Below are 55,945 nucleotides of genomic sequence, written 5' to 3'. Positions count from 1 at the left end.
TTCCTGTTCTCGACGTTCCCCGGCGTGCTTTACAACGTGACCGCGGCCACCTGCGGCGCGTCGCTGATCTTTCTGGCGGCACGCTGGGGGTGGGGCGAGAAGCTGGCCGCGCGGATGGATGCGAGCGAGGGCATGGTGAAGCGGATCAAGGCCGGCATAGACGACACGCAGTGGGAGATGCTGTTCCTCATCCGACTCGTCCCCGCGGTGCCGTTCTTCGTCGCCAATCTCGTGCCCGCCTTCGTCGGCGTGCCGCTGTGGCGCTACGTCGTGACCACGTTTCTCGGGATCATTCCGGGAGCGCTGGTCTTCACCAGTGTAGGGGCCGGGCTGGGCGAGGTCTTCGCCCGCGGCGAGACGCCCGATCTGGGCATCATCTTCGAGCCGCACGTTCTGCTTCCCATTTTCGGGCTTTGCGCGCTTGCGGCGCTGCCCATCGTGTTGAAGGCCGTGCGCGGCAGAAAGGGTCTGTGATGGAGAACAGCAGGATCGACCGCGACGATGCACAGCCCGTCACCGAAAGGATCAAGGTCGACGTCTGCGTGATCGGCGCAGGCTCAGGGGGTTTGTCAGTTGCGTCGGGCGCGGCGCAGATGGGCGCGCGCACCGTCCTGATCGAGGGCGGGAAGATGGGCGGCGACTGCCTCAACTACGGGTGCGTTCCGTCGAAGGCGCTGATCGCGGCGGCCAACCACGCACACTCCATGCGCAGCGGCGCGCCCTACGGTATCACGCCGGTCGAGCCGCAGGTCGACTATGCCGCCGCCAAGGATCATGTCCGTCGCGTCATCGACGCCATCGCCCCGCACGACAGCCAGGAGCGGTTCGAGGGGCTGGGGGTCCGCGTGATTCGCGACTGGGCGCGCTTCATCTCGCCCACCGAGGTGCAGGCCGGCGGCACCGTGGTCGAAGCCCGCCGTTTCGTCATTGCCACCGGGTCCTCGCCGCTCGTCCCGCCGATCGAGGGGATCGGCGACGTGTCGTACTACACCAACGAAACGATCTTCGACCTGCGCGAACGGCCCGAGCACCTGCTGATCGTCGGGGGTGGTCCCATCGGAATGGAGATGGCGCAGGCGCATGTCCGCCTTGGTTGCAAGGTCACCCTGGTCGAAAGCGGCCGGGTACTGCCGAAGGACGACCCCGAACTGGCGGCGTTGGTCGCCGAGCGGCTGAAGGCCGAGGGGGTCGAGATCGTCGAGCGGCAGCAGGTGGAGCGCGTGTCCTTGGAGGGCGACAGGATCACGCTGCAGACAGGTGACGGACGCTTCACCGGTACGCACCTCCTCCTCGCAGTGGGCCGGAGGGTCAATCTCGACCGGCTGGACCTGGGCCGGGCGAACGTGGCGTACGACAAGGGCGTGACGGTGGGTGCGGACCTGCGCTCGACCACCAACAAGCGCGTCTATGCCGTGGGCGACGCGGCCGGCGGGCTGATGTTCACGCACGTCGCGGGCTACCATGGCGGCGTGGTGGTGCGCTCGATCCTGTTCGGGCTGCCGGCGAAGGCGAAGACCGACCACATTCCGTGGGTCAGCTACACCGACCCGGAACTGGCGCAGGTGGGCCTGACCGAGGCGCAGGCGCGGGAGCGTTTCGGCGAGAGGCTGACCGTCGCGCGGGCGGACTTCGGCGGCAACGACCGCGCCGTGGCCGAGGGCGCGACGACGGGGCTGGTCAAGGTGGTGATCGTCGGGGGCCGCCCCGTAGGTGCTTCCATCGTCGGCAAAGGGGCCGGGGACCTGATCGCGATGTGGGCGCAGGCCATTGCCAACCGGCAGAAGATGCGCGCCATCTCGGACACCGTTCTGCCGTACCCGACGATGTCCGAGATCAACAAGCGTGCCGCGGGGGCCTATTTCTCGCCCAAACTGTTTGATAATCCTTGGGTGAAGCGGGTCGTGGGGGTCGTCCAGCGCGTGCTTCCCTGACCCGCGCGAAGGGGCGCGCATGTTTCTGAATACACTCTCCGGACGCTTTCTGATCCTGACGACGGTGTTCGTCATGCTGGCCGAGGTGTTGATCTTCGTCCCCTCGGTCGCGCGCTTCCGCGAAGATTACCTGCTGTCCCGGCTGGAGCGTGCCCAGATCGCGTCGCTGTCGCTTCTGGCAAGCGACATGATCGACGAGAATTTGGAAAGCGAGCTGCTGGAGAACGCCGAGGTTTTCAACGTCGTGCTTCTGCGCGACCAGGTGCGCCAGCTCGTTTTGTCCTCGCCCATCCCGTCGCCCATCGACGCGACCTACGACCTGCGCGCCATCGGGCCGCTGCAACTGATCCGCGATGCGATGCTCGACCTGTTCAAGACCGAGAACCGCGTGATCCGGGTGATCGGCGACCCGGTGCGCGAGGGCGGGCTGCTGATCGAGATCACCATGCCCACCGCCCCGCTGCGCGCGGCGATGATCGACTACGGCATCCGCATCCTGATCCTGTCGGCGGTCATCTCGGTGCTGACGGCGCTTCTGCTGTTCCTCGCCGTGCGGCGCTTCCTCGTGAAGCCGATCAAGGGGGTGATCGACGCGATGTCGAGCTACGCCGCCGCCCCCGAGGACGCGCGCCGCATCATCCAGCCTTCGGCCGGAGTGCTGGAGTTGCGCGAGGCCGAGGTGACGCTGCAATCGCTGCAGACCCAGCTGACGGCGGCGCTGCGACAGAAGGACCGGCTGGCCCAACTCGGCGGGGCGGTGGCGAAGGTCAGCCATGACCTGCGCAATATCCTGACCTCGGCCCAGCTGTTCGCCGACCGTCTGGAGGGCAGCGAGGACCCGGCGGTGAAGCGGATGACGCCGAAGCTGCTGAACTCGATCAGCCGCGCCGTCAGCCTGTGCGAATCCACGCTGACGTTCGGCAAAGCCGAGGAACCGCCGCCGACCCTGTCGCGCGTCCAGATTGCCGGAATCGTGCACGACGTGATCGACGGCGAACGGCTGGCTGCGGGCGAGTACGACATCAGCTTCTCCGAGGACGTGCCGGGCGGCATGGTCGTGCGGGCGGATCCCGAACAGCTTTACCGCGTAATCGCGAACCTCGTGCGCAACGCCCGGCAGGCGATCGCGGCCAGCGGCGAGCCGGGCGAGATCTCGGTGCGCGCCACCGAGGACGAGGCGGCGTGGAGCATCACCGTCGCCGATACCGGCCCGGGCCTGCCGCCAAAGGCGCGCGAGCACCTGTTCCAGCCATTCCAGGGCCGGGCGAGCAAGGGCGGCTCGGGGCTTGGGCTGGTCATCGCCTCTGACCTCGTGCGCGGGCATGGTGGGCGGCTCGAGCTCGAGAGCACGGGGCCCGACGGCACCCGCTTCCTGATCACGCTGCCCAAGCAGATCGTCAGCCTTGACGCCGCCGCCGAATGAGGCTTACGCCACGGAGGGCGGGTTTTTCACCGATCACGTGGAAATCGGCCCTTGCAAAGCCCGGCCACGCTGGGTACATCGCCCTCACTCCACGCGCTGGTAGCTCAGTTGGATAGAGTACCTGACTACGAATCAGGGGGTCGGGGGTTCGAATCCTCCCCAGCGCGCCATTTCCTCCCCTAAGTCCGACTGAGCGTTGCGTTGCCCGATATTCGGGCATCCACAAGCGCATGTCTTTCGCCCCGACGGCACGGGCACTTTCCGGGGAACAACGGTAGCCTTCCGCGCGTCCTGTGCAGGCAAGGAGGCGCTGTCATGGAAATCACTCTCGACATCAACGGCGACAGGCAGGTGCTGGACCTCGATCCACGCACGAGCCTGCTGGACGCGCTGCGTCATCACCTCGGCCTGACGGGCTCGAAGAAGGGCTGCGACCACGGCCAGTGCGGCGCCTGCACGATCCTGGTGAACGGGCGGCGCATCAATTCCTGCCTGACGCTCGCCGCCATGCACGAGGATGACGAGATCACCACCATAGAAGGCATCGGCCGGCCCGGCCACCTGGCGCCGCTGCAAGAAGGGTTCGTCCGGCACGACGGTTTCCAGTGCGGCTATTGCACGCCGGGCCAGATCATGTCCGCCACCGCGATGATCGAGGAGGCGCGCGAGGGCTGGCCCAGCTATGTCTCGCCGTCGCTCGAGGGTGACATCGAGCTGAGCGACGAGGAGATCGCCGAGCGCATGAGTGGCAACCTCTGCCGCTGTGCCGCCTATACCGGCATCGTGCAGGCGATCCGCGAGGCGGCCGAGACGCGGGAGGCCGCGGAATGAGGCCCTTCGACTACATCCGCGCCGACGCGCCCGCGACCGCGACGAAAGAGGCGGGCGCCGGGGCGCGCTATATCGCGGGCGGAACAAACCTGCTGGACCTGATGAAGCTCGAGGTTATGACGCCCGAGCGACTGGTCGACATCACCCGGCTCGACCTGCGTGACGTCGAGCGAACGCCTGAAGGCGGGCTCAAGATCGGTGCGCTGGTCACCAACAGCGACCTCGCCGCGCACCCGGACGTGCGGCGCGACTACCCGGTGCTGTCGCGCGCGCTTCTGTCCGGGGCGACCGGGCAGCTGCGCAACAAGGCGACGGCGGGCGGCAACCTGCTTCAGCGGACGCGCTGCTATTATTTCTACGACCCCGCGCAGCCCTGCAACAAGCGCGACCCGGGCAGCGGGTGCGGGGCCATCGGCGGCTTCAACCGCATCCACGCGATCCTGGGGGCGAGCGAGCACTGCATCGCCACGCATCCCTCGGACATGGCGGTGGCCATGCGCGCGCTCGACGCCGAGATCGAGGTCGAAGGCGCGGACGGCGCGGGGCGACGGATCCCGATCGCCGATCTCCATCGCCTTCCGAGCGACACGCCGCAGGATGAGACGACGCTCGCGCCCGGCGACCTGATCACCGCCGTGATCCTGCCGCCCCCGGCGAAGAACACGTTCCAGGCCTATCGCAAGGTGCGCGACCGGGCTTCCTATGCCTTCGCGCTGGTTTCCGTGGCGTGCGTGCTGCGCATGGACGGCGACCGGATCGGCGGGGTGGCGCTGGCTTTTGGCGGGCTCGCCCACAAGCCGTGGCGCGACCCGGAGGTCGAGGCCACGCTGACGGGCGAGTCGCCGTCCGACGACCTGTTCGACAAGGCGGCCGATACGCTTCTGCGCGAGGCGCAGGGGCAGGGCGGCAACGACTTCAAGATTCCGCTCGCACGACGCACCCTGAAGGCGGTGCTGCGCGAGGCGACGCAGACGGAGGCAGCGGCATGACGACCTATCTTAAGATGGACGCGCCGCAGCCGCGGCACCTGGACGAAACGGCGCAGGGCGTCTTGGGGGCGCCGCAGGACCGGCCCGAGGGGCCGCTGAAGGTATCCGGCCGCGCCGTCTATGCCGCGGAGCACGAACTTGACAACATGGCTGACGGCTTCCTCGTCCGCGCCACGATATCAAAGGGTCGCGTCGTCCGGATCGACGAGGCGTCGGTGAAGGCCATGCCCGGCGTGCTCGCCGTGATCAGCGATGAGCGCTTCCTGCGCAACCCGGCGCAAGGCGGGGCAGGGGCGGCGCCTGTGCAGGGCGCGGCCGAGGTCGCCTATTTCGGGCAGCCCATCGCCGTCGTCGTCGCCGAAACATTCGAACAGGCGCGTCACGCCGCGCGGTCGCTGAAGGTCGAGTATGCCGTCGAGGAAGCGGACGTGGACCCCGAGACGGCGTCGAAGGTGGACACGCCGGATAGGCGGCAACTTGACCAGGGCGACATCGCAGCGGCCATGGGTGACGCCCCCCACGCAGTCGACGTTACCTATACCACCCCGGTGCAAAGCAGCGCACCGATGGAGCCGCATGCCTCGATCGCCGAGTGGGACGGGGATCGGCTGATCCTGCGCGGCTCGTACCAGATGCTGAAGTTCAACCGGGCCGAACTGGCCGATTCACTAGGTATCTCCGCACAGAACGTGCGTATCCTGTCGCCCTACGTCGGCGGCGGCTTCGGCTCGAAGCTGGGGATCGCGCCCGAGGCTGTCGCGGCCTCGATCGCGGCGCAGGAACTGGGCCGCCCGGTGCGCGTCGTCATGGCGCGCCAGCAGGTGTTCGAAGGCACCATGCGCCGCAGCGAAACGCGCCAGCGCATCCGGCTTGCCGCCGATACAGAGGGGCGGCTGACGGCGCTGGGGCAAGAGGACCGCGTGTCGAACCTGGTGGGCGAAAGCTTCAGTGAACCTACGGCGCAGGCGACGCACTTCCTGTACGGCGGCGAGAACCGCCGTTTCAAGCAAGAGGTTGCGCGCGTCAACCGCACCTGCGCCGGCTCGGTCCGCGCGCCGGGTGAGGCGGTGGGCATGCTGGCGCTGGAATGTGCCATGGACGAGCTGGCCGAGGCAGCCGGGCTCGATCCAATCGAACTGCGCAAGCGCAACATCCCCGACCTGCATCCCGAAAGTGGCATTCAGTACTCGGCCCGCTCCCTCGCCGCCTGCCTGGACGAGGGCGCCCGCCGCTTCGGGTGGAGCGAGCGAAGCCCTGAGCCGGGACAGCGGCGCGAGGGCGAGTGGCTGATCGGGCTGGGCATGGCCACCGCCGCGCGAGCGAACGTCCTGTCCGAGGCGCAGGCGCGGGTCACCCTGCACCCCGACGGCACGGCGCTGGTCGAGACCGACATGACCGACATCGGCACGGGCACCTACGCTGTCCTGCGGCAACTGGTGGCCGAGATGCTGGGCCTGCCGTCCGAGAAAGTCGAGGCGCGGCTGGGCGACACCGACCTGCCGCCGGGGCCGGGCTCGGGCGGGTCATGGGGCGCCTCGTCGTCGGGGTCGGCCGCGTTCCTCGCCTGTCGCGGCATTCGCCAGATGCTCGCCACAAAGCTGGGCTGCACCGCCGACGAGCTGCGGCTTCAGGACGGCACGGCCACCGGGGGCAACCTGCGGGCACCGCTGGCCGACCTGCTGACCGACGGGCCGATGGTCGAGGAGGGGCACCTGGTGCCCGGCACCACGGCAAAGGAATTCAGCCAAGCGAGCTATGGCGCGCACTTTGCCGAGGTCGCCGTCAACGCGACGACCGGCGAGACCAGGGTGCGGCGGATGCTGGGCGTCTTTGCCGCCGGGCGCATCTTGAACGAGAAGACCGCGCGCTCGCAGTGCCAGGGCGGCATGGTCTGGGGCATCGGCGCGGCGCTGACCGAAGAAATCGCTCACGACCCGCGCGACGGCCACATCGTCAACCGGGACCTGGCCGAGTACCATGTTCCGGTGAACCTCGACGTGCCCCAGATCGAAGTCGCCTTCCTGGACGAGCGCGACGACGCGGCGTGCCCGATCCAGTCCAAGGGTATCGGCGAGCTCGGCATCTCGGGCGCCGGCGCGGCGGTGGTCAACGCGATCTACAACGCCTGTGGCGTGCGCGTGCGGGAGTATCCGGCCACGCTGGACAAGGTTCTGGCCGGCCTTCCCGCGCTCTGACCGGGGGCGAGACCTTCACACTAGCGTGACGCTGGGACGGCCTTTTGGGCGAACCGGTTGATCCGATTGCGCCTTCGCCTCAGGGGAGCATGCACCCTCGCCGAACCCGACTCAGTCCGATTGTGGTATGCTTGACAGACGGGCAGCAACCGGAGCCTCCACCAAAAGAACAGGGCTGGCTCCCTAAACCCGAAAGTTCCTGCCATGAACCGCATGTCAGACCTCCGGCCGAGGGGCTGCGGCGTCTTCCTGCGCGCCGGCGTTTCCGCCGTCGCACTGGTGCTTGCCGCCGTGGCCGTTCCCGGCCCTTCATCCGCGGACACTTTGCAGCTTTCCCGGTCTGTCGGTGTCGGCCCCACCGATTATTCCGCCGCGGACCTGATCCTGTTAAGGCGTGCGGCTGCCGAAGATGACGGCAGCTTCACCCGCTATCTGCGCCACCTGCGTGCCCGTGCCGAGGCAGACGGGGCACCGATCCCCGGCGGCAATTCGCTAGCGTCGTTAGCCGGCGTCGCTCCGGGCACCTATAGTGCCGTCGAAATGGTGCTTATCATCCGCGCACGCGAAGACGACGACGGTACGGCTCTCCGGAACACCCTTCGGGGTGGGCATTACGAGTTGTCCCGCGACACGCGCGGACGCCTCACCCCTTCGAAGCAGCAACTGGCGGGCCTGCTGGGCGTGAGCCCTCGGGGTTACACGCTCACGGAACTGGTGATGATGCGCAGAGCGATCGAAGACTGAGGAGCGCGTCGCGCCGGGTCTTGGCCCGGCGCGGCCGTCAGCTGTGCGGGCGGCCCGACAGGTCGCCGATGTCGAGGACGGGCGAGGCGTCGATACCCTCGGCGTCCAGCATCGCCGCGACCCGTTCGAGCGAGGCGACGATCATCGCCTGCTCCCAGTCCTCGAGCGACTCGAATTGTTTCACGTACTTCTGCTGAAGTGCGTCGGGCGCTTCGAGCACGGCCTGCCGCCCGATCTGCGTGATCACGACGTTGGTCTGCCGGCGGTCGCGCTGCGACTGATGGCGTTCGACCATCTTCTTGGCCGACAGCCGGTCGATCAGCGAACTCATCGTCGCCTGCGACACGCCCATGCGCTTGGCGATGTCCTTGGGTGTGGCTTGCCCGGTCTCGGCCACGATCTGCAGCACGCGGATCTGCACGGCCGTGAGGCCTGCCGCCTTGGCGAGTTTCCGGCCGTAGAGTTCGGTCGATCTGAGGATGCGCCGGATGGCGATGAGGCTTTGGTCTGTGCGGTCCATGGCGTGCCGTGTGCGTAACGATTCGGGTGTGCCGCCAGCCTTGAGTGGCAGCGTCTGCAATTCTGACATCAGATGTATCTCGTTCTCCACACTCGGGATGCTTCGCATCATGTAGTATTATTAGTTAGCCTTGCAAAACAGCGGGACGGCGCCCATCTGCATGCATCAGCGGCAACTATCCCCCGACTTGGGGGTTGATTGGCCGAAGCGATGTATATACTTAGCAATGCTAAGAGACAACACGAGGCTAATCGAAGTGACGAAAACCGCCACAAACATGCCCCGCAAGCCCATCGCGTTGCGCAAGCCGACCGGTGAAGACGGTTCCGCCGTCTGGTCGCTCGTCAAAGAGTGCAAGCCGCTCGACGAGAACTCGATGTACTGCAACCTGATCCAGTGCGATCATTTCGCGGATACCTGCGTGATCGCCGAGCTCGACGGCGACACCGTCGGCTGGATCTCGGCCTATATCGTGCCCGAGGACCCGGAGACGCTGTTCGTCTGGCAGGTCGCCGTGTCCGAGAAAGCGCGGGGGCAGGGTCTGGCGCGTCGCATGCTGAAGGACATCCTTTCGCGCGAGATCTGCGCGGATGTCAGCAAGCTGCAGACCACGATCACCAAGGACAACGACGCATCCTGGGCGCTGTTCACCCGCTTCGCCGAGCGCGAGGGCGCGGAGATCGACAGCGAGGCGCACTTCAAGCGCGACGAACACTTCGACGGCCAGCACGCCACCGAACACATGGTGACGATCGCCTTCAGCGAACCGATGAGCGCGGCGGCCTGATCACCGCCGCCCGAAGGCGTCCCACCTCTATCACGAACAAATATCCGAGGACTTGTTATGTCGACTGTCACCACAGCCGAACCGACCATTTTTGAACGACGTGAATCCGAAGCACGCTCCTATTGCCGCTCGTTCGACACCGTCTTCACCAAGGCCAGCGGCAGCACGCTGACCGACAAGGAAGGTCGCGACTACATCGACTTCCTGTCGGGCTGCTCGTCGCTGAACTACGGCCACAACGACCCCGACATGAAGGCCGCGCTGATCGAGCACATCTCGAACGACGGCATCGCACACGGCCTCGACATGTACACCGAGACCAAGCAGGCGTTCCTCGAGACGTTCGAGCGCCTCGTGCTCAAGCCGCGTGGCATGGAGCACAAGGTCATGATGACCGGCCCGACCGGCACCAACGCGGTCGAGGCGGCGCTGAAGCTGGCGCGCAAGGTCACCGGCCGCAAGAACGTCATCTCGTTCACCAACGGCTTCCACGGCATGTCGCTGGGCGCGCTGGCCGCGACCGGCAACGCCGGCAAGCGCGCGGGTGCGGGCGGCGTTTCGCTGAACGACATGACCCGCATGCCCTACGAGGGGTCGCTGGGCGACGACGTGGACACGCTCGCCGTGATCGAAGCGATGCTCGACAACCCTTCGAGCGGCATCGACGCGCCCGCCGCGTTCCTCGTCGAGCTCATCCAGGGCGAGGGCGGCCTGAACGCCGCTTCGACCGAGTGGGTGCAGGGCATCGCCCGCATCGCGAAGAAGCACGGCGCGCTGCTGATCGTGGACGACATCCAGGCCGGCATCGGCCGCTCGGGCACCTTCTTCTCGTTCGACGAGATGGGCATCGAGCCGGACCTGATCCCGCTGGCGAAGTCGCTCTCGGGCTTCGGCCTGCCGTTCGCCGCGCTGCTGGTGCGCCCGGACCTCGACATCTGGAAGCCGGCCGAGCACAACGGCACGTTCCGGGGCAACACCCACGCTTTCGTCACGGCGCGCGTCGCGCTCGAGAAGTTCTGGGCCGACGATGCCTTCAAGACCGAGATCGCCGAGAAGGCGAAGGTTCTCAACGCCGCGCTCCAGCGCATCGCCGACAAGATTCCGGGCGCCAAGCTCAAGGGCCGCGGCATGATGCAAGGCGTCGACGTGGGCTCGGGCGACCTGGCCGAGCAGATCTGCGCCGAGTGCTTCGACAACGGCCTCGTGATCGAAACTTCGGGCGCCCACGACGAAGTCGTCAAGGTGCTCGCCCCGCTCACCACGCCGATGGAGCAGTTCCAGAAGGGCCTGACCATCCTCGAGAACGCCGCGCAGAAGTGCGCGCCCATGCAGATCGCCGCGGAGTAACAAACATGATCGTACGCGACTTCAACGAGCTGAAGAACACCGACCGCGCCGTTTCGGATGCCCGCTGGACTTCGGTCCGCATGCTGCTGGCCGACGACAACATGGGCTTCTCGTTCCACATCACGACGCTGGAAGCGGGTTCGGAGCACACGTTCCACTACAAGCACCATTTCGAGAGCGTGTACTGCATGTCCGGCCGTGGCTCGATCACCGATCTGGCCACCGGCAAGACCTACGAGATCAAGCCGGGCGTCATGTACGGCCTCGACCAGCACGACAAGCACACGCTTCGCGCCGAGGAAGAGCTCGTCATGGCCTGCTGCTTCAATCCGCCGGTCACCGGCAACGAAGTGCACCAGGCCGACGGAAGCTACGCGCCCGCGAATGGCTGAACCTGTAATCCAACGACTGCCGGAAAGTCCCATGACCCAACACGGCAACCATACCGTTGAAAAGATCGGCGGGACGTCCATGTCCCGCCTCCCCGAGCTGGTGGACACGCTGTTCGTCGGGGACCGCGAGGGTGCGGCGCTCTATAACCGCGTCTTCGTCGTCTCGGCCTTCGGCGGCATCACCGACAAGCTGCTCGAGCACAAGAAGACGGGCGAGCCGGGCGTCTATGCGCTGTTCTCCAGCGCCGAGAACGACCACGGCTGGTCCGACGCGCTCAGCCGCGTTTCCGCGGCGATGACGGAAGCGCATAACGCGGTCCTCGACCACCCCGCCGACCAGAGCATGGCCGACGACTTCGTGCGCGAACGCATCGAAGGCGCGCGCAACTGCCTGATCGACCTGCAGCGCATCTGCTCGTACGGCCACTTCAAGCTGTCGCAGCACATGCTCATCATCCGCGAGCTGCTGTCGGGGCTGGGCGAGGCGCACTCTGCCTTCGTCACCTCGCTTCTGCTGCGCCGTCACGACGTCGCCGCGCGGTTCGTGGATCTGAGCGGTTGGCGTGACGAGGGCGAGTACTCGTTGCAGGAGCGCATCCTGTCGGGCCTCGAACATGTCGACCTGAGCGAAGAGCTGCCCATCGTTACCGGCTACGCCCAGTGCTCCGAGGGGCTGATGCAGGAGTTCGACCGCGGATATTCCGAGGTCACCTTCTCGCAGATCGCATCGCTCACCCATGCGCGCGAGGCGGTGATACACAAGGAGTTCCACCTGTCCTCGGCCGATCCCAAGCTGGTGGGCGCGGACAACGTGCGCAAGCTGGGTCACACCAACTACGACGTGGCCGATCAGCTGTCGAACATGGGAATGGAGGCGATCCACCCCAAGGCGGCGAAGACGCTACGCCAGGCAGGTGTGCCGCTGCGTGTGACCAACGCGTTCGAGCCGATGGACCCGGGCACACTGATCGACGACCAGGCGGCCGAGACGTCGTCGGCCGAGATCGTCTGCGGCCTGAACGTCTATGCCATCGAACTGTTCGAGCAGGACATGGTCGGCGTGAAGGGCTACGACTCGACGATCCTCGAGGCGCTGACGCGCCACAAGATCCGCATCGTTTCGAAGACCTCGAACGCGAATACGATCACCCACTACGTCGACGCGCCGCTCAAGGCGATCAAGCGGGTCGAGCGCGATCTGCGCGAGCGTTATCCGCAGGCCGACCTGGCCGTGCGCTCGCTGTCGATCGCTTCGGTGATCGGGCGCGACCTCGGCGGGCTGCGGCTGCTGTCCAAGGGTCTCGACGCCCTGGACGAGGCGCAGGTCGAGGTCATTGCCGCGCACCAGAACACGCGCAGCGTGGACGTGCAGTTTCTTGTGAAACGCGAGGCGCTGGATACGGCGGTCAAGGCTCTGCACGACATGGCCTTCGGCACCGCCGAAGATCAGCAGCCCGCGCCGGTGGACAAGCAGGCGGCGTAAAGACCGTTTATGCGTACGACTGAAGGGCGGCCCGCGGGCCGCCCTTTTTTCTTTGCGTGATCCGGCCAAAAGGGCGACGCCCCGCTTCTTCCGGACCCGGCCGGCAGCATCGGGCGAGCGCCTGCCCGGGCCTCAACGGCGCTTTCCCCGCGCCTGTCCCTGAGGACCGGCGCAGTGGGAAGAACCGCCGCTCTACACGTGGTCCCGGGGTATCGTCTCGTCCCAACTCAGGCTCTTCACCCGCACGTCGCCCTCGTAGGCGTCGAGTTCGGCCCGGAGGTAGAAGTTCTCCCGATCCGAGGTCAGGCGCGTCTTGGTGCGGGTGTGGATCGACCAATCCCCGCGCTCGAGTGTCCGGGTCCACTCCGTTTCCCCCACGACCGAGGTGAAGTCGCCGGGCGTCACGCCGTAGCGCTCGACCGCGTGGCTGCCCACGGTCAGGTCGATGTCGTCCAGCCGGAAGCGCCCCCGGTCATCCACGACCTCGAGCTCGGCCCACTGTCCGCCCAGGTCGTGGCGCACCAGCCAGCGATGTTCGGGCACCTCGAACGTGGTCAGGGCGGGGCCGGGGGCCTGTACCGGTGCACCGAAGTCGCGAATCTCCTCGTTCTCCTTCACCGGGCGCGCCGGAACCGACAGCGTGCTTTCGCCGGTCCAGACCGTCAGCTTCACGTCCGTCGGCGGCGTCCAGGCAAGCGGCCAGTAGACCGTCGAGACCGAAAGCCGGATGCGGTGGCCCTTCGGCACGCGCTGGGCGATGTAGTTCATCGGCACCTTCACGCGGTATCGCTTGCCCGGCTCCATCGGCTCGGGGTGCTGTCGGCTGTCGCGGTGGGTCAGGTTCATCAGGCCATAGGTGATGCGGGTCACCTGGTGGTCGGGCCGCATGTCCGACAGCCGCACCGCCACCATCGCCACCGGCTGGTCCGAAGCGAGCTCGAGCTCGACCTCCGGGGCGCCCAGGATCTCGACATCCTCTTCCAGCGGCTCGGTCTGGAACACCAGCGCGCCGCCGTCGTCGATCCGCTGATCACCCGCCAGGTCGGGCCCGTTGGCGTAGGAACACCATTTCCCAGCCGCGAGACCCAGCGTCACCGGCGACTGCACGTCCATCGGCTTCACCTCGTCGCTGCCGCCGTTGGGAACCAGCGCCCGGTCCGGGCTGATCGTGTAGCGCAGGTCGCGGATGCGGGGGGAGGGCCAGACGTCCTCGCCCACCCAGTGTCCGGGGCGATAATCGTATTCGGGATTCGGAGGCATGCTGTCCTGCATCCAGGCGCAGACCATCGGATCGTCCTCGACCCCGGTGTCCTTGCCCTTGAGCCACTTGTCCCACCAGCGCAGCAGCTCGCCGAGGAAGTCGATGGCAGGGCCGGGGCGGCCGAAATGTGGATAGATGTGGCCCCAGGGGCCCACGAGGCCCTTTCTCGGCACATCCAGGTTCTCCATCAGCCGAAAGACGCTGTTGGTGTAGCCGTCGGCCCAGCCGCTCACGGCGAAGACCGGGATCTTGATGTCGGAGTAATCCTCGCACACCGACCCGTGCCGCCAGTAGGCGTCGCGCCGCTGGTGCTGGAGCCACGTTTTCAGCCAAAGGCCGGACCCCTCCAGCCGCTCCATCCACATGTCGCGCCAGCGCTCGCCCACGAGCGCGGGGTCGGGCGGCATGGTGTTGTACGAGAACATGACCGACGACCACGACAGGTTGTCGCCCAGAAGCGTGCCGCCCATGTGGTGGATGTCGTCGGAATAGCGGTCGTCGGTGGAGGCGATGGTCACGATCGCCTTCAGCGGCTCGGGCTGCATGGCCGCGATCTGAAGGCCGTTGAAGCCGCCCCACGAGATGCCCATCATGCCGATATTGCCGTCGCACCATTCCTGATCGGCAATCCAGTGCAGAGCGGCGACGCCGTCGTGCAGCTCGCTCGGCAGGTACTCGTCAATCAGCACGCCTTCGCTCTCGCCGCTGCCGCGGATGTCGAGCCGCACGCAGGCATAGCCGTGCCCGGCGAGGTACTTGTGCGTATGCTCGTCCCGCACCGTCGTGCCGAAGCGCTTGCGGTAAGGGATGTATTCCAGGATCGCGGGCACCGGCCCCGCGTCCTTCGGCCGCCAGATGCGCGCGGCCAGGTGCAGCCCGTCGGTGACGGGGATGAAGACGTTTTCTTCCTCGATGATCTCGTGCGGGAACTCGGTGATCGTTTTCATATGCATCGCTCCTCTCGCTGCCTCGGGTGTGGTGCGGACATGGCGGGGCAGGGCGGCTGAAGCCGCCGGAGGAGCGGGGCGTGGGGGCGCATGAGCCGCATGATGGACGAGACTCCTGAACAGTCAGTTGCTGCTGCAACGTCATGCGGCGGGCGTGCGTTCCTGCGGCTCAGGCGGGGTGGCCGGTGATCCGGTTGACGTGCCCCATCTTGCGACCCGGCCGCGCCTCGGCCTTGCCGTAGAGGTGCAGCGCCGCCGTGGGATCGGCGGACAGCTCGGGCAGGCGCGCCGCCTCGTCGCCGATCAGGTTCTCCATCACCACGTCGGCGTGCCGCCGGCCGTCGCCCAGCGGCCAGCCCGCGACCGCACGGATGTGCTGTTCGAACTGGTCGATCACCGCGCCGTTCTGCGTCCAGTGGCCCGAGTTGTGCACACGCGGCGCGATCTCGTTCACGATCAGGCCGCGCGGCGTCACGAACAGCTCCACACCCATCACGCCGACATAGTCGAGCGCGTTGAGGATGCGGCCGGCCAGCAGCACCGCGTCAGTCGTCTGTCCGCCGCTCAGGCGGGCCGGGACGGTGGTGGTCCGCAAAATCCCCTCGCGGTGCTCGTTCTCGCCCGGGTCGTAGCAGGCCACCGCACCGTCGATCCCGCGCGCGCCGATGACCGAGACTTCGTGGCTGAACTCCACGAACCCTTCCAGGATCGCGGGGGCGCCCTCAAGCGATGCCAGCGCCGCCTCGGCATCCTCCGGTCCCGTGATCCGGGCCTGCCCCTTGCCGTCGTAGCCGAAGCGCCGGGTCTTGAGGATGGCGGGCGTGCCGATGATCCTGAGCGCTTCGTTCAGGTCGTTGGCGGTGTCGACGGGAGCGAACGGGGCGGTGGCCAGGCCGAGGCCCGACAGGAATTCTTTCTCTGTCAGCCGGTCCTGGCTGATGCGCAGCGCCTCGCGTCCCGGCCGGATCGGGCGGATCGCCTCGATCCGGTCGAGCGAGGCGGTGGGCACGTTCTCGAACTCGTAGGTCACGACATCGACGGCTTCGGCGAAGGCCGCCAGCGCCTCCGCGTCGTCCCACGCGGCGGTGGTAACCGCGTCGGCCACGTGGCCCGCGGGCGGCTCGGGCGAGGGGTCGTAGATGTGGCACTTCAGACCAAGCCGCGAGGCCGCGACCGAGAGCATGCGGCCCAGTTGTCCGCCGCCGAGGATGCCGATCGTCGCGCCGGGAAACAGGGCATCACTCATCGACCGGCTCCTCCGGAATCGAGGCTGACAGCGCCGTGCGCCAGGCGTCCAACCGCTCTGCCAGTGCGCGGTCCGAAATGGCGAGGATCGCCGCCGCCATGAGCCCCGCATTCGCCGCGCCGGCGGCGCCGATGGCCATGGTGGCAACGGGGTAGCCCTTGGGCATCTGCACGATGGAATAAAGCGAGTCGACGCCCGACAGCGCCCGTGTCTGCACCGGCACGCCAATCACCGGGATACGGGTCTTCGACGCCATCATGCCCGGTAGGTGCGCCGCGCCCCCCGCGCCGGCGATGATCGCCTTGAGCCCACGGTCAGCGGCCGTCTTGCCGTAGTCCCACAGGCGGTCGGGGGTGCGATGCGCCGAGACGATGCGCGTCTCGTAGCTTACGCCCAGCTCGTCAAGGACCAGCGCAGCCTCTTTCAGCGTGGGCCAGTCCGATTGGCTGCCCATGATGATGCCGACGTCAGCGCCCATGACCTACCCCTTCGTCACCACGTGACGACCCGGTACACCGCCGCCGCCGCGGGCGCAACACGGGCGCCAGCTCAGGCGATGATGTCGGGCAGCAGGCGATCCTCGATGTCGCGGATCTGATCCTTGAGCGACAATTTGCGCTTCTTCAGCCTCCGCAGCATGAGCTGGTCGGCCGCCGTGCCCTCGTGCAGCGCGGCGATGGCCTCGTCCAGATCGCGGTGCTCGCGGCGGAGCACTTCGAGCTTCACGCGGAGGACCTCCTGGGTCTCCATCCTGCTGGAGACATTCATGGCCGGCTCCCTTTCTACGGTGCCCCAGACTACCCGTTTTCGCGGCCCGGTCAAAGCCCCGTGCCCTTGCGCGGTGCAAAAGCGGGGCCCATATCTGGCACAGGCGGTCGCCGAACGGGGCCGCTCAGCACGATCGCTTGATGAAGGACGTGTCGATGACGAAGATGACGCTGGGGTCGCACCCCTTCCTGCTCGGGTTCGAGCAGCTTGAGCGGCTGGTCGAACGGACCGCCAAGTCCGACGCGGGCGGATATCCCCCGTACAACATCGAACAGACGAGCGACGCGTCGTACCGCATAACGCTGGCGGTCGCCGGTTTCGCCGAGGACGATCTTTCGATAACGGTCGAGGATCGCCAACTGGTTATCCGCGGACGCCAGTCCGAGCCGGACGAGGAGCGCGTCTTCCTGCACCGCGGAATCGCCGCGCGCCAGTTCCAGCGGACCTTCGTGCTGGCCGACGGCGTTGAGGTCGCGGGAGCCAGGATGGAAAACGGTCTGCTGCACGTCGATCTCGAGCGCACCGTTCCCGAAACAGTGGTCCGGACGATCCGGATCTCGAAGGGTCAAGAAGAGGGGTAAGGGTATGAACACGCCGTACGAGGGTATTCCCGAGGACACGCAGAACATCGTCTACGTCCGGCCCGTTGCGGTCAACGAGCTGCCCGAGGACGTGCGCGAGCAGGCCGAGGGGCTTGAGACGATCTATGCCGTGCACAACGCCGACGGCGACCGGCTGGCGCTGGTCAAGGACCGGCAACTGGCCTTCATCGTGGCCCGGCAGAACGATCTCGCACCGGTCAGCGTCCACTGAGAAAATGAGGCGCCTACGGCGCCACACCAATACGTCACGCCGCGCTGGCGCGCGGCGCGATGCCTCCGGCGGGAGTATTTTCGTCAAGAGGATGCCCATGCGAAGAGGCCCCGGCGTAACACCGGGGCCTTCCGCGTTTCGGGCTCAGCGCTCGGTGCCGATCAGCCCCATCTGCTCGAGCTTGAGCAGCACTTGGTGCGCGCAATGGTCCACGTCGGTGCCCTCGGTCTCGACCCGCAGTTCGGGGTTCTGCGGCTCGTCGTAGGGGTCGGAGATGCCGGTGAACTCCTTGATCTTGCCCTCGCGCGCCAGCTTGTAGAGGCCCTTGCGGTCGCGCCGCTCGCATTCCTCGAGGCTGGTCGCCACGTGCACCTCGACGAAGGCGCCGAAGTCCTCGATCTCCTCGCGCACCGCCCGGCGGGTAGTGGCGTAGGGAGCGATGGGCGCGCAGATGGCGATGCCGCCGTTCTTGGTGATCTCGGAGGCGACGAAGCCGATGCGGCGGATGTTGAGGTCGCGGTGCTCCTTCGAGAAGCCGAGCTCGGAGCTGAGATTCTTGCGCACGATGTCGCCGTCGAGCAGCGTCACCGGGCGGCCGCCCATCTCCATCAGCTTGACGCGCAGCGCGTTGGCGATCGTCGACTTGCCCGAGCCGGACAGGCCTGTGAAGAACACGGTGAAGCCCTGCTGTGCCCGCGGCGGGCGCGTGCGGCGCAGCTCCTTCACCACCTCGGGGAACGAGAACCATTCCGGGATCTCCAGCCCCTCGGCCAGGCGGCGGCGCAGCTCGGTGCCGGAGATGTTGAGGACGGTGACGCCCTCCTCGATCTCGTCGGCGGGCTCGTACTGCGCACGCTCCTGCACGAAGACCATGTGTTTGAAGGGCACCATCTCGATGCCCATCTCTTCCTGGTGCTGCTTGAAGAGCTCCTGCGCGTCGTAGGGGCCGTAGAAATCCTCGCCGGCCGAGTTCTTGCCGGGGCCGGCATGGTCGCGGCCGACGATGAAGTGCGTCACGCCGTGGTTCTTGCGGATGAGCCCGTGCCAGATCGCCTCGCGCGGGCCGGCCATGCGCATGGCGAGGTTGAGGAGCGACAGGGTCGTGGTCGCGCCGGGGTACTTGTCGATCACCGCCTCGTAGCAGCGCACGCGGGTGAAGTGGTCGACGTCGCCCGGCTTGGTCATGCCGACGACCGGGTGGATCAGCAGGTTCGCCTGCGCTTCCTTCGCGGCGCGGAAGGTCAGCTCCTGGTGGGCGCGGTGCAGCGGATTGCGCGTCTGGAAGGCCACGACCCGGCGCCAGCCCAGCTTGCGGAACAGCGCGCGCAGTTCGTTCGGCGTATCGCGGCGGGCCTTGAAGTCGTAGTGCACCGGTTGCTGGATGCCGGTGACGGGACCGCCGAGATACACCTTGCCGGCCTGGTTGTGCAGGTAATTTACCGCCGGGTGCGCCTCGTCGTCGGCGCCGAACACCTTCTCGGCCTCGCGCGACTTGTTCGGCGTCCACTTGTCGGTGATCGTCATGGTGGCGAGGATCACGCCCTCCTGGTCGCGCAGGGCGATGTCCTGGCCCGACTCGACGCTGTCGGCGAACTTCTCGGGCACGTCGAGCGTGATCGGCATCGGCCACAATGTGCCGTCGGCAAGCCGCATCTCATCAACGACGCTATCGTAGTCCGCCTGGCCGAGGAAGCCCTTGAGCGGCGAGAAGCCGCCGTTCATCAGAAGCTCCAGATCGCAGATCTGGCGCGGGGTCAGATCCCAAGATGGAAGGTCGGCGGCCTCCACCTTCAGTTTCTGGGCGGATTCGTACGAGACGTAGAGTTCCGGTATCGGCGCGAGATTCGGCTGCTGCATGTTATGTACCCGAGTTAGACAAGCCGGGCGGGTCCCGGCGTAACACATTCGCGAGGTAGACCGCCGCCGGCGCGAAGATCAAGCTGTCGGGCCGGGGAAACGACGAAAAGGGATGACCGTCGGCGCCGGGTCACACGCCGTGGCACAAAATTCGCTCAGATGCGGAGCATCCGGAACGGGCGCGGGCGCGTCCGGCGCCCGCCCCGGAACGGTCAGGCGTCCTGCGGCACCTCGGCACCGTAGCCGAGCGGCTCGGTCGTGACCTTGCCCTCGTCCTCGCCCACCTCGGCGAGGAAGCGCTCGGCCTCGAGCGCGGCCATGCAGCCCATCCCTGCGCTGGTGACGGCCTGGCGATAGACGTGGTCGGTCAGGTCGCCCGCGGCGAAGACGCCGGGCACGCTGGTCGCGGTCGAGTCGGGCTTGGTGACGACGTAGCCGCCATGGTGCGTCTCAAGCTGGTCCTTCACCAGTTCCGAGGCCGGGGCGTGGCCGATGGCGACGAAGAAGCCCTTGCACGGGATCTCGGTGATCTCGCCGGTCTCGACGTGCTTGACGCGGACGCCCTCGACGCCCAGCGGGTTCTCGCCGCCCACGACCTCTTCGACGCCGTGGTTCCACAGCACCTCGATTTTCGGATTCTTGAGCAGGCGGTTCTGCAGGATCTTCTCGGCCCGCAGCGTGTCGCGGCGGTGGACCAGCGTGACCTTGCTGGCGAAGTTGGTCAGGAACAGCGCCTCTTCCACGGCGGTGTTGCCGCCGCCCACGACGACGACCTCCTGCCCGCGATAGAAGAAGCCGTCGCAGGTCGCGCAGGCCGAGACGCCGAAGCCCTTGAACTTCTCTTCGCTCGGCAGGCCCAGCCACTTCGCCTGCGCGCCGGTCGCCAGGATCAGCGCGTCGGCCGTCCAGACCTGCCCGCTGTCGGTGGTGGCGGTGAACGGGCGCTGCGACAGATCGACGGAGGTGACGATGTCAGACACGATCTCGGTGCCCACGGCCTTGGCGTGCGCTTCCATGCGCTGCATGAGGTCGGGGCCCTGCACCTCGATGTCGCCGGGCCAGTTCTCGACCTCGGTGGTGATGGTCAGCTGCCCGCCGGGCTGAAGGCCCTGGATCAGCACAGGCTCGAGCATCGCGCGCGAGGCGTAGACGGCCGCGGTATAGCCCGCCGGGCCGGAGCCGATGATCAAAACCTTGACGTGACGTGTGTCGCCCATTGTGTCGCCCCTTGCCGTTCGCGGTTCAGAGGGCGATATAGCCACTGCCCGGCGCGGCAGAAACCCCTGAAGGGGCAGAACCGGCCTCGGGCCTCTGGCCTTCCGCCAATTTTATGGATATTGCGCAACCGCGACACATTGTTGCGTGTTATGGCGGTGCGCCGTAAGCTTCGACATCCCAAGGAGGACAAAGGATGCCCGGACACAAGCTCGACCCGATCGATCGGAAAATCCTGTCCGAGCTTCAGGCCGACGGGCGCATGACCAACGTCGAACTGGCGCGCCGGGTTGGCATCTCGGCGCCGCCGTGCCTGCGGCGTGTCCGCACGCTCGAGGAGGCGGGACTGATCCGCGGCTACCACGCGCAGGTCAATTCGCGCGCGCTGGGGTTCGAGGTGCAGGTCTTCGCAATGGTCGGATTGCAGAGCCAGGCCGAGGTCGACCTGTCCCGGTTCGAGCAGCGCTGCCGCGACTGGCCGCTCGTGCGCGAGTGCCACATGCTCAACGGCGAGGTCGACTTCATCCTCAAGTGCGTCGCGCCGGACCTGTCGACCTTCCAGACCTTCCTGACCGAGCAGCTGACGGCGGCCGAGAACGTGGCCAGCGTGAAGACGTCGCTGGTGATCCGCAACGCCAAGGAACAGCCCGGCGTGCCGTTCGATGTGCTGGAAGAGCGGCTGAGCCGCAGCGCCTGACGGATCAGGCGGCGAAGGTCGCCGCCAGATCGTGTTCGCTCAGGCGCGGCATGGCGACCGGGCCGAACCCCTCGAACGAGTGCAGGTGCGGGAACAGCGACAGGTACACGCGCCGCATCTCCGGCCCCAGTGCGTCGGCACCGGTCGCGGCGGGGTGGAAGCTGTCGGTCTCGACCCCGTTCACCTGGATCACGGCGTGGCGCTCCAACACCAGGTGGAACACGCGCACGGGCGAGGGCGGGGAGATGCGGATCACGGTCATCCCGTCGGACATCACCGACACCGGCGCGAGCGCCGCATCGGCCTTCGCGGCGGCGCGGACGGCGGGGGTGTGGCTGACCAGCCGTGCGCCCTCGGCCAGCATGAGGTCGGGCATGGGACGGCCCAGTCCGAACCCGTCCGCGGCGATGCGGTAGAGGCGGCCGGCCGGGAGCTTGTCGCTCAGCCCCTCGGGCAAAAGCGTCATCGAGCCGACCCAAGCCAGCGGCTGCGGGCCATGCGCCGTATCGATCTCGGTGCCCGGAATCAGGTCCTCGACCGCAACGGGGCCCTGCGGAGTCTGCACCAGCGCTCCGCGCTGGAAGGCGGAAAAGGCGGCTTCGAAGGCGGGCTGGGCGGGACCGGGGCGCGCGACGGTTTCCGCGTCCCCGGCGCCGTTCAGGAACGAGATGTCGAAGCGGCGCACCGGGGCGCTGGGCGGAGCAGGCTGCGGCGCGACGGTGCCGCTGCGCGGAACGGTCCATTTCCGTCCGGCCTGTCCGCTTTGCAACGGTGTCTGGCGAGTGTAGCCCATCCGATCAATCCCCTCGCTGCCCGGCCCGTCGAGTACGCACGATCCGGCGTGCGGCCACAGCCTGCGCAAGCGGCGGGACATGGCCTGTCATCGTTCTGCCGGTCTCAAGCGGTGCTGCGCGGCACCCGGTGCGCGGCGTGAACCTGTCTCCACGACGGGATCTCCGCCGTCCTCGCGCTTTCCTCGATCACGCGCTCCAGCCATCTGCGGCGCTTGCCCTGCATCTCTCCGGTCCTTCTGTGTTGGAAACGGCGTTCTGCCCATCCTTCGCTTTGGAAGGTGGAAAGGCATTGAGGCAACGGTGGGGCGGAGCGGCGGAATTTGGGTGAAGACGCGGAAACGCCCCGCGGCTCAGAGCCGGATGACCGAGATCATGCGGCCGTAATCGGCCTGCTGCCGATGTACGCTGCGCCGGTACGAGAAGAAGCGCGCCGGGTCGTCGTAGGTGCAGTGTCGCGTCCACTCGGCCTTCTCGATCCCCGCCGCGCGCAGCCGGTGCAGGCCGAACGACGGCAGGTCGAAGTGCATCCGGTCGCCCTCGCCCCCGGCAAAGAAGCGGGAGTATTCGGGGTCCTCGGCCAGGAACATGTCGAAGAACTCGGGCCCGACCTCGTAGTTGCGCTGGCTGATCGTCGGGCCGATCACGGCGACGATCCCGTCGCGCCGCGCGCCTAGGTCGATCATCGCGTCGACCGTCGCCTCGAGCACGCCGTCGAGCGCACCTTTCCAGCCCGCATGTGCCGCGCCGATCACGCCGGTCTGGATGTCCGCGAACAGAACAGGCTGACAGTCCGCTGTCAAAATCCCCAGCGCGACGCCCTTGGTCTTGGTCACCATCGCGTCGGCCTCGGGCGGGGGCAACTCGTGCGGGCCGTCGATGACGGCCACGTCTGCCGAATGGGTCTGGTGCACCGTCACCAGCGATGGCGGCGCAACCTCGAGAGCGCGCGCCACGCGGGCCCGGTTGATCGCCACGGCCTCGGTCTGGTCCGAGGACCCGCGCCCACAGTTCAGCCCCTCGAACACGCCGGAAGATGCTCCGCCCTTTCGGGTGAAGAACCCGTGCGTGAGCGGGGAAAGCGCGTCGGACGTGATAATCTCAAGCGTCATGCAAAAGCCCCGGCGGCGGCGGCGCGGTATCGGGATGAAAACCCATTACCTTGAATAGGTGTCCCATTTCGTCGGGGTGGGTCAACCGCCGATGCGCGGCGATGTGGTTCTCGAGCGCTGCGCCGGTCAGCCTCCGCGCCAGCGCCTGCGCCCGCGCGGTGATGCCCAGCCGCTCGAGGAAGACGCCCTGCGGCACGAGCGCCGTGTGCGCGCAAGGAGTGGCCGCGGCCATCGGGCCGAACGCCACGTGCCCCGTCAGGTCGGCCTCGCCCGGCGCCTCCAGCGGATCGCGTTTCCTGTGCCCGGCCACGGCCTGCAGCGTGTCGCCCTTCGACGCCCACGACCCGTAATCCACGATCAGCGCCGCACCGCCGTTTCGTGCGATGCGCTCGCCGATCTGCGCGGCGAGCGACACCGCCGGCGCGGAGGTCTCGACCAAATCGCCGTCCTCAGTGTCGACCAGTCGGTCGGCCAAGGCGTCCAGCGGCGCAGATTCGCTCAGTCCGAGGGCCAGCCGGTCCTCCGTCACCGTCACCATCCGCTCGCGCCAGCCGTCGCCGTCGCGCAGGAACTGTCGCATGGGCAGGGCGTCGAAGAACTCGTTGGCGAGCAGGAACAGCGGGCGCTCGGGCAGGGTGCCGACCCCGTCGTGCCAGGTGGGAGCGTAGCCTTCCAGCGTCTCGGCCTGAACCTGCCGCAGCGGCGCCGACGCCTCGACCAGGTGCACCTCCATCGCCTCGTGAAAGCCCGGCACGTGCCGCGTCGCGCGCAGCACATCCGCCATGAGCGTTCCGCGCCCCGGCCCCAGCTCGGCCAGCGCGAACGGATTCGGCGCGCCCTGGTCCATCCAGGCCTGCGCAAGACTCAGACCCAGAAGCTCGCCGAACATCTGGCTGATCTCGGGCGCGGTCACGAAGTCGCCACTGCGCCCCAGCGGATCGCGGGTGGTGTAGTAGCCGTGCTCGGGATGCATCAGGCAGGCGGCCATGTAGTCGGCCACGTTCATCGCGCCGATGGTCCGGATCTGCCGGATCAGGATCTCGGACAGCGCGGTCATGCCCGCCCGTGCGCCAGCCGCGTGCGCGACAGCCAGATCAGCACAAGGCCCACCAGCAGCATCGGGAGCGACAGCACCTGTCCCATCGACAGGCCCGCGTCCCCAAGCCACACGACATAACCCATCGGGTTGCCGGGCGTGATGAATTGCGGGTCCGCCTGCCGAAAGATCTCGACGAACATCCGCGCGGCGGCATAGCCCGTCAGGAAAAGCCCCGTGATCAGGCCGGGCCGCTTCAGCGCGCCGGTGCCGAAGGCCATCACCAGCAGCACGCCGCCCAGCAGCAGCCCTTCGAGCCCGGCCTCGTAAAGCTGCGAGGGATGGCGCGCGCACAGCCCTGCGACGTCCGGGCAATCCTGCGCTGCCGCGCCGGGGAAGACCACAGCCCAAGGCACGTCCGACGGACGGCCCCAAAGCTCGGCGTTGATGAAATTGGCGATCCGCCCCAGCAGGATGCCCGGCGGCGTCGCCAGGGCCAGCATGTCGCCCAGGCTCAGCGGGTTCGGCCGGTACTTGCGCCAGACCAGAAGCCCCGCCACCACCACGCCGATCATCCCGCCGTGGAACGACATGCCCCCCTGCCAGATCATCGGGATTTCGAGCGGGTGCGCCAGGTAGTAGCCGGGCTGATAGAACAGCACGAAGCCCAGCCGCCCGCCGATCACGATGCCCAGGATCACGGCTGTCACCAGCTCCTCGACCTGCGCGGGCGTCAGCGGTGGCTCGCTCCCCGGCCACAGCGCCGCGCGCTTGGCCGCCGCGACCGCCACGCGCCAGCCCAGCAGGATGCCCACGACATAGGCCAGCGCGTACCAGCGCAGCGCGAAGGAAAAGCTGCCGACGTCGATCGAGAAGATCTCGGGCCGGATCTCGGGAAAGGGGATGGCTGCCAGCATGGCGCCGGTTAGGGCGCACAGGCCGGGCGAAGTCAAGGTTGAGAACCCGGCGGACGGGGGCCATATACGGGAAAACAGGATGGAGCCCCGTGATGCAAAGCCGCAGCAAAGTGTTCGACGATTTCTCGCAGCTCATGACAAACGCCATGGGCGTCGCACAGGGCGCTCGGGAAGAGGCCGAGACCGCGTTCAAGTCGATGATCGACCGCTGGCTGGCCGATCGAGACCTCGTCACGCGTGAAGAGTTCGACGCCGTCCGCGCGATGGCGCAGAAGGCGCGCGAGGAAAACGAGTCGCTCAAGGCGCGGCTCGACGCGCTCGAGGCCGCCTCGAAGGGCTGACCGGCCCCGCGACCACCAGATATTGACGCCGCCCGCGCCGCCGGGCGGCGTTTTTCGTTGTGGACGGCTCCAGCGCCCTGATCCTGTTGTCTGAATCCGGCCCCTCGCTTTTCTGTCCCCGACTTGCCCACAGCCTATTGACGCGAGACCTTGTCCCTCCCACAGCCTTTTCCACAAGAACCTGCGTTTTCCCCCGACATTTTGCTTTACAGGATGGAACCTTTGAGCACACCATATTTGGTAAGGGGAGGCCGAAACCACGCCGAACCTTGAGCAGGTACCAAGCGGTAGTGGGCTCTTCCGGCCTGCCCGCCTCAACCAGAGAGGCCGCAGAATGTCGTACTCCGAGCAGTATCTGGACACGCCCGAGGTCCACCCCATCGACATCGTCGAGCACTTGGCCGAGTGCCACGAGTGGGACTTCGACCGCGTCGGCGACGACCAGATCGCGATGGCGGTCGAGGGGCAGTGGCGCACCTACTCGATCACTCTGGCGTGGTCGGCCTACGACGAAACGCTGCGACTGATCTGCACCTTCGACATGGAGCCGCCCGAAGACCGGATGGCCGGGCTTCACGAGGTGCTGAACACGATCAACGACCAGTGCTGGTCGGGCGCCTTCACCTACTGGGCCGAGCAGCGGCTGATGGTGTGGCGCTACGGTCTCGTGCTCTCGGGCGGGCAGACGGCCTGCCCCGAGCAGATCGACCGGATGATTTCCTCCGCGGTGATCGCGGCCGAGAAGTTCTATCCCGCGTTCCAGCTGGTCGCCTGGGGCGGGAAGACGGCGAAGGAGGCCATGCAGGTGGCCATCGCAGAGGCATACGGCCGGGCATAAGATCCGGCAAAGGCGAGGGCAGGGTCGGCAGCGGCCCGGTTTCATGCAGTGCAAAGCCCGCCGTCGGGGTGACCCGGCGGCGGGTTCGCGTTTCGCCCGGACGGTTGTGCCCGCCGCGCCGGCGGCTAGTCTGGCGCCGAACGCAAGATATGGGGCCGACGATGGACATGGATGAACTGCGCCGGCGCGGGCTGGTGCTTCTGGGCTGCGGCAAGATGGGATCGGCGATGCTGGCGGGCTGGCTGAAGGGCGGGCTGCCCGCGGCGTCGGTCTGGGTAGTGGACCCGAAGCCCTCGGACTGGTTGCAGGGGATCGAGGGGCTGAACCTCAACGCCGACCTGCCCGAACGCCCGGCGATGGTGCTGGTGGCCGTGAAGCCGCAGATGATCGGCGACGCGGTGCCGGGGCTTGCGGCGCTCGGCGGTGGCGGCACCGTTTTCGTCTCCATCGCCGCGGGCAAGACGGTCGCCTACTTCGAGGATAAGCTGGGCGCCGGCACCCCCGTCGTCCGCGCCATGCCCAACACGCCCGCCGCCGTGGGCCGGGGCATCACTGCGCTCGTGGCCAACGACGCGGGCGCGGCGAGCCTCGATCTGGCCGAAGAGCTGCTCTCGGCCATCGGCCAGACCGTGCGGCTCGAAAACGAGGATCAGATGGACGCCGTGACCGCCGTCTCCGGCTCCGGCCCCGCCTACGTCTTCCACATGATCGAGTGCCTGGCCGCCGCGGCCGAGGATCAGGGCCTGTCGCCCGATCTCGCCATGAAGCTCGCGAAGGCCACGGTCGGCGGCGCGGGCCAACTGGCTGAGGAGGCGCAGGAAGACCCGGCGCAACTGCGTGTCAACGTCACCTCGCCCAACGGCACGACTCAGGCAGGGCTCGAGGTGCTGATGGACGAACAGACGGGCCTGCCGCCCCTCATGCGCAAGACGGTTAAGGCCGCCGCCGACCGCTCGCGGGAGCTGCGGGGATGAGCGAGATCACGTTCGACGACTTCCTCAAGGTCGACATCCGCGTGGGCTGCATCACGCGCGCCGAACCGTACCCCGAGGCCCGCAAGCCCGCGATCAAGCTCTGGGTCGATTTCGGCCCCGAGTTCGGCGAGAAGAAGAGCTCGGCCCAGATCACCAAGCACTACGCCCCGGAAACGCTGCCGGGAAAGCGCGTCATGGCGGTCGTCAACTTCCCGCCCCGCCAGATCGGAAAGGTGATGTCCGAGGTGCTGGTCCTGGGCGTGCCGGACGAAGATGGCGAGGTCGTCCTGCTGACCCCGGACAAGGACGTCCCCCTCGGCGGCCGTCTTTTCTGACCCGCTTCATCTTCGGTCTCGAAATATCCTCGGGGGGCGCGGGGGCAGACAGCCCCCCGTCCGCCGCCGGACAGACCGCCTCAGCGTTCGAGCAGCGTCAGCCCGGCCACGCACAGCGCCAGCGCCGCCGTCGCCGCCCACAGCGCGCCCCAGCCGGCCACGTCCGCCACCAGCCCCAGCACAGGCGGGCTGAGCAGGTAGCCCACATAGGCGATGCCGGTGACGGTCGCCAGCGCCCGACCGCCCGCGCCCGAGGTCGCGACCGAGCGGAAGACGGCCGGCTCGACCGGCCCCACGCCCGTGCCCGCGACGAAGGATGCCGCGAGCACCAGCCACACGGGCGGCGCGGCCGCGAGGATCAGGAAAGCCGGCGCGGCGAGGCAGGCGGCGATGCGCACGGTGTCCATGGCGCCCAGCCGGTGCTCCACCGCGTGCGCCGCCAGCCGCCCGGCGCTTAGCCCCAGGACGAAGGCGGAGGGGGCGAGCCCGGCCATCGCGGGCGCGGCGCCCAGCACGCGTTCGACGAAGATGGCGGCCCAGCTTTGCGCCGACATCTCCTGAAACGCCGCCAGCGCCGCGATGGCAGCCAAGATTAGCACGGGGCGCGACAGGCGCAGGCCGCTGCCGTCCTCGGGCGCCGGGCCGGGTCGCTGGTGTCCGCCCGCCCGCCATTCCAGCGCGGCGGCGGCCAGGAAGAACAGCCCGATCACCGGGAAGATCGCCGCGGGCGTGGCCCCGGCCGAACGGGCAAGGCCCGTCAGCCCGGCCGACACCAGCATCGCGAAGGGAAACAGCGCGTGCACGCGGTTGAACAGCCGCGATTGCGTTTCGGCCTCGAGCCGCGCCGTCCGCATGTTGAGCGAGATGTCGAGCGCGCCGGACGTGCCGCCCAGAATCAGCAGCGCCCCGATGAAGGCCGTGAAGTTGTCCGAGAAGGCCAGCAGCAGGTTGCCGGCGGCAAAGATCAGCAGGCACAGCGGGATGGCGTGGCGCGGGATGCGGTGGATGACATGGCCCAGCCCCTGCATCACCGGCAGCGCCGCCACCGACATCGCGCCAAGCGCGAGGCCAAAGCCGCCTTCGCCAAGCCCGCTGAGGTCCTGCAACGCCGGCGTGGCGGCGGCGAAAGCGCCCCAGAACAGCCCGGCCGCGCCGTAGCCGGCGGCGAGAGAGCCGGTCTGGACGGCGGCGCTGGCGGTCATGCGGGGGGCGTGTCGCCCACCGCCTCGCGCCAGTGGCGGCGGCAGAGCGAGACGTAAGTCTCGTTCCCGCCGACCTGGATCTGTTCACCGGCGACGAGCACCTGTCCGGTCTCGTCCTGGCGCACGACCATCGTCGCCTTGCGGCCGCAGAAGCAGATGGTGCGCACCTCGCGCAGATCGTCGGCGAGAGCGAGCAGCTCGGCCGAGCCGGGGAAGAGCTGCCCGCGGAAGTCCACGCGAAGCCCGTAGCACATGACCGGCAGGTTCAGGTCGTCGGCGGCGCGGGCAAGCTGCCAGACCTGCGCGGGTTCGAGGAACTGTGCCTCGTCCACGAAGACGCAGGCGAAGGACCGTTGCACCTGCAACTGTTGCAGGCGAGAAAACAGGTCCTCGCCCGGCGCGAACGTGTCCGCGTGCTGCCCGATGCCGATACGCGAACCGATGCGGCCCTCGCCCGCGCGGCGGTCCAGCCGGGCGGTCAGCAGGTACGTGTCCATCCCACGCTCGCGGTAATTGTGCGACGCCTGCAACAGCAGCGTCGATTTGCCCGCGTTCATCGTGGAGTAGTGGAAATAGAGCTTCGCCATGCGCGCCGAGTTACCCCGCAGCGGCAGGGCGGACAAGACGGCACCCGCCGCTGACGAAAAGCCCCGCACGCGGCGGTGGGCCGGGTGCGGGGCGGATGGTCACGTAAGCCGAAGCGCGTCAGGCAGCGTCGTGCATCGCCTCGACCTCGGCCGGGAGCATGCCGCGAACGTGGGTCCACTCGCCCGGATCGATGTGCCTTTTGAGCAGGCCGAAGACGGCGCGGGCGGCGTTCTCGGGCTCGGTCACCTGATCATCGCCGATGCGCTCGGCCAGCAGGACGAGGTACTCCTCCTGGTCGCGTACCTTGCAGGGCGCGTCGGCGGGGCGCCAATTCTCGTAGTAGATGCCACGCACAAGGTGCGGAAGCTGGCCGCCCAGGTGCGACGCCTCCTGGACCGTCAGCCGGTCGCGGAGCGTGTGCAGGCCGCCGCGCAGCACGTGGTAAGCTTGCTTCTTCTCGCAGCCGAGTTGGGACGACAGTTCGTTGAGCCAATGGTTGGTGTCGTTGACGGTCCGGTCGATGATCTCGAGTCCATGATCGCTCATGTGGTCCTCCGTTTCCATCGCTTCGGAGGACCAATGAGGCCCGCGCCCGGGGGTTCCGGACGCGGGCCGATCGTGAACGCATTGGCGCGGAACCGCGTCCGCGCAGAGGGCGAGGTCACCTGGACAAGTGATCGCAGGTGACGTTCGCGTTGAACGGCTCGAACTCGCCGGCCGGGTTTTCCCGGAACAGCCACACGTGCTGGTCGTAGTGCGGCATGAAGCCGTGCGCCTCGTCGTGCGGAGTGTCGGCGTCATCGGCCATGTGGTCCCACATCCGCCCGTTCATCATCGGCGCCGTGGCGTTGCCGGCGGCGCGCCAGGCCTTCTCGAACACGAGGTTCTCGATCCCCACCAGCTCCAGCGTCCCGTCGGCCTGCGGTTCGTAGAGCAGGATGGCCGGGACCATGAAATCGGTGTGGGTGCTTTCGCCGTCGACGCGGGGCGCGTCGCCTGTGAGCTTCAGCCGCGCCGGGTGCAGGTAGTGGATGCCCATGCCGCCCAGTTCGGCGGGCAGTCCTTCGGCCGCGGCACTGACGCAGGCGCCGGACGGGTCGGGGACATAGCCGTCCGCGAGCGCCACGTTGACGTCCTTGTACTTCTCGACCGCCGCACGCAGGTCATCGAGGTTGAAATCATCGGCAACTGCCGCGCCCGCCACCAGGACGCCGCAGATCGCCGCCAGGCTTCGTAATGTCATGAGAATGTCCTCCCAAGGGAGACGCGCGGGAAATGTCCGCGCGCGGAGGATACCATGAGTCGCCCGCCCCTCAGCGGAGAATCGTGCGTGTGCGCAGGTTCCGCCATCGCTGGTCCGTGACGGGCAGCGCCCGAGCGCCCCTCGGGCGGGCGCTTCAGGCCCACCCGCGCTCGGGAGATGCTCGTCGGTGGTGCTATCGCGGCCCGGCTATGCCCGAACTCACCCCTGCAGCGCCCGGACCCCGATGTCGCCGTCCTCCCGCGCGCGCATGGCCTGCGCGGCGGCGTGGCTGGCGGCGAGCGTGGTGAAATAGGGGATCTTGTCGTAGAGCGCGACCGACCTCATCGAGCGGCTGTCCTCGACCGCCTGCGCGCCCTCGGTGGTGTTCATCACCAGCTGGATGCCGCCGTCCTTCATGATGTCCACGATGTGCGGACGGCCCTCGTAGACCTTGTTGACGGTGTCGGCCTCGATCCCGTTCTCGGCCAGATAGGCCTGCGTGCCTCTGGTGGCGACGATCTTCAGGCCGAGGTCCGTCAGGATGCGGGCGGTGTCGATCAGCTCGGCCGTCTTGTCGGCGTCACGCACCGACAGGAACGCGGTGCCTTGGTTCGGCAGATGCGTGCCCGCGCCCATCTGCGCCTTGAGGAAGGCGCGGGGGAAGTCGCGGTCCCAGCCCATGACCTCGCCGGTCGAGCGCATCTCGGGGCCCAGCAGCGTGTCCACGCCCGGGAAGCGGGCGAAGGGCAGCACGGCCTCCTTCACCGAGAACCACGGCATGTTCGGGTCCGCCAGCGTCATCGGGTCGGCCATCGGCAGCGTGGTGTCGGCCGAGGCGTCGGCCGGGTAGGGTGGGCGCGCCGGGAAGGCCGAAAGCTTCTCGCCCGCCATCAGCCGCGCGGCGATGGAGGCGATGGCGCTGTCGGTGGCCTTGGCCACGAAAGGCACGGTGCGCGAGGCGCGGGGGTTCACCTCGAGCACGTAGATCTCGCCGTCCTTGATGGCGAACTGCACGTTCATCAGGCCGACGACGCCCAGCTTCAGCGCCATCGCCTTCGTCTGGCGCTCCATCTCCTGAACCAGCTCGGGGGCGAGGGTGTGGGGCGGCAGGCAGCAGGCGCTGTCGCCCGAGTGGACGCCCGCCTCCTCGATGTGCTGCATGATGCCGGCGACGTGCACGTTCTCGCCGTCCGACAGGCAGTCCACGTCCACTTCGACCGCGCCCGACAGGTAGCTGTCGAGCAGCACGGGGTTCTTGCCCGAAACCACGACGGCGTCGCGGATGTAGCGCTCCAGGTGCGCGTCGTCGCGCACGATCTCCATCGCGCGGCCGCCCAGGACGTAGGAGGGGCGGATGACCAGCGGATAGCCGACATCTTTCGCGATCTCCATCGCCTGCGTGTCCGAGGTGGCGATGCCGTTCTTGGGCTGCTTCAGGCCCAGCTCGTTCAGCATGCCCTGGAACCGCTCGCGGTCCTCGGCCAGGTCGATGGCGTCGGGCGTGGTGCCCAGGATCGGGATGCCCGCGTCGTGCAGATCGTTGGCCAGCTTCAGCGGCGTCTGGCCGCCGAACTGGACGATGACGCCGTGCAGCGTGCCCTTCTCCTGCTCGACGCGGAGGATCTCCATCACGTGCTCGAAGGTCAGCGGCTCGAAATAGAGCCGGTCGCTCGTGTCATAGTCGGTCGAGACCGTCTCGGGGTTGCAGTTGACCATGATGGTCTCAAAGCCCGCGTCGGTCAGCGCGAAGCAGGCGTGACAGCAGCAATAGTCGAACTCGATCCCCTGGCCGATCCGGTTCGGGCCGCCGCCTAGGATCACGACCTTCTTCGCGCCCGACGGCCGCGCTTCGTCCTCGGCCTCGCCCATTACGGGGGCTTCGTAGGTCGAGTACATATAGGGCGTCTGCGCCTCGAACTCGGCGGCGCAGGTGTCGATGCGCTTGAATACGGCGGTGACGCCGAGGTTGTGGCGCGCGCGGCGCACCTGAGCCTCGTCCCGCCCGGTGAGCGCGGCGAGGCGGGCGTCGGTGAAGCCCATCATCTTGAGCTTGCGCAAGCCCTCCTCGGTCACCGGAAGCCCGTTCTTGCGGATGTCGGCCTCGGCATCGACGATCTCGCGGATGCGCGAGATGAACCACGGGTCGTACTGCGTGGCCGCCTGGATGTCGTCGTCGGTCAGCCCCAGCCGCATGGCCTGCGCGATCAGCCGCAGCCGGTCCGGCGTGCGGGCGGTCAGCGCCTTGACCACGGCGGCGTGGTCGGGCGCGCCGGGGATGTCGATCTCGTCGAAGCCGGTCAGACCGGTCTCGAGCGAGGCGAGCGCCTTTTGCAGCGACTCGTGGATGGTGCGGCCGATGGCCATCGCTTCGCCCACCGACTTCATGGCGGTGGTCAGCTCGGCCTTCGAGCCGGGGAACTTCTCGAAGGCGAAGCGCGGGATCTTGGTCACGACGTAGTCGATTGTCGGCTCGAAGCTGGCGGGCGTGACCTTGGTGATGTCGTTGTCGAGCTCGTCGAGCGTGTAGCCCACGGCGAGCTTCGCGGCGATCTTGGCGATCGGGAAGCCGGTGGCCTTGGACGCCAGCGCAGAGGAGCGCGAGACGCGCGGGTTCATCTCGATCACGACCATGCGGCCGTCCTCGGGGTTCACCGCCCACTGAACGTTCGAGCCGCCGGTCTCGACCCCGATCTCGCGCAGGACCGCGATCGAGGCCGAGCGCATCATCTGGTATTCCTTGTCGGTCAGCGTCAGCGCGGGCGCGACGGTGACCGAGTCGCCGGTGTGGACGCCCATCGGATCCACGTTCTCGATCGAGCAGACGATGATCGCGTTGTCCGCCTTGTCGCGGACGACCTCCATCTCGTATTCCTTCCAGCCCAGCAGGCTTTCATCGACGAGGATCTGGCCCACGGGCGAGGCGTCCATGCCCGACCGGCAGTAGTATTCGTAGTCGTCGCGGTTATAGGCCACGCCGCCCCCGGTGCCGCCGAGGGTATAGGCCGGGCGGATGATCGCGGGCAGGCCGATATCCTCCAGCGCCTCCATCGCCTCGGCCAGGCCGGCGTTGATGTCGTAGCTGCCGTCGGCGCGCTTGGGGGCGGAGACGATGGTGGCCTTCGGGTTTTCGAGCCCGATCCGGTCCATCGCCTCGCGGAAGAGCTTGCGGTCCTCGGCCATCTCGATGGCCTCGCGCCGGGCGCCGATCATCTCGACCCCGAACTTCTCGAGCACGCCCATCTCCTCGAGCTTGAGCGCGGTGTTCAGGCCGGTCTGCCCGCCCATGGTGGGCAGCAACGCGTCGGGGCGCTCCTTCTCGATGATGCGGGCCACGATGTCGGGGGTGATCGGCTCGATATAGGTCGCGTCGGCCAGGCCCGGATCGGTCATGATCGTGGCGGGGTTCGAGTTCACCAGGATGACCCGGTAGCCTTCCTCGCGCAGGGCCTTGCAGGCCTGGGCGCCGGAATAGTCGAACTCGCAGGCCTGCCCGATGATGATGGGCCCCGCACCGATGATCATGATCGACTGGATGTCGGTTCTTTTCGGCATGGGTCCCCTCGTCGTTCCGCAGCGCAAATCGCCCTGCGTTTAAGGGGCAGGGAAGGCGTGTGCAAGAGGGGAACGCCGTGCGGGGCGTGCCGGTCGGATGTGGTGCCGCGGGTGGCCGTGGACGGCCGCGGGCGGGTTTACTCGGCGGCGTGCGCCACCGGCTTCTTGTCGCTGTTGGCCTTGCCGGCCGGCGCCGCCGCCTTCCCCGACGGATAGAGGTAGTCGCGCGTCAGCGGCACGGCCTGCTTGTCGTGGGACAGCTGCACCTGGAACACGACCTGCGGCGAATAGCGGAAGGTCAGCTCGCACGCGATCAGGTAGTAGCGCCACATGCGGCAGAAGCGTTCGTCATAGATTTCGCGCGCGCGATCGATGTTGGCGGCGAAGCGCTCGTGCCAGTGCTTGAGCGTCTCGGCGTAGTGGATGCGCCAGACCTCGACGTCGGTGGCGGTCAGGTCCTCCTTCTCGACCGCGGCCATCATCTCGGACATGGCGGGGATGTAGCCGCCGGGGAAAATGTACTTGGCGATCCAGGGCGAGGTCGCGCCCGGCGGGCCGCAGCGCCCGATGGTGTGGATCAGCGCCACCCCGTCGGGGGCGAGCTTGTCGTAGACGTGGCGGAAGTATTCCCGGTAATGCGGCGCGCCGACATGCTCGAACATGCCCACGGACACGATCCGGTCGAAGGTGCCGGTCACGTTGCGATAGTCGGTCAGACGGAATTCGATCCGGTCCTCCAGCCCCTCGGCCTTCGCCCGCGCGCAGGCGATCTTGTGCTGCTCCTCGGACAGCGTCACGCCCAGCACCTTGGCGCCGTAGTCGCGCGCCAGCGTCAGACCCATGCCGCCCCAGCCGCAGCCGATGTCGAGCACGCGCATGCCCGGCTCGATCAGCAATTTGTTGGCGATATGCGCCTTCTTGGCCTCCTGGGCTTCTTCCAGCGTCATGTCGGGGCGGGGGAAGTAGCCGCAGGAGTACTGCTTGTCGGCGTCGAGGAAGAGGTCGTAGAGCTCGCCCGACAGATCGTAGTGGTGCGCGACGTTCTTGCGCGCTCGGCTGGCGGGATTCCACTGCTGCACACGTCGCAGGGTGCGGCGCACCTCGTTGACGATCTGCTGCCACCAGAGTTTGTGGCGATGCGAGGAGTTCCTGATGGCGACGGTCAAAAAGGCGCGGAGATCGTCGTTCTCGACCTCGAGCTGGCCGTTCATGTACGCCTCGCCCACGCCCAGGTCGGGGCTCAGAACGATACGGCGGGGCAGGTCCGGGTCCTTGAGCCTGATGTGCACCCGCTCGCCGGTGCCGTCGCCGTAACGGCGTTTCTGGCCGTCGGGCATCGTGACCTCGAGCGTGCCCTCGCGAATGATCTGTCCAATGGCTTTGTCAAAAATCGTGTTCCACATGTTCACCCCCAAATGCGCCCGCTCCCCGGCACATTCATCCCGGTTCGAGCCGCGTCCCTCACCACGGCTCCTGAAGATGCAATCAAAAACATAGTGACAAGGTTTCCGCGATTTTGTCAAAAAATTGATTTGCCGGCGAGGGTTGGGCGGTGCGCCGCCGCTTTGCAGCCTGTGGCAGGGCGCCCGCTCGAAAGGGGCAGCAGGGGCCCATCGGCACGTGCCGGGCTTTCACATGAGGGCGTTCGCACCGATGGGCGCGCCACCGCTCCCTTGACTTCCGGTCCCGCGCGCGGTGTATCGGCGCGGATCCGACAATCCCGCCCGAAAGGACGCCCGATGCACGCCTACCGCAGCCATACCTGCGCCGATCTCGACGCCAGCACCGTGGGCCAGACCGTCCGTCTGGCGGGCTGGGTGCACAGGGTGCGCGACCACGGCGGCGTGCTGTTTATCGACCTGCGCGACCATTACGGCATGACGCAGGTCTTGTGCGACCCCGACAGCCCCGTCTTCGCCGAGGTCGAGAAGGTGCGCGCCGAGTGGTGCGTCCAGATCGACGGCGAGGTGAAGGCCCGTGCGCCCGAGCTCGTGAACCCCAAGATCCCCACCGGCGAGATCGAGGTCTATATCCGCGGGATCGATGTGCTGGGCCGCTCGGCCGAGCTGCCGCTGCAGGTCTTCGGCGATCAGGAATACCCCGAGGAGACGCGCCTGCGGTATCGCTTCCTCGACCTGCGCCGCCAGCACCTGCACGACAACATCGTGCTGCGTTCGGACGTGGTGCGCGACCTGCGCCAGCGCATGTGGGACCAGGGTTTCAACGAGTTCCAGACGCCGATCATCACGGCCTCGTCGCCCGAGGGTGCGCGCGACTTCCTCGTGCCCTCGCGCCTGCATCCGGGCAAGTTCTATGCCCTCCCGCAGGCGCCGCAGCAGTTCAAGCAGCTGATCATGGTGTCGGGCTTCGACAAGTATTTTCAGATCGCGCCCTGCTTCCGCGACGAGGACCCGCGCGCCGACCGCTCGCCCACAGATTTCTACCAGCTCGACCTCGAGATGTCCTTCGTCACCCAGGACGACGTGTTCGACGCGATCCAGCCGGTCGTTCAGGGCTGCTTCGAGCGCTTCGGCAAGGGGCGCAAGGTCGATACCGTCTGGCCCCAGATCTCCTATGCCGACGCGGCACTCTGGTACGGCACCGACAAGCCCGACCTGCGCAACCCGATCAAGATGCAGGTCGTGTCCGAGCACTTCCGCGGCTCGGGCTTCGCCATCTTCGCGAAGCTGCTCGAGCAGGAAGGCACCGAGATCCGCGCCATTCCCGCGCCCGGCGGCGGCTCGCGCAAGTTCTGCGACCGGATGAACGCCTTCGCTCAGAAGGAAGGCCTGCCCGGCATGGGCTATATCTTCTGGCGCGAAGGGGAGAGCGGTATCGAGGCAGCCGGCCCGCTGGCCAAGAACATCGGCCCCGAGCGGACCGAGGCGATCCGCCAGCAGCTCGGCCTGGGCAAGGGCGACGCGGCCTTCTTCCTGGGCGGCAAGCCGTCGAGCTTCGAGCGCGTCGCGGCCCGCGCCCGCGTGCAGATCGGTGAAGAACTCGACCTCGTGGACCGCGACCGCTTCGCCTTCGCCTGGATCGTCGACTTCCCGATGTACGAGGCCGACGAGGAGACGGGCGAGATCGACTTCAGCCATAATCCGTTCTCCATGCCGCAGGGCGGTCTCGAGGCGCTGGACGGCGATCCTCTGAAGGTGCTGGGTTGGCAGTACGACCTGGCGTGCAACGGCTATGAGCTGGTTTCGGGTGCAATCCGGAACCACAAGCCCGAGATTATGTTCAAGGCGTTCGAGATCGCCGGCTATGGCGAGGACGAGGTGCGCAAGCGCTTCGGCGGCATGGTCAACGCGTTCCAGTACGGCGCGCCCCCGCACGGCGGCTGCGCGGCCGGCATCGACCGGATGGTGATGCTACTGGCGGACGAGCAGAACATCCGCGAGGTCATCATGTTCCCGATGAACCAGCGCGCCGAGGACCTGATGATGGGCGCGCCGAGCGAGCCGTCGAACGAACAGCTCCGCGAACTGCGCCTGCGGGTTCTGCCGCCGGAGGAGTGACGGCGCGGCGCTGAGGAGCGCTTGGCGATCAGGAATACTCAGCGCCCGGGCCGATGGTCCGGGCGCTTTGCTTTGGGCCCTTTGAAGAATGCTGGCCGCTGTATCGCCCGGGTCCGTGGCCCGGCGCAGCGCCCGGCCCGTCCCCCATTGGGCGGGCGCTTCACGCCCACCCCGCCGGGCCGGGCGCTGCCCTCTCGTCGCGCACGAAGTCGGATGGTCCACTTGCGGCTGTCGGCATCACTCCCCCAGCTTCGCATGCACCTCGTCGAGGTCGATTTCGCCCACCGGCATCTTGTTGCCCGGGGTCTCGAAGTCGTACCGGAACAGCCGGAAGTCGCGGTGATAGATCTCGTACATCAGGTGCATTGACAGGTCGTCGAAATAGTCCTCGACCGGGTGCGCCCGTTTCGGCCCGTGCCCCTCGCTTTCGTTGAAGCGCGGGATCGCCGAAAGGTCGACCGGATGCGGCGTTTCGACCGCGTCGAGCACCGACTGCATCCCGTCGTTGAACCGCTCGGTCCAGAAGATGCGGTCATAGCGGCCGCCGTTGACGATGAAGGTCGAGATGTGACCCGACATCGCCGACCAGTGGATGTCCGGGTCCATCGGCTTACGGAAGCGGATGGTGTCGCGAACGAACAGCAGGAAGCGGCGGAAGGACTTGATCTGGTCGAAGTCGTCGCTGCCGTCTGCGCCGCCGACCTCGACGCCGTATTTCTGGACCAGCATCGGCACCAGGTTGTTCCGGTACCGCCGACCATTGCGCTGGATGCCGCAGATCTTGTCGAAAAACGACGACAGGATCCGGGTGTAGGGATTGCGCACGCAGGTGAACGCGAAGGACGTGTGCGCCTTGACGTTGGCCGAAATCGGACCCTGGCTGTGGTCCTGCGCCCACTTGTGCACACCTTTGGACGCATCGTGGATGTCGCCGTCGAAGAACGCTCCGTGGTCGGAGTAGTACATGATCTGGCCGATGGTCGAGCAGGCGCATTTCGGCACGACCCGGTACACCATGCTCTCGCTCTCGGTCATCCAGGTGCCCGGAAATCCCATCTCGCCCGTCTCCCGCCCCGTGTCGCTTGTGCCTCGGATCGGGCGGAAAAGATCAAAGCCGCCCTGTCTTTACAACGGGAACGTGCGATATCACCGCACGAGCAGTCCCGACTGGAGCGCGCAAGACGCACCCGATGGCCAAGATCGCCTTCATCCTGCTGTGCCACAAGGACCCGCAAGCGGTCATCGCCCAGGCCCGCCGGCTGACGGCGGCCGGCGATTTCGTGGCCATTCACTACGACGCTCGCGCGGGACAGGAGGGGTACGAGCGCCTGCGCGTCGCGCTGGCGGGCAATCCGGGCGTGACCTTCGCCCGGCGCAGGGTCCGGTGCGGTTGGGGCGAGTGGAGCCTGGTCCGCGCCACGCTGCTGGCGCTCAAGGCGGCCGAGCGTGCGTTTCCGCGCGCCACGCACTTCTACATGCTCTCGGGCGACTGCATGCCGATCAAGCCGGCGAATTACGTGCACGCGGCGCTCGACGCCGACGACGTCGACTACATCGAATGCTTCGACTTCTTCGAAAGCGGCTGGATCAAGACCGGCCTGAAGGAAGAGCGGCTGACCTATCGCCACATCTTCAACGAGCGGCGGCACAAGGCGCTGTTCTATGGCGCACTCGACCTGCAAAAGCGGATGGGGCTGCGGCGGGCGGTGCCCGCCGAGCTCGAGATGCGCATCGGTAGCCAATGGTGGTGCCTGCGCCGGCGCACCGTCGAGGCCGTTCTGGAATTCTGCCGGACCCGCCGGGACATACTGCGGTTCTTCGCCACCACCTGGATCCCCGACGAGACGTTCTTTCAGACGCTGGTGCCGCACCTGGTGCCGGCGGCTGAGATCCGGTCGCGCACGCTGACCTTCCTGATCTTCAGCGACTACGGCATGCCGGTGACGTTCTACAACGACCACCACGACCTGCTGATGGGTCAGGATTACCTGTTCGCGCGCAAGATCAGCCCCGAGGCGCACCAGCTCAAGCGTCGCTTGGGGGAACTCTATGCGGCGAAGGACGTGGAGGTGCGCGTCTCGGGCGAGGGGCGGCAGCTCTATCATTTCCTGACGGGGCAGGGGCGCGAGGGGCGGCGCGTCGCCCCCCGCTTCTGGGAGGCCGAGGCGACGCTGGGGCGGGACCGCGAGCTGCTGGCGGTGGTCTGCAAGAAGTGGCACGTGGGCCGCCGCTTCGCCGACGCGGCGCGCGCGGCCACGAACGTGCCGGCGGTGGGATACCTCTTCGAAGAGGAGGAGGCGGGGCTGCCCGAGCTCGGCGGTCTCGAACGCAGCCTGGGCAAGCGGACACGTCATCGCCGGGCCCTGCTCCGGCTACTCTTCGACCGCTTCGGCAGCGACCGCATGATGATCTGCCTTGACCCCTCTCGGTTGGAGCTTTTGCGGGACGTCGCCGCCGACCGGGCGGGGCTGCAGGTTCTCGAGATCGAGTGCGACTTCAGCGACGGGGACGTGCTGGCCCACGCCGCGCGCGTGGGGCTGGTGGGCTCGGGCACGCCCGCATCGGCGCGGGAGGCGCTGGTGCCGACGGTGCGCGCGGCGCTCGCCCAAGAGGCCGACGCGCTGCGTGACGCCGGGGGCGGGCGCTTCCATCTGATGCGGGAAAGTGCGACCCATGAGGAGAACGCCGGCGCCGCGGCGCGTTTCCTCGGCATCCCCGAGGCGCGCGCGGCCGAGATTGCCGGCAACCCGCATCTGTTCGACTGAGGAGGCCGCGATGCCCTACGCCTATGACGACGACAACATCTTCGCCAAGATCCTGCGCGACGAGATCCCCAACGACACGGTGATGGAGACCGAGCACACGCTGGCCTTCCGCGACATCCGTCCGCAGGCGAAGACGCACGTTCTGGTGATTCCCAAGGGCAAGTACGTCAATCACGACCACTTCTGCCTGGAAGCCAGCGAGGCCGAGATCGTCGACTTCAACCGCGTCGCGGGCCAGGTCTGCGCCGCGTTGGAGCTTCAGCCGACCGAGGGCGCGGGCGGCTATCGGGTAATTTCCAACGCTGGTGGGGATGCCGGGCAGGAAGTGCCGCACTACCACATCCACATCCTGGGCGGCGGATCGCTGGGGCCGATGCTCAGCCGGCTGTAGAAGGTGCGTTACGCCCCTTGCAGAGGAGCGCAAGTCTTCGTCGAAGACCTGCGCCTCCGGGAGGTTGGCGCAGTGGTTTGGCTTAATCGCCTGCAAAGGGCGCCGCCTTCCGGCAGCGCGGATGCAAGTCTTCGCCGAAGACTTGCGCCTCCGGCGGGAGTATTTTCGGCAAGAGGAAGCCCCCGCGCGCCTCAGGCGGCGGGCTTGGCGCGGGTAAGGTCGAGGAAGACGTCCTCGAGGTTCGGCTCTTCTGTGTTCACGTCGCGGATGCGGATGCCGGCGTCGCGCACCGCCTCCAGGATCTCGCCGGGGGAATGGCGGGTGCGCGAGTAGCCGAAGGCCAGCGTGCCGTCGGCGCGGCGGTCGAGTTCCACGCCCTGCGGCAGGGGGATGTCGGCGGGCGCGGGGCTTTCCGGCTGAAGCACCAGGGTCTTGGCGTCCATGCGCGCAACCAGTTTCTTGGTCTCGTCGCGGATCACCACCTCGCCGTGGTTGATGATGGCGATCTCGTCGCACATCTGTTCGGCTTCCTCGAGGTAGTGGGTCGTCAGGATGATCGTCATGCCCTGCGCGTTCAGCTTGCGCACGTTCTGCCAGAGCATCTGGCGCAGCTCGATGTCCACGCCCGCCGTCGGCTCGTCGAGCACCAGGATGCGCGGGTTGTGAACAAGTGCCTTGCCCAGCAGGAGCCGCCGCCGCATCCCGCCCGAGAGCGAGCGGGCGTAGGCCTCGGCCTTGTCCTCGAGCCCGATCATCCGCAAAATCTCGTCTGTCCGGCGCTGCGACTTCGGCACGCCGTACAGCCCCGCCTGCACGTCGAGTGCGCCGCGCGGGGTGAAGAACGGGTCCATGTTGAGCTCCTGCGGCATGACGCCGATGGAGGCGCGGGACATGCGCGGATTGACGTCCTGGTCGAAGCCCCAGATTTTCACGCGGCCCGAGGTCTTGAGCACAAGCCCGGCGAGGATGTTGATCAGCGTGGACTTGCCCGCGCCGTTGGGGCCCAGGAGGCCGAAGATGGAGCCTTGCGGGATCGTCAGGTCGATGCCCTTGAGCGCCTCTTTCGGCGGCTCGCCCTTCTCGCCCGCATAGGTCTTGCGAAGCCCTTCGATCTCGATCGCCTGTTCGGTCACGTCCCGCTCCTTCGCCCCTTGTCCGCCCGGGGCGGATCGCTATCATGCCGCCCGACTTAAGGCCCCGCGCGGCCAGCGACAAGCCGAAGGACCCGTTCATGCCCTCCGAGAAGCCCGCCGACCTGCCGCCGAGCCGGCCCACCGACATGCCCTTCGACGCCCCCGAAGTCGAGGTGGTGACCTCGACCCGCGTGGCCTGCGACGGCGGAGAAGGCGCGTTGGGCCATCCGCGCGTCTGGCTGCAGATCCCCGAGGATCGGGGCTGGGTCGAGTGCGGCTATTGCGACAAGCGCTACGTCCTCGAGGGGTATGGCGAGCCGGCTCACGGCGCCCATGGCGACAAGAGCGTGGGTCACGTCGACGAGGCGTGAGCCGCGCTCAGCCCACCAGCATCTCTGCGGTGGTGCAGGACATCCGCTGCACCTCGTCCGGGTCTTTACCGGCGAAGTAGGCGGGCAGGTTGTGGCCGCTCCAGAACTCGACCTGCACGCCGCCGAGGAGCCCCTTGCCGACCGCTGTTCCACTCTGCCGCTCGAACCAGGTATAGACGGACCGCCCCGTGCGTCCGTCGGCGCAAGCGAACTCGGCGATGCCGACCCCGAGCCTGGTGCGGCGCCACGTTCCCTTGCACCGGGCACCGGCCGCCGAGGTGGCGAAGACCGGCCCCTCGTTGCGGCCGTAGCTGCGGCCGCGGAAAGCCTCGCCCGTCGTCTCGATGCAGCCCGCCAGCGGCACGCACCAGTCGTTGTCCAGCGTGCAGGGGCGCGGCGCTTCGCCCGCGCCTGCCGCTGCGGAGAGGGCCGCGAAGGCGCTCGTCATCGCAAATCGTCTCATGTAGAACCGCGCTCGATCGTTACGTGAGGCAGGAGGCTACGACAGACATGAGTTTCGGCAAAGGCCATCATCTGCTTCTGGTCGACGGATCGGCCTTCATCTTCCGCGCCTTCCATGCGCTGCCGCCGCTCACCCGCAAGTCGGACGGGTTGCCTGTGGGCGCGGTCAGCGGGTTCGTGAACATGCTGTGGAAGATGATCGAGGAGAACCGCGGCCCCGATGCTCCGACGCATGCGGCGGTGGTGTTCGACAAGGGATCGCACACGTTCCGCAACGACCTCTACGACCAGTACAAGGCCAACCGGGACGAGATGCCGGCCGAGCTGCGTCCGCAGATCCCGCTGACCCGCGACGCCACGCGCGCCTTCAACATCGCCTGTCTGGAACAAGACGGGTTCGAGGCCGACGACATCATCGGCACGCTCGCCTGCAAGGCGCGCGACGCAGGCGGGCGCGTGACGATCATCAGTTCGGACAAGGACCTGATGCAGCTCGTCGGCGGTGGGGTCGAGATGTTCGACGCCATGAAGAATACCCGTATCGACTCGGATGGCGTGCGCGCCAAGTTCGGCGTCCCGCCCGAGCGGGTCGTCGACGTGCAGGCGCTCGCCGGCGACTCCATCGACAACGTGCCCGGCGCGCCGGGCATCGGCGTGAAGACCGCGGCGCTGCTGATCAACGAGTACGGCGACCTCGACACGCTGCTGGCCCGGGCCGAGGAGATCAAGCAGCCCAAGCGGCGCCAGACGCTGATCGAGCACGCAGACCAGATCCGCCTTTCCCGCGACCTCGTGAAGCTCGATTGCGGGATGGACCTGGGCTACGACCTCGACACGCTCGAAGTGAGGGAGCCGGACGCCGAGACGCTGCTGGGATTCCTCTCGGAGATGGAGTTCCGCACCATCACCAAGCGCGTGGCCGAGGCGCTGGGGGCCGAGGCGCCCACGATGCCCGAGCCCAAACGTGCGCCCGACGCACCCGAGATGCCCGAGGCGCCGCCGATCGACCCGGAAAGCTATGAATGGGTGAAGGACGCGGCCGCGCTCGAGGACTGGGTCGCCCTGATCCGTGCCCGCGGCCACGTCGCCATCGATACCGAGACGACCTCGCTCAACGAGATGCGCGCCGAGCTCGTGGGCATCTCTCTCTGCGTCGATCCGGGGCGCGCCTGCTATATCCCGCTTGCGCACAAGGCGGATGGCGACGGCGGACTTTTCGGCGGCGGCGACCGCGCCGAGGGGCAGATGGACATGGACGAGGCGCTGGCGCTGCTGAAGCCGGTGCTGGAGGACGACGCCGTCCTCAAGATCGGCCAGAACATGAAGTACGACGCCAAGATCTTCGCCCGTCACGGGATCGAGCTGGCGCCGTTCGACGACACGATGCTGATGTCCTATGCCATGCACGGCGGCCTGCACGGCCACGGCATGGACACGCTGGCCGAGCGCTACCTCAGCCACACCTGCATCCCGATCAAGGAGATCCTGGGCACCGGCAAGTCGCAGATCACCTTCGACCGCGCGCCCATCGAGAAGGCGGTGAAGTACGCCGCCGAGGATGCCGAGGTAACGCTGCGCCTCTGGCAGCAGTTCAGGCCGAACCTGCACCGCGCGCAGGTCACCACCGTCTACGAAACGCTGGAGCGGCCGCTGGTCCCCGTCCTCGCCGCGATGGAGCGGGCGGGCGTGAAGGTGGATCGCGACACGCTTTCGCGCATGTCGTCGGCCTTCAGCCAGAAGATGGCCGCGCTCGAGGCCGAGATCCACGCGCTGGCCGGCGAGCCGTTCAACGTCGGCTCTCCGAAGCAGCTGGGCGAGGTGCTCTTCGACCGGATGGGCCTGCCCGGCGGCAAGAAGGGCAAGACAGGGGCCTACTCGACGCCCGCCGACGTGCTGGAGGACTTGGCCACCGAGCACGACCTGCCGGCCCGCGTGCTCGACTGGCGGCAGATGTCGAAGCTGAAATCGACCTACACCGACGCCCTGCAGGAGCACATCCTGCCGGACACGGGGCGCGTGCACACCTGCTACTCCATCGCCGGGGCGAACACGGGGCGGCTGGCATCCACCGACCCGAACCTGCAGAACATCCCTGTCCGCTCCGAGGAAGGCCGCCGCATCCGGGAGGCCTTCGTGGCCGAGCCGGGCAACGTGCTGGTCTCGCTCGACTACTCGCAGATCGAGCTGCGCATCCTCGCCCATGTCGCTGGCATCGAAGCGCTCAAGCAGGCGTTCCGCGAGGGGCTCGACATTCACGCTGCCACCGCGTCCGAGATGTTCAACGTTCCGCTCGACGAGATGACGCCCGAGGTGCGCCGCCAGGCCAAGGCAATCAACTTCGGCGTGATCTATGGCATCTCGGGCTTCGGTCTTGCCCGCAACCTGCGCATCCCGCGTGATCAGGCGCAGGGCTTCATCGACCGGTATTTCGAGCGGTTTCCGGGCATCAAGGATTACATGAACGACACCGTGGCCTTCGCCAAGGAGCACGGCTTCGTTCAGACGCTGTTCGGCCGCAAGATCCACACGCCCGAGATCAGCGCCAGCGGCCCCCGCGCGGGCTTCGCCCGCCGTGCCGCGATCAACGCGCCGATCCAGGGCACCGCGGCCGACGTGATCCGCCGCGCCATGATCCGGATGCCGAAGGCGATCGAGGGGATGCCGGCGAAAATGCTGCTTCAGGTCCACGACGAATTGCTTTTCGAGGTCGAGGAAGGTGCCGTTGATGAACTCATCGCCCGCGCGCGCGAGGTGATGGAGGGCGCATCCCTTCCGGCGGTGGACCTGTCGGTGCCGCTGATCGTAGAGGCGGGGAAGGGGGCGAACTGGGCCGCCGCGCACTGAGGAAGCCGAATGCCGCACGATCATTCACACCATCACCTTGACGCCGAAGCAGGCGACAGGAAGGTCGCGCTGGCCGTCGGGGTGAACCTGCTTTTGACGGTGGCGCAGATCGCGGGCGGCATCCTGTCGGGTTCGGTGGCCCTGATCGCCGACGCGATTCACAACCTCAGCGACGCGATGTCGCTGGTCATCGCCTTCGCCGCCCGCCGCATCGCCCGCCGCCCGGCGGACCCGGCGATGACCTTCGGCTACGGCCGGGCCGAGGTCGTGGCGGCGCTGGTGAACTACACTTCGCTCATCCTCATCGCGCTCTACCTCGGCTACGAGGCCGTCGCCCGCCTGTTCTCGCCCGAGCCGGTCGAGGGCTGGATCGTTGTTATCCTCGCCGCCGTGGCGCTGGCGGTGGATCTGGTGACGGTCCTGCTGACCATGCGGATGGCGAAAAGCAGCGTGAACATCCGCGCGGCCTTCCTTCACAACCTCGCCGATGCCGCGTCCTCGGTCGTGGTGATCGTGGCCGGCACGCTGATCATCCTCTACGACTGGCGGCTGGTGGACCCGATCGCCACGCTCGCCATCGCCACATACATCCTCTGGCACGCCGGGACCGAGATCGTGCCGGTCATCCGCATTCTGATGCTCGGCAGCCCCACGGACATGAAGAACGACGAGGTGCAGGCGGCCATGGCGGGTGTCGAGGGGGTCGAGGACGTCCACCACCTGCACCTGTGGCAGATCGACGAGCACCGCGTCTCGGTCGAGGCGCACGTTGTCATCGCCGCCGACCGTCAGGCGCAGTTCCCGCGCATCGCCCGCGACATCAAGAACCGCCTCGCCGACCGCTTCGACATCCGTCACTCGACACTCGAGATGGAGCTGCCCGGCGCCTGTCAGGACCGCTGAGGCGAGCGCGCGGTCATCTTCGGTCCCGAAATATCCCCGCCGGAGGCACCGCGCCGCGCGTAGCCCGGCGCCACGAAAGGCGTGCGCCGCAGGCGCTCAACCAGGTCGCGCCCGGCTTATGGCAGGTCAGCCGCCGGGATGACCGGGAAGAATTCGCCGTCCGAGCGCAGGCCGAACCACGTCTCGCCCTCGTGCTCGGCCTCCTCCCCGATCTCCACAAGGCGATAGAAGCTCTTGCGGTCGATCAGCGCCTCCAGCCCCGCACGGACGTGGACGTAAGGTGCGGGCTCTCCGCTCTCGGGGTCACGGATGACGCGGATCGGGTGGTCCGGCCCGGCGGTCACGGTGTCGTCGACGTTGGTGACGAAGGTGATGCGGCGGTCAGCGCCCTCTCCCTCGGCTTCGAAATCCACGGCGACGAAGGGTGCGTCATCGACCGTGATGCCGACCTTCTCGACCGGGGTGACGAGGAAGTACTTCCCCTCCTCCAGCTTCAGGATGGAAGAGAACAGCTTGACCAGCGGTTTCCGGCCGATGGGCGTGCCGAGATAGAACCACGTCCCGTCCCGCGCGATGCGCATGTCGAGGTCGCCGCAAAACGGCGGGTTCCACTTGTGCACCGGCGGCAGACCGCCCTTCGCGGCGGCACGCGCACCCTCTGCGAGGCTCTCGGCGGACGGTTTCACGATGTTTTGTGCGTCATCCGCTTTTGCCATTTGTGCCCCCGGCGATAGTTCTTTCTACTGCCCCACGATATATGAACGACGGGAGAGATGTCATGGCCGAGGCGGAGGCGCTTGTCGCCGAGATCGAGGAACTGGGCGGCAAGCTGGCCGAGGCGAAGGGCTCCATCCAGAAGCGCTTCATCGGCCAGCCGGTGGTCGTGGACCTCGTGCTCTCGGCTCTCCTGTGCGGCGGGCACGGCCTGCTGATCGGCCTGCCGGGCCTGGGAAAGACGCGGCTGGTGGACACTCTTTCCACCGTGATGGGGCTCGACGGGGCGCGCATCCAGTTCACGCCGGATCTGATGCCAGCCGATATCCTGGGCTCCGAGGTGCTGGAGACCGCGACCGACGGCTCGCGCGCCTTTCGCTTCATCGAAGGCCCGATCTTCTGTCAGCTTCTGATGGCCGACGAGATCAACCGGGCCAGCCCCCGCACCCAGTCGGCGCTGCTCCAGGCGATGCAGGAGAAGTCCGTGACCGTGGCGGGCCAGCCGCACGCACTGGGCAAGCCGTTCCACGTGCTTGCCACTCAGAACCCGATTGAGCAGGAGGGCACGTACCCGCTGCCCGAGGCGCAGCTCGACCGGTTCCTCGTGCAGATCGACGTGCCGTACCCCGATCGCGCGACCGAGCGTGACATCGTCATGGCCACGACCGGCATCGAGGACGAGGCCGCGACACCCGTCTTTACCGCCGAAGAGCTTCTGGCGGCCCAGACGCTTCTGCGCCGGATGCCGGTGGGCGAGGCGGTGGTCGAGATGATCCTCGACCTCGTGCGCGCCTGCCGCCCCGACGACCCGGACGCCCCGCAGATCGTGCGCGATCATGTCGGCTGGGGGCCGGGGCCGCGGGCCGCGCAGGCGTTGATGATGACCGTCCGGGCGCGCGCGCTGCTCGACAACCGTCTCGCCCCCAACGCCGAGGATGTGGCGGCGATGGCCGTGCCGGTCCTGACCCACCGCATGGCGCTGACCTTCGCCGCGCGGGCGCGGGGCGAGCGGCTGTCCGACGTGATTTCGGCCGTGGTCGAACAGGTCACCCGGGCGAAGGCCGCGGCGTGAGCGATCCCGCCCTCCTTCGCGCCGGGGCGGAGGGGCTCGCCGGCCCCCTGCCGCCGCTTCTGGCCGACGCCCAGCACCTGGCTCAGACCGTGCTGTTGGGCCAGCACGGCCGCCGCCGGGCCGGGGCGGGCGACGAGTTCTGGCAATACCGCTCGGCCATGCCGGGGGACGAGGCGCGGTCGATCGACTGGCGCCGGTCGGGCCGCTCCGACGCCCACTTCGTGCGCGAGAAGGAGTGGCAGGCGGCGCAGTCGGTGCTGGTCTGGGTCGACAACGCGATGTCGATGTCCTTCTCCTCGTCGAAGGAGCTCCCCAGCAAGGGCGACCGCGCGCGGCTTCTCGCCATGGCCATCGCGATCCTGCTGATCCGGGGCGGCGAACGCGTGGGACTGTCGGGCTACGGCCTGCCGCCACGTACGGGCGAGGTGCAGCTTCTGCGGCTCGCCGCCGCGCTGAGCGACGCCGAGGAGGCGCCGGACTACGGCACGCCGGAGGCGCGGGGCATGATGCCGCGCTCGCGCGCTTTGTTCGTTTCGGACTTCCTGCACGACATCGACGGCGTCGAGGCCGCGCTGACCAAGGCCGCCGACCGCGGCATAAAGGGCGCCGTCCTCCAGGTGCTCGACCCGCAGGAAGAGGCGTTTCCTTTCGACGGCCGCACGATCTTCGAATCCATGGGCGGCAGCCTGCGCCACGAGACGCTGAAGGCGGGCGAACTGCGCGACCGCTATCTTCAGCGGCTGGCCGAGCGGAAGGCGCATCTTCAATCCCTCTGCCGCACCACGGGCTGGCAGTTTTATTGCCACCACACCGGTGAAAGCGCGACGGCCGCCCTCCTGTGGCTCTATCGCGCGCTGGAGCACGATCACTGATGTTCACGCTGTTTGGCATAGGCTTCACGGCACCCTGGCTGCTTCTGGGCCTGGTCGCGCTGCCGATCCTCTGGATCCTCCTGCGCGCCATCCCGCCCGCGCCGATCCGGCGGCGATTTCCCGGCGTCGCGCTGCTGCTGGGCCTGACGGACGACGAACAGCAGAGCGACCGGACGCCGTGGTGGCTTCTTCTGATCCGCACGCTCGCCGTCGCCGCCGTCATCCTGGGCTTCGCCGGCCCGGTGCTGAACCCGCAGGAGGATCGCACGGGCAGCGGCTCCCTGTTGGTCCTGATGGACGGCACCTGGGCCGACGCCCGCGACTGGGCGCGCCGCGTTGACCGGGCCGAGGCCGCTTTGGCCGAGGCTGCACGCGACGGGCGCACGGCGGCGCTGGTGTCGCTGACCGACCGCCCGCAGGGCGACCTGCCGTTCCAGGCCGCGGAGTCCTGGGCCGCGCGCCTGCCGTCGGTGGATCCGAAGCCGTGGGCCGCGTCCGAAGACGAGATCGCGGCATGGGCCGAGGGGCTCGAAGGCGGGTTCGAGACGTTCTGGCTGTCGGACGGGCTCGAGCATCCGTGGCGCGCGGACCTTTTGGCCGCGCTCGAGGAGCGGGGCGAGGTCACGGTCTTCGAAAGCCCCCGCCCGGTCTACGGCCTGCGCCCGGCGCGGTTCGAGGACGGTGAGATCCGACTGTCGGCCCTCCGTGCCCGTACCGGTGACGCGGCGCAGGCGGTGGTGACGGCCCATGGGCTCGATCCGAACGGGGTCGAGCGGGAGCTGGCGCGTGCGGACGTGGCGTTCGAGGCTGACGCGAGCGAGGCCGAGCTGGCCCTGTCGCTGCCGCCTGAGCTGCGCAACCGCATCACCCGCTTCCAGGTTGAAGGCGTCCGCTCCGCCGGGGCCGTGTCCCTGACCGACGATGCCCTGCGCCGGCGCGAAGTGGCGCTGATCTCGGGCCTCGAGAACCGCGAGGAACTGCAACTCCTCTCGCCCACGCACTACCTCGAACAGGCGCTGGAACCGACCGCCGACCTGATCGACGGCTCGCTCGAGGACATCCTGCTGGCCAACCCGGACGTCATCGTCATGGCCGACATCGCCCGCGTCACCGAAACCGAGGCCGATGAGATCGAGGGCTGGGTCGAGGACGGCGGCCTGCTTGTCCGCTTCGCGGGGCCGCGGCTCGCGTCCAGCGACGTGAGCCGGGACGCGGAAGACCCGCTGATGCCCGTCCGCCTGCGCGCCGGCGGCCGCACCGTGGGCGGCGCGATGAGCTGGGGCGAGCCCAAGACGCTGCGGCCGTTCTCGGAAGCCTCGCCTTTCTACGGTCTTCCGGTCCCCGAGGAGGTCCGCGTGACAGCGCAGGTCATGGCGCAGCCCGACCCGCAACTTGCCGAACGGGTCATCGCCTCGCTCGAAGACGGCACGCCGCTGGTGACCCGCAAACGGATGGGCGAGGGGCAGGTGGTGCTGTTTCACGTGACGGCGAATGCCGACTGGTCGTCGCTGCCGCTGTCGGGCCTTTTCGTGCGGATGCTCGAGCGGCTGGCCATCTCCTCGCGCCCCATGCAACCTTCGGCCGAGGACCTGGCGGGCACGGTTTGGGTGCCCGATGCCGTGCTGTCGGCCTTTGGGCAGGTGGACGAGGCGGGCCAGCTTCCCGGCGTGCCGGGCGAGGCGCTGGCCGAAGCGACGCCGGGGCCAGAGACGCCGCCGGGCCTCTATGCCGGACAGGACCGGCGCATCGCGCTCAACGTAATCTCCGCCGAGACGATGCTTTCGCCGACCGCGTGGCCCGACCGCATTCCGGTCGAGGGGCTGGAGGTGCTGCGCGAGACGGCGCTGAAGGGCTGGTTCCTGACTGCCGCGCTGGTGCTGCTGGCCGCCGACATCCTGGCCTCGCTCTGGCTGGCCGGGCGCCTGACCGGTCCCCGTGCGGGCGCGGCGGCCGCCGTTGCGCTGGCGCTGGTGGCGGGCGTTCCGCAGCCCGGCGCGGCGCAGGACGATCCGGCGATTGAGGAGCTGGCGCTGGAGGCGACGACCGAAGTCGTGCTCGCCCACGTCCTGACCGGCGACGCCGAGGTGGACCGGGTGGCCGAGGCGGGGCTGCGCGGCCTGTCGCAGACGCTGTTCGCCCGCACCTCGATCGAGCCCGCCGATCCCATCGGCGTGGACCTCGAGACCGACGAGCTGGCCTTCTTCCCCTTCCTCTACTGGCCGATCTCGCCCGACCAGCCGATCCCCAGCCAGGAGGCCTATGCCAGGCTCAACGAGTACCTGCGCACCGGAGGCATGATCCTGTTCGACACGCGCGACGCCGACGTTGCGGGCTTCGGCGCGTCATCGCCTGAAGGACGCAAGCTTCAGCAGCTCGCCCGCCCGCTCGACATCCCGCCGCTCGAGCCGATTCCCGAGGACCACGTGCTCACGCGCACGTTCTACCTTTTGCAGGACTTCCCCGGCCGCCACGCCAGCCGTGACGTCTGGGTCGAGGCCGCGCCGCCCGACGCCGCACGGGCCGAGGGCATGCCGTTCCGCAACCTTAACGACAACGTCACGCCCGTGGTGATCGGCGGCAACGACTGGGCCTCGGCCTGGGCGGTGGACGACAGCGGCAACCGGATGTTTCCCGTCGGGCGCGGCTATGCCGGTGAGCGCCAGCGCGAGATCGCGTATCGCTTCGGGGTGAACCTGATGATGCATGTCTTCACGGGGAACTACAAATCAGACCAGGTGCACGTGCCGGCGCTGCTGGACAGGCTGGGGCAGTGATGGTGGCGTTTCGCATCCTGGCGCACGACGAACTGGGGGTTTTCCACCCCCAGACCCCCGGAGGATATTTCCGGACCGAAGATGATCATGGGGGGCGCCCGAACGGCGTTCCGGGAGAGACATTTTGGGCAGCGTGATCTTCGACCCTCTTCTCCCGATGCCGGTGCTTTGGGCCGCGGCGGGACTGGCGGTGCTGTTTGTGGCGTTCGCTGTCTGGCGCGGGTTGTCCGGCTGGTGGCTTCGGGGGCTCGCGGCGGCGGCGCTGCTGGCGGCTGTGGCGAACCCGTCGCTCCAGCAGGAGGACCGCGAGCCGCTGACGGACATCGTGATCCTCGTGGTGGACGAGAGCGCCAGCCAGCGCATCGCGGACCGCGAGGCGCAGGTGGCCGATGCGGTCGCGGCGATCGAGAGCGAGATCGCGGGACTGGAGAACACCGAGCTGCGCGTCGTGCGCTTCGGCGATGCCGAGGACGACCAGGGCACGCTGCTGATGACGGCCCTGTCCGAGGCGATGGCCGAGGAGCCGCGCGCGCGATTGGCGGGCGCGATGCTTCTGACCGACGGACGGCTGCACGACGTCGAGCGCGCGCCGAACCTGCCGGCGCCTCTCCACGTGCTTCTGACCGGGCGCGAGGACGACTGGGATCGCAGGCTCGTGGTCGAGAACGCGCCCGCCTTCGCCATTATCGACGAGGAGGTGACGCTGTCGCTGAGGCTCGAGGACCAGGGTGCGGTCCCGGCGGGCGAGGGCGGCACCGCGCCGCTGCGCATCGCGGTCGACGGAGGCGAGCCGCAGGAATTCCAGGTGCCGGTGGGCGAGACCCTGGAGCTGCCGCTGACGCTGACCCACGGCGGGGCCAACGTGATCCAGTTCGTCACGCCCGAGGCCGAGGGCGAACTGACTGACCGCAACAACGCCGCCGTGGTGCAGATCAACGGGGTGCGCGACCGGTTGCGCGTCCTGCTGGTGTCGGGCGAGCCGCATGCGGGCGAGCGGACGTGGCGCAACCTGCTGAAGTCGGATTCGTCGGTGGACCTGGTCCACTTCACCATTCTGCGCCCGCCCGAGAAGCAGGACGGAGTGCCGGTGACCGAGCTCTCGCTGATCGCCTTCCCGACGCGGGAGCTGTTTCTCGACAAGATCGACGAGTTCGACCTGATCATTTTCGACCGCTACAAGCGGCGCGGGATCCTGCCGTCGATCTATCTCGACAACGTGCGGCAGTACGTCGAGGACGGGGGCGCGGTGCTGGTCGCGGCGGGGCCCGACTTCGCCTCGGCCTCGTCTCTCTTCCGCTCGCCGCTGGGCGAGATCCTGCCCGGCGCGCCGACGAGCCGGGTGATCGAGGAAGGCTTCCTGCCGCAACTGACCGACCTGGGCGAGAAGCACCCCGTCACCGCCGGTCTGCCCGAGATGGCCCCGCCGGGCGAGGAGGAGGGCGATCCCGGCTGGGGCCGCTGGTTCCGGCAGGTCGAGTTGGACGAGCTGGCCGGCAACACGGTGATGCAGGGCGTCAACGACGGGCCGCTTCTTCTGCTCGACCGGGTGGGCGAGGGACGCGTGGCGCTTCTGGGGTCGGACCACGCCTGGCTCTGGACCCGGGGGTTCGAAGGCGGCGGCCCGCAGCTTGAGCTCCTGCGCCGGCTGGCGCACTGGATGATGAAAGAGCCCGAGCTGGACGAGGAGGCGCTGGTCGCCTCGGCCGAGGGGCAGACGATGACCATCCTGCGCCGCACGCTGTCCGACGAAGTCGGAGACGTCGAGGTGACGGGGCCGGACGGAACGGTGACCATGGTGCCGCTGGAGGAGGTCGCGCCGGGCCGCTTCCAAGCCGAGTACCAAGGGCCGGAGATCGGGCTCTACCGGCTGGCGGAGGGCGATCAGGAGGCGGTGATCGCGCTGGGCCCCGCCGCGCCGAAGGAGTTCGAGCAGACCGTCGCCTCGGGCGAGGCGCTGCGCCCGGTGGCCGAGACGACCGAGGGCGGGGTGGCCACGGTTGAGGATGGCGTGCCGGACATCCGGCAGGTACGCGAGGGGCGTCCGGCCGCGGGGCGCGGCTGGATCGGGATCACGCCGCGCCAGGCCTACCTGACGGCGGACGTCACGGTGACGCCGCTGGTGCCGGCCTGGCTGTTCCTGCTGATCGCGGCGGCGCTGACCGTGGGGGCGTGGCTGCGCGAGGGGCGACGCTGAGACTCCTCCTGCCGGGCGAAAAAAAAGGCCGTGCCTAAGCACGGCCTGTCCAGTCAGGGAGGAACCGATGCCGGGCAAAATACCCTTGCCCGGCGGAAGATGTCTGGCACGTCTGGAACGGTCTGACGCAGGGACTGTGCCCGAGTCGCTCATGGCCGGCCCGACGGCCGATGGTTCATATGACACCGGAACGGTCCAATCCGGCAATACGGAAGGTTATGTTTCCAAAAACTGTGGCGTGCGGGTGACAGGCGGCTCAGTTCGACAGCCAGCCGCCGTCCACAGTCATGATGCTGCCGTGCATGAACGCCGCAGCCTCGCTGGCGAGGAACGCGATGGGACGGCCGATCTCCTCGGGATTGCCCCAGCGGCCCACGGGAACGCGCGCCATCAGCTTGTCCGTCCGTTCGGCATCGTCGCGCAGGGCCTGCGTGTTGTCCGTAGCGATGTAGCCCGGTGCGATCGCGTTGACGTTCACGCCACTCGACGCCCACTCGTTCGCGAAGGACTTGGTCAACTGCGCGATGCCGCCCTTGCTGGCCGCGTAGCCGGGCACGAAAAGCCCGCCTTGGAAGCTCAGGACCGAGGCCACGAAGATCACCTTCCCGTGGCCTCTCGCCACCATTCCGCGTCCGATTTCGCGGGTCAGCAGGAAGGCCGCCGTCAGGTTCACGTCGAGCACCGCGTCCCAGTCCTCGTCGGAATGCTCGGCGGCGGGGGCGCGTCGGATGAGCCCGGCGTTGTTGACAAGGATGTCGATGCGCCGCCCTTCGTCCTCCAGCCGCCGGGTCAGGGCGCGAAGCGCCTGTCGGTCGCTCAGGTCGCAGGGATAGGCGGCGAAGCTGCGGCCGAGCGACCTGACCAGAGCCGCCACTTCCCCGCCATCCTCGGGCAGCGATGCGCTGACACCGACGATATCGGCCCCCGCTTCGGCCAGCGCTACGGCGGCGGCGCGGCCGATGCCGCGGCGCACGCCGGTCACCAGCGCCGTCTGTCCCGAAAGGTCGTACCAGTCCGGTGCCGTCATCGTCGTGCTCCTCACCACTCAGCCGAGATGTACTGGGTTTCCATGAACTCGAACATGCCCTCGTGCCCGCCCTCTCGGCCGATGCCCGACTGCTTGGAGCCGCCGAAGGGTGCGGCGGGGTCCGAGACCAGCCCGCGGTTGAGCCCGACCATGCCGTAGTCGAGCCGCTCCGACACCTGTATCCCGCGCCTGAAGTCGCCCGAGAAGACATAGGCGACCAGCCCGTACTCGGTGTCGTTGGCCCGCCGGATCACGTCATCCTGGTCGGTGAAGGTCTGGAGCGCGGCGACGGGGCCGAAGATCTCGTCGTGCACGCAGTCGGCCGTCTCGGGCACGTCGGTCAGCACCGTGGGGGGATAGAAGAAGCCCTTGCCCTCGGGCGCCTGGCCGCCCAGGCGCAGCTTGGCGCCCTTGGCGACGGCATCCTCGACGAAGGCCTGCACCTTGTCGCGGGTGGCGGCGTTGACCAGCGGGCCGACGTCCACGCCGTCCTCGAGCCCGTCGCCCATCTTCAGCGCGCCCATGGCGGC

At 68.0% G+C, this 55,945-nt stretch carries 51 protein-coding genes and 1 tRNA gene (1 of these 52 cut by a window edge); 29 read left to right on the top strand and 23 right to left on the bottom strand.

The genetic code is table 11. From position 1 onward, the window contains the following. The 8 genes from BM162_RS15155 to BM162_RS15120 form a co-directional block, all read left to right on the top strand. A protein-coding gene (locus BM162_RS15155; RefSeq protein ID WP_093423736.1) for a TVP38/TMEM64 family protein crosses the window boundary here: on the top strand, positions 1 to 474 show its 3' portion. 261 nt of this gene lie to the left of the window's left edge; only the last 474 of its 735 coding nucleotides appear in the window; the start codon falls outside the window, past its left edge; it ends in the stop codon at positions 472 to 474. Continuing rightward, the gene (locus BM162_RS15150) at positions 474 to 1,931 is read left to right on the top strand and encodes a dihydrolipoyl dehydrogenase family protein (protein WP_093423733.1); all 1,458 of its coding nucleotides are present in this window, start codon (positions 474 to 476) and stop codon (positions 1,929 to 1,931) included. Before BM162_RS15155 ends, BM162_RS15150 begins: the two co-directional genes overlap by 1 nt. A 19-nt stretch (positions 1,932 to 1,950) precedes the next feature. After that, complete coding sequence (locus BM162_RS15145) at positions 1,951 to 3,354, top strand: sensor histidine kinase (RefSeq protein ID WP_093423730.1); 1,404 nt, start codon at positions 1,951 to 1,953, stop codon at positions 3,352 to 3,354. 93 nt (positions 3,355 to 3,447) lie between these two features. Further along, positions 3,448 to 3,524, top strand: a tRNA-Arg gene (locus BM162_RS15140). 145 nt (positions 3,525 to 3,669) lie between these two features. Then, complete coding sequence (locus BM162_RS15135) at positions 3,670 to 4,185, top strand: 2Fe-2S iron-sulfur cluster-binding protein (RefSeq protein ID WP_093423727.1); 516 nt, start codon at positions 3,670 to 3,672, stop codon at positions 4,183 to 4,185. After that, on the top strand, positions 4,182 to 5,174 hold the full coding sequence (locus BM162_RS15130) for an FAD binding domain-containing protein (RefSeq protein ID WP_093423724.1): 993 nt from the start codon (positions 4,182 to 4,184) through the stop codon (positions 5,172 to 5,174). Before BM162_RS15135 ends, BM162_RS15130 begins: the two co-directional genes overlap by 4 nt. After that, a complete protein-coding gene (locus BM162_RS15125) occupies positions 5,171 to 7,369 on the top strand; it encodes a xanthine dehydrogenase family protein molybdopterin-binding subunit (protein ID WP_093423721.1) in 2,199 nt (732 codons plus the stop codon). The genes BM162_RS15130 and BM162_RS15125 overlap by 4 nt, the downstream gene beginning before the upstream one ends. Before the next feature lie 204 nt (positions 7,370 to 7,573). Further along, on the top strand, positions 7,574 to 8,113 hold the full coding sequence (locus tag BM162_RS15120; RefSeq protein ID WP_143096164.1) for a hypothetical protein: 540 nt from the start codon (positions 7,574 to 7,576) through the stop codon (positions 8,111 to 8,113). Between the two features lie 37 nt (positions 8,114 to 8,150). Here the strand turns inward: BM162_RS15120 and BM162_RS15115 are convergent, their stop codons facing one another. Next, on the bottom strand, positions 8,151 to 8,633 hold the full coding sequence (locus BM162_RS15115) for a MarR family winged helix-turn-helix transcriptional regulator (RefSeq protein ID WP_093423715.1): 483 nt from the start codon (positions 8,631 to 8,633) through the stop codon (positions 8,151 to 8,153). 277 nt (positions 8,634 to 8,910) lie between these two features. On the opposite strand from BM162_RS15115, the gene ectA reads away from it, so the two are divergent. From ectA to BM162_RS15095, 4 genes are read left to right on the top strand one after another with little or no spacing between them, the layout of a single operon-like run. Beyond that, positions 8,911 to 9,420: a diaminobutyrate acetyltransferase gene (gene ectA, locus BM162_RS15110; protein ID WP_093423713.1), complete on the top strand. Its 510-nt coding sequence runs from the start codon at positions 8,911 to 8,913 to the stop codon at positions 9,418 to 9,420. A 57-nt stretch (positions 9,421 to 9,477) separates the two neighbouring features. Continuing rightward, a complete protein-coding gene (gene ectB / locus BM162_RS15105) occupies positions 9,478 to 10,767 on the top strand; it encodes a diaminobutyrate--2-oxoglutarate transaminase (RefSeq protein ID WP_093423710.1) in 1,290 nt (429 codons plus the stop codon). 5 nt (positions 10,768 to 10,772) lie between these two features. Further along, positions 10,773 to 11,159 (top strand): ectoine synthase, encoded by a 387-nt coding sequence (locus tag BM162_RS15100; protein WP_093423707.1) that lies wholly within the window; start codon positions 10,773 to 10,775, stop codon positions 11,157 to 11,159. Positions 11,160 to 11,190: 31 nt separating this feature from the next. Continuing rightward, the gene (locus BM162_RS15095) at positions 11,191 to 12,642 is read left to right on the top strand and encodes an aspartate kinase (RefSeq protein WP_093423703.1); all 1,452 of its coding nucleotides are present in this window, start codon (positions 11,191 to 11,193) and stop codon (positions 12,640 to 12,642) included. 192 nt (positions 12,643 to 12,834) lie between these two features. On the opposite strand, the gene BM162_RS15090 is transcribed toward BM162_RS15095, so the two are convergent. The 4 genes from BM162_RS15090 to BM162_RS15075 all read right to left on the bottom strand — a co-directional run bounded on the left by BM162_RS15090 (position 12,835) and on the right by BM162_RS15075 (position 16,864). Beyond that, on the bottom strand, positions 12,835 to 14,850 hold the full coding sequence (locus BM162_RS15090) for a CocE/NonD family hydrolase (protein ID WP_093423700.1): 2,016 nt from the start codon (positions 14,848 to 14,850) through the stop codon (positions 12,835 to 12,837). Positions 14,851 to 15,019: 169 nt separating this feature from the next. Beyond that, a complete protein-coding gene (locus BM162_RS15085) occupies positions 15,020 to 16,096 on the bottom strand; it encodes a 5-(carboxyamino)imidazole ribonucleotide synthase (RefSeq protein ID WP_093423698.1) in 1,077 nt (358 codons plus the stop codon). Then, the gene (gene purE, locus BM162_RS15080) at positions 16,089 to 16,574 is read right to left on the bottom strand and encodes a 5-(carboxyamino)imidazole ribonucleotide mutase (protein ID WP_093423695.1); all 486 of its coding nucleotides are present in this window, start codon (positions 16,572 to 16,574) and stop codon (positions 16,089 to 16,091) included. The genes BM162_RS15085 and purE overlap by 8 nt, the downstream gene beginning before the upstream one ends. A 71-nt stretch (positions 16,575 to 16,645) precedes the next feature. Continuing rightward, on the bottom strand, positions 16,646 to 16,864 hold the full coding sequence (locus tag BM162_RS15075; RefSeq protein WP_093423693.1) for a YdcH family protein: 219 nt from the start codon (positions 16,862 to 16,864) through the stop codon (positions 16,646 to 16,648). Positions 16,865 to 17,019: 155 nt separating this feature from the next. Here BM162_RS15075 and BM162_RS15070 point away from each other — a divergent pair, with 155 nt between their 5' ends. Together BM162_RS15070 and BM162_RS15065 are read left to right on the top strand one after the other, a co-directional pair. Then, positions 17,020 to 17,445, top strand: coding sequence for an Hsp20 family protein (locus BM162_RS15070; protein ID WP_093423919.1), 426 nt, complete (start codon positions 17,020 to 17,022; stop codon positions 17,443 to 17,445). A 4-nt stretch (positions 17,446 to 17,449) separates the two neighbouring features. Further along, complete coding sequence (locus tag BM162_RS15065; protein WP_093423690.1) at positions 17,450 to 17,677, top strand: DUF1150 family protein; 228 nt, start codon at positions 17,450 to 17,452, stop codon at positions 17,675 to 17,677. A gap of 144 nt (positions 17,678 to 17,821) precedes the next feature. On the opposite strand, the gene BM162_RS15060 is transcribed toward BM162_RS15065, so the two are convergent. Both BM162_RS15060 and trxB read right to left on the bottom strand, forming a co-directional pair. Then, positions 17,822 to 19,534: a bifunctional sulfate adenylyltransferase/adenylylsulfate kinase gene (locus tag BM162_RS15060; protein ID WP_093423688.1), complete on the bottom strand. Its 1,713-nt coding sequence runs from the start codon at positions 19,532 to 19,534 to the stop codon at positions 17,822 to 17,824. Positions 19,535 to 19,746: 212 nt separating this feature from the next. Further along, positions 19,747 to 20,751, bottom strand: a complete 1,005-nt coding sequence (trxB, locus tag BM162_RS15055; protein ID WP_093423685.1) for a thioredoxin-disulfide reductase — start codon at positions 20,749 to 20,751, stop codon at positions 19,747 to 19,749. Between the two features lie 194 nt (positions 20,752 to 20,945). On the opposite strand from trxB, the gene BM162_RS15050 reads away from it, so the two are divergent. Continuing rightward, complete coding sequence (locus tag BM162_RS15050) at positions 20,946 to 21,446, top strand: Lrp/AsnC family transcriptional regulator (protein ID WP_093423683.1); 501 nt, start codon at positions 20,946 to 20,948, stop codon at positions 21,444 to 21,446. Between the two features lie 4 nt (positions 21,447 to 21,450). Here the strand turns inward: BM162_RS15050 and BM162_RS15045 are convergent, their stop codons facing one another. The 4 genes from BM162_RS15045 to lgt form a co-directional block, all read right to left on the bottom strand. Beyond that, positions 21,451 to 22,320 (bottom strand): Hint domain-containing protein, encoded by an 870-nt coding sequence (locus BM162_RS15045; protein WP_093423680.1) that lies wholly within the window; start codon positions 22,318 to 22,320, stop codon positions 21,451 to 21,453. A 270-nt stretch (positions 22,321 to 22,590) separates the two neighbouring features. After that, entirely contained in the window at positions 22,591 to 23,349 is a 759-nt protein-coding gene (pgeF, locus tag BM162_RS15040; RefSeq protein ID WP_093423677.1) for a peptidoglycan editing factor PgeF, read from the bottom strand. Beyond that, on the bottom strand, positions 23,339 to 24,406 hold the full coding sequence (locus tag BM162_RS15035) for a class I SAM-dependent methyltransferase (protein ID WP_093423675.1): 1,068 nt from the start codon (positions 24,404 to 24,406) through the stop codon (positions 23,339 to 23,341). The genes pgeF and BM162_RS15035 overlap by 11 nt, the downstream gene beginning before the upstream one ends. Then, entirely contained in the window at positions 24,403 to 25,302 is a 900-nt protein-coding gene (lgt, locus tag BM162_RS15030; RefSeq protein ID WP_093423672.1) for a prolipoprotein diacylglyceryl transferase, read from the bottom strand. Before lgt ends, BM162_RS15035 begins: the two co-directional genes overlap by 4 nt. A 92-nt stretch (positions 25,303 to 25,394) precedes the next feature. Between lgt and BM162_RS15025 the strand changes: the two genes are divergently transcribed. From BM162_RS15025 to BM162_RS15010, 4 genes are all read left to right on the top strand, one after another. Continuing rightward, a complete protein-coding gene (locus BM162_RS15025) occupies positions 25,395 to 25,643 on the top strand; it encodes an accessory factor UbiK family protein (protein ID WP_093423669.1) in 249 nt (82 codons plus the stop codon). A gap of 334 nt (positions 25,644 to 25,977) precedes the next feature. Continuing rightward, positions 25,978 to 26,481: a type III secretion system chaperone family protein gene (locus BM162_RS15020; RefSeq protein WP_093423667.1), complete on the top strand. Its 504-nt coding sequence runs from the start codon at positions 25,978 to 25,980 to the stop codon at positions 26,479 to 26,481. A 161-nt stretch (positions 26,482 to 26,642) separates the two neighbouring features. Continuing rightward, positions 26,643 to 27,455, top strand: a complete 813-nt coding sequence (gene proC / locus BM162_RS15015; RefSeq protein WP_093423917.1) for a pyrroline-5-carboxylate reductase — start codon at positions 26,643 to 26,645, stop codon at positions 27,453 to 27,455. Continuing rightward, positions 27,452 to 27,790: a tRNA-binding protein gene (locus tag BM162_RS15010; protein WP_093423664.1), complete on the top strand. Its 339-nt coding sequence runs from the start codon at positions 27,452 to 27,454 to the stop codon at positions 27,788 to 27,790. The genes proC and BM162_RS15010 overlap by 4 nt, the downstream gene beginning before the upstream one ends. An 80-nt stretch (positions 27,791 to 27,870) precedes the next feature. Here BM162_RS15010 and BM162_RS15005 read toward each other — a convergent pair whose 3' ends face one another. From BM162_RS15005 to BM162_RS14980, 6 genes are all read right to left on the bottom strand, one after another. Then, entirely contained in the window at positions 27,871 to 28,992 is a 1,122-nt protein-coding gene (locus BM162_RS15005) for an MFS transporter (protein ID WP_093423662.1), read from the bottom strand. Further along, on the bottom strand, positions 28,989 to 29,579 hold the full coding sequence (locus BM162_RS15000; RefSeq protein ID WP_093423914.1) for a thymidine kinase: 591 nt from the start codon (positions 29,577 to 29,579) through the stop codon (positions 28,989 to 28,991). Before BM162_RS15000 ends, BM162_RS15005 begins: the two co-directional genes overlap by 4 nt. A gap of 118 nt (positions 29,580 to 29,697) precedes the next feature. After that, a complete protein-coding gene (locus tag BM162_RS14995; RefSeq protein ID WP_093423659.1) occupies positions 29,698 to 30,126 on the bottom strand; it encodes a DUF2267 domain-containing protein in 429 nt (142 codons plus the stop codon). Positions 30,127 to 30,241: 115 nt separating this feature from the next. Continuing rightward, complete coding sequence (locus BM162_RS14990; protein ID WP_093423657.1) at positions 30,242 to 30,823, bottom strand: hypothetical protein; 582 nt, start codon at positions 30,821 to 30,823, stop codon at positions 30,242 to 30,244. Between the two features lie 219 nt (positions 30,824 to 31,042). Beyond that, positions 31,043 to 34,375, bottom strand: coding sequence for a carbamoyl-phosphate synthase large subunit (gene carB, locus BM162_RS14985; protein ID WP_093423654.1), 3,333 nt, complete (start codon positions 34,373 to 34,375; stop codon positions 31,043 to 31,045). Between the two features lie 137 nt (positions 34,376 to 34,512). After that, positions 34,513 to 35,778, bottom strand: coding sequence for an SAM-dependent methyltransferase (locus tag BM162_RS14980; RefSeq protein WP_093423652.1), 1,266 nt, complete (start codon positions 35,776 to 35,778; stop codon positions 34,513 to 34,515). A 336-nt stretch (positions 35,779 to 36,114) separates the two neighbouring features. On the opposite strand from BM162_RS14980, the gene aspS reads away from it, so the two are divergent. Beyond that, a complete protein-coding gene (gene aspS / locus BM162_RS14975) occupies positions 36,115 to 37,893 on the top strand; it encodes an aspartate--tRNA ligase (RefSeq protein WP_093423649.1) in 1,779 nt (592 codons plus the stop codon). Positions 37,894 to 38,130: 237 nt separating this feature from the next. Here the strand turns inward: aspS and BM162_RS14970 are convergent, their stop codons facing one another. Further along, positions 38,131 to 38,949: a sulfotransferase family protein gene (locus BM162_RS14970; RefSeq protein ID WP_093423647.1), complete on the bottom strand. Its 819-nt coding sequence runs from the start codon at positions 38,947 to 38,949 to the stop codon at positions 38,131 to 38,133. A gap of 134 nt (positions 38,950 to 39,083) precedes the next feature. On the opposite strand from BM162_RS14970, the gene BM162_RS14965 reads away from it, so the two are divergent. Both BM162_RS14965 and BM162_RS14960 read left to right on the top strand, forming a co-directional pair. Next, positions 39,084 to 40,658, top strand: coding sequence for a DUF5928 domain-containing protein (locus BM162_RS14965; protein WP_093423644.1), 1,575 nt, complete (start codon positions 39,084 to 39,086; stop codon positions 40,656 to 40,658). Positions 40,659 to 40,668: 10 nt separating this feature from the next. Further along, positions 40,669 to 41,049 (top strand): HIT domain-containing protein, encoded by a 381-nt coding sequence (locus BM162_RS14960; RefSeq protein ID WP_093423642.1) that lies wholly within the window; start codon positions 40,669 to 40,671, stop codon positions 41,047 to 41,049. A gap of 191 nt (positions 41,050 to 41,240) precedes the next feature. Here the strand turns inward: BM162_RS14960 and BM162_RS14955 are convergent, their stop codons facing one another. Further along, positions 41,241 to 42,182: an ABC transporter ATP-binding protein gene (locus BM162_RS14955; protein WP_093423639.1), complete on the bottom strand. Its 942-nt coding sequence runs from the start codon at positions 42,180 to 42,182 to the stop codon at positions 41,241 to 41,243. Positions 42,183 to 42,328: 146 nt separating this feature from the next. Here BM162_RS14955 and BM162_RS14950 point away from each other — a divergent pair, with 146 nt between their 5' ends. Next, the gene (locus tag BM162_RS14950) at positions 42,329 to 42,553 is read left to right on the top strand and encodes a zinc-finger domain-containing protein (RefSeq protein ID WP_093423912.1); all 225 of its coding nucleotides are present in this window, start codon (positions 42,329 to 42,331) and stop codon (positions 42,551 to 42,553) included. Between the two features lie 7 nt (positions 42,554 to 42,560). On the opposite strand, the gene BM162_RS14945 is transcribed toward BM162_RS14950, so the two are convergent. Beyond that, entirely contained in the window at positions 42,561 to 43,001 is a 441-nt protein-coding gene (locus BM162_RS14945) for a hypothetical protein (RefSeq protein WP_093423637.1), read from the bottom strand. A gap of 62 nt (positions 43,002 to 43,063) precedes the next feature. Between BM162_RS14945 and polA the strand changes: the two genes are divergently transcribed. Both polA and BM162_RS14935 read left to right on the top strand, forming a co-directional pair. Continuing rightward, positions 43,064 to 45,859, top strand: a complete 2,796-nt coding sequence (polA, locus tag BM162_RS14940) for a DNA polymerase I (RefSeq protein ID WP_093423634.1) — start codon at positions 43,064 to 43,066, stop codon at positions 45,857 to 45,859. Between the two features lie 9 nt (positions 45,860 to 45,868). Continuing rightward, positions 45,869 to 46,762, top strand: coding sequence for a cation diffusion facilitator family transporter (locus BM162_RS14935; RefSeq protein ID WP_093423632.1), 894 nt, complete (start codon positions 45,869 to 45,871; stop codon positions 46,760 to 46,762). 116 nt (positions 46,763 to 46,878) lie between these two features. On the opposite strand, the gene BM162_RS14930 is transcribed toward BM162_RS14935, so the two are convergent. After that, positions 46,879 to 47,478 (bottom strand): DUF1285 domain-containing protein, encoded by a 600-nt coding sequence (locus BM162_RS14930; RefSeq protein ID WP_093423629.1) that lies wholly within the window; start codon positions 47,476 to 47,478, stop codon positions 46,879 to 46,881. Positions 47,479 to 47,540: 62 nt separating this feature from the next. Between BM162_RS14930 and BM162_RS14925 the strand changes: the two genes are divergently transcribed. The 4 genes from BM162_RS14925 to BM162_RS14910 all read left to right on the top strand — a co-directional run bounded on the left by BM162_RS14925 (position 47,541) and on the right by BM162_RS14910 (position 54,388). Then, a complete protein-coding gene (locus tag BM162_RS14925; protein WP_093423626.1) occupies positions 47,541 to 48,548 on the top strand; it encodes an AAA family ATPase in 1,008 nt (335 codons plus the stop codon). Further along, positions 48,545 to 49,420 (top strand): DUF58 domain-containing protein, encoded by an 876-nt coding sequence (locus BM162_RS14920; RefSeq protein WP_093423624.1) that lies wholly within the window; start codon positions 48,545 to 48,547, stop codon positions 49,418 to 49,420. Before BM162_RS14925 ends, BM162_RS14920 begins: the two co-directional genes overlap by 4 nt. Beyond that, the gene (locus tag BM162_RS14915) at positions 49,420 to 52,194 is read left to right on the top strand and encodes a DUF4159 domain-containing protein (RefSeq protein WP_093423621.1); all 2,775 of its coding nucleotides are present in this window, start codon (positions 49,420 to 49,422) and stop codon (positions 52,192 to 52,194) included. Before BM162_RS14920 ends, BM162_RS14915 begins: the two co-directional genes overlap by 1 nt. Before the next feature lie 121 nt (positions 52,195 to 52,315). Beyond that, positions 52,316 to 54,388, top strand: coding sequence for a hypothetical protein (locus BM162_RS14910; RefSeq protein ID WP_093423619.1), 2,073 nt, complete (start codon positions 52,316 to 52,318; stop codon positions 54,386 to 54,388). Between the two features lie 256 nt (positions 54,389 to 54,644). Here the strand turns inward: BM162_RS14910 and BM162_RS14905 are convergent, their stop codons facing one another. Together BM162_RS14905 and BM162_RS14900 are read right to left on the bottom strand one after the other, a co-directional pair. Beyond that, positions 54,645 to 55,415 (bottom strand): SDR family oxidoreductase, encoded by a 771-nt coding sequence (locus tag BM162_RS14905; protein ID WP_093423617.1) that lies wholly within the window; start codon positions 55,413 to 55,415, stop codon positions 54,645 to 54,647. An 11-nt stretch (positions 55,416 to 55,426) separates the two neighbouring features. Beyond that, the coding region (locus tag BM162_RS14900; RefSeq protein ID WP_143096163.1) for an aldehyde dehydrogenase family protein at positions 55,427 to 55,945 on the bottom strand (519 nt) is incomplete at its 5' end.

Origin of the sequence: Tranquillimonas alkanivorans (assembly GCF_900115595.1) — a bacterium.
Lineage (GTDB): Bacteria > Pseudomonadota > Alphaproteobacteria > Rhodobacterales > Rhodobacteraceae > Tranquillimonas > Tranquillimonas alkanivorans.
This window is presented reverse-complemented; position numbering and strand designations above follow the sequence as displayed.

Coding starts and splice junctions, on each gene's coding strand:
- BM162_RS15070 (WP_093423919.1), top strand. CDS start 17,020: ATGACGAAGATGACGCTGGGGTCGCACCCCTTCCTGCTCGGGTTCGAG.
- BM162_RS14905 (WP_093423617.1), bottom strand. CDS start 55,415: ATGACGGCACCGGACTGGTACGACCTTTCGGGACAGACGGCGCTGGTG.
- proC (WP_093423917.1), top strand. CDS start 26,643: ATGGACATGGATGAACTGCGCCGGCGCGGGCTGGTGCTTCTGGGCTGC.
- pgeF (WP_093423677.1), bottom strand. CDS start 23,349: ATGACGCTTGAGATTATCACGTCCGACGCGCTTTCCCCGCTCACGCAC.
- BM162_RS14935 (WP_093423632.1), top strand. CDS start 45,869: ATGCCGCACGATCATTCACACCATCACCTTGACGCCGAAGCAGGCGAC.
- ectA (WP_093423713.1), top strand. CDS start 8,911: ATGCCCCGCAAGCCCATCGCGTTGCGCAAGCCGACCGGTGAAGACGGT.
- BM162_RS14990 (WP_093423657.1), bottom strand. CDS start 30,823: ATGACATTACGAAGCCTGGCGGCGATCTGCGGCGTCCTGGTGGCGGGC.
- BM162_RS15045 (WP_093423680.1), bottom strand. CDS start 22,320: ATGTCCCGCCGCTTGCGCAGGCTGTGGCCGCACGCCGGATCGTGCGTA.
- BM162_RS14945 (WP_093423637.1), bottom strand. CDS start 43,001: ATGACGAGCGCCTTCGCGGCCCTCTCCGCAGCGGCAGGCGCGGGCGAA.
- BM162_RS14950 (WP_093423912.1), top strand. CDS start 42,329: ATGCCCTTCGACGCCCCCGAAGTCGAGGTGGTGACCTCGACCCGCGTG.
- lgt (WP_093423672.1), bottom strand. CDS start 25,302: ATGCTGGCAGCCATCCCCTTTCCCGAGATCCGGCCCGAGATCTTCTCG.
- BM162_RS15130 (WP_093423724.1), top strand. CDS start 4,182: ATGAGGCCCTTCGACTACATCCGCGCCGACGCGCCCGCGACCGCGACG.
- BM162_RS15120 (WP_143096164.1), top strand. CDS start 7,574: ATGAACCGCATGTCAGACCTCCGGCCGAGGGGCTGCGGCGTCTTCCTG.
- carB (WP_093423654.1), bottom strand. CDS start 34,375: ATGCCGAAAAGAACCGACATCCAGTCGATCATGATCATCGGTGCGGGG.
- BM162_RS14980 (WP_093423652.1), bottom strand. CDS start 35,778: ATGTGGAACACGATTTTTGACAAAGCCATTGGACAGATCATTCGCGAG.
- BM162_RS15125 (WP_093423721.1), top strand. CDS start 5,171: ATGACGACCTATCTTAAGATGGACGCGCCGCAGCCGCGGCACCTGGAC.
- BM162_RS15065 (WP_093423690.1), top strand. CDS start 17,450: ATGAACACGCCGTACGAGGGTATTCCCGAGGACACGCAGAACATCGTC.
- BM162_RS15135 (WP_093423727.1), top strand. CDS start 3,670: ATGGAAATCACTCTCGACATCAACGGCGACAGGCAGGTGCTGGACCTC.
- BM162_RS14970 (WP_093423647.1), bottom strand. CDS start 38,949: ATGGGATTTCCGGGCACCTGGATGACCGAGAGCGAGAGCATGGTGTAC.
- BM162_RS15005 (WP_093423662.1), bottom strand. CDS start 28,992: ATGACCGCCAGCGCCGCCGTCCAGACCGGCTCTCTCGCCGCCGGCTAC.
- BM162_RS15000 (WP_093423914.1), bottom strand. CDS start 29,579: ATGGCGAAGCTCTATTTCCACTACTCCACGATGAACGCGGGCAAATCG.
- BM162_RS15060 (WP_093423688.1), bottom strand. CDS start 19,534: ATGCAGCAGCCGAATCTCGCGCCGATACCGGAACTCTACGTCTCGTAC.
- trxB (WP_093423685.1), bottom strand. CDS start 20,751: ATGGGCGACACACGTCACGTCAAGGTTTTGATCATCGGCTCCGGCCCG.
- BM162_RS15095 (WP_093423703.1), top strand. CDS start 11,191: ATGACCCAACACGGCAACCATACCGTTGAAAAGATCGGCGGGACGTCC.
- BM162_RS15090 (WP_093423700.1), bottom strand. CDS start 14,850: ATGAAAACGATCACCGAGTTCCCGCACGAGATCATCGAGGAAGAAAAC.
- BM162_RS15150 (WP_093423733.1), top strand. CDS start 474: ATGGAGAACAGCAGGATCGACCGCGACGATGCACAGCCCGTCACCGAA.
- BM162_RS15115 (WP_093423715.1), bottom strand. CDS start 8,633: ATGGACCGCACAGACCAAAGCCTCATCGCCATCCGGCGCATCCTCAGA.
- purE (WP_093423695.1), bottom strand. CDS start 16,574: ATGGGCGCTGACGTCGGCATCATCATGGGCAGCCAATCGGACTGGCCC.
- BM162_RS15100 (WP_093423707.1), top strand. CDS start 10,773: ATGATCGTACGCGACTTCAACGAGCTGAAGAACACCGACCGCGCCGTT.
- BM162_RS14925 (WP_093423626.1), top strand. CDS start 47,541: ATGGCCGAGGCGGAGGCGCTTGTCGCCGAGATCGAGGAACTGGGCGGC.
- BM162_RS14915 (WP_093423621.1), top strand. CDS start 49,420: ATGTTCACGCTGTTTGGCATAGGCTTCACGGCACCCTGGCTGCTTCTG.
- BM162_RS15025 (WP_093423669.1), top strand. CDS start 25,395: ATGCAAAGCCGCAGCAAAGTGTTCGACGATTTCTCGCAGCTCATGACA.
- BM162_RS15020 (WP_093423667.1), top strand. CDS start 25,978: ATGTCGTACTCCGAGCAGTATCTGGACACGCCCGAGGTCCACCCCATC.
- BM162_RS15035 (WP_093423675.1), bottom strand. CDS start 24,406: ATGACCGCGCTGTCCGAGATCCTGATCCGGCAGATCCGGACCATCGGC.
- BM162_RS15010 (WP_093423664.1), top strand. CDS start 27,452: ATGAGCGAGATCACGTTCGACGACTTCCTCAAGGTCGACATCCGCGTG.
- polA (WP_093423634.1), top strand. CDS start 43,064: ATGAGTTTCGGCAAAGGCCATCATCTGCTTCTGGTCGACGGATCGGCC.
- ectB (WP_093423710.1), top strand. CDS start 9,478: ATGTCGACTGTCACCACAGCCGAACCGACCATTTTTGAACGACGTGAA.
- BM162_RS15085 (WP_093423698.1), bottom strand. CDS start 16,096: ATGAGTGATGCCCTGTTTCCCGGCGCGACGATCGGCATCCTCGGCGGC.
- BM162_RS15050 (WP_093423683.1), top strand. CDS start 20,946: ATGCCCGGACACAAGCTCGACCCGATCGATCGGAAAATCCTGTCCGAG.
- BM162_RS15075 (WP_093423693.1), bottom strand. CDS start 16,864: ATGAATGTCTCCAGCAGGATGGAGACCCAGGAGGTCCTCCGCGTGAAG.
- BM162_RS14960 (WP_093423642.1), top strand. CDS start 40,669: ATGCCCTACGCCTATGACGACGACAACATCTTCGCCAAGATCCTGCGC.
- BM162_RS14965 (WP_093423644.1), top strand. CDS start 39,084: ATGGCCAAGATCGCCTTCATCCTGCTGTGCCACAAGGACCCGCAAGCG.
- BM162_RS15145 (WP_093423730.1), top strand. CDS start 1,951: ATGTTTCTGAATACACTCTCCGGACGCTTTCTGATCCTGACGACGGTG.
- BM162_RS14995 (WP_093423659.1), bottom strand. CDS start 30,126: ATGAGCGATCATGGACTCGAGATCATCGACCGGACCGTCAACGACACC.
- BM162_RS14930 (WP_093423629.1), bottom strand. CDS start 47,478: ATGGCAAAAGCGGATGACGCACAAAACATCGTGAAACCGTCCGCCGAG.
- aspS (WP_093423649.1), top strand. CDS start 36,115: ATGCACGCCTACCGCAGCCATACCTGCGCCGATCTCGACGCCAGCACC.